At 62.5% G+C, this 57671-nt stretch carries 53 protein-coding genes (1 of these 53 running past the window's edge); 30 read left to right on the top strand and 23 right to left on the bottom strand.

The features are described 5' to 3' along the window. Both ABIB99_RS40200 and ABIB99_RS40195 read right to left on the bottom strand, forming a co-directional pair. A protein-coding gene (locus ABIB99_RS40200; RefSeq protein WP_283018482.1) for a hypothetical protein crosses the window boundary here: on the bottom strand, positions 1-579 show its 5' portion. 93 nt of this gene lie to the left of the window's left edge; only the first 579 of its 672 coding nucleotides appear in the window; it begins with the start codon at positions 577-579; its stop codon lies off the left edge, out of view. 186 nt (positions 580-765) lie between these two features. Continuing rightward, positions 766-1905: a response regulator gene (locus tag ABIB99_RS40195; RefSeq protein ID WP_166350021.1), complete on the bottom strand. Its 1140-nt coding sequence runs from the start codon at positions 1903-1905 to the stop codon at positions 766-768. Between the two features lie 286 nt (positions 1906-2191). On the opposite strand from ABIB99_RS40195, the gene ABIB99_RS40190 reads away from it, so the two are divergent. The 12 genes from ABIB99_RS40190 to ABIB99_RS40135 all read left to right on the top strand — a co-directional run bounded on the left by ABIB99_RS40190 (position 2192) and on the right by ABIB99_RS40135 (position 14376). Then, a complete protein-coding gene (locus ABIB99_RS40190) occupies positions 2192-2515 on the top strand; it encodes an STAS domain-containing protein (protein ID WP_028159044.1) in 324 nt (107 codons plus the stop codon). Further along, positions 2515-2880 (top strand): response regulator, encoded by a 366-nt coding sequence (locus tag ABIB99_RS40185; protein ID WP_008142319.1) that lies wholly within the window; start codon positions 2515-2517, stop codon positions 2878-2880. Before ABIB99_RS40190 ends, ABIB99_RS40185 begins: the two co-directional genes overlap by 1 nt. Continuing rightward, the gene (locus tag ABIB99_RS40180; RefSeq protein WP_354181193.1) at positions 2877-4964 is read left to right on the top strand and encodes a chemotaxis protein CheA; all 2088 of its coding nucleotides are present in this window, start codon (positions 2877-2879) and stop codon (positions 4962-4964) included. The genes ABIB99_RS40185 and ABIB99_RS40180 overlap by 4 nt, the downstream gene beginning before the upstream one ends. After that, on the top strand, positions 4964-5425 hold the full coding sequence (locus tag ABIB99_RS40175) for a chemotaxis protein CheW (protein ID WP_071916276.1): 462 nt from the start codon (positions 4964-4966) through the stop codon (positions 5423-5425). Before ABIB99_RS40180 ends, ABIB99_RS40175 begins: the two co-directional genes overlap by 1 nt. 38 nt (positions 5426-5463) lie before the next feature. Further along, the gene (locus ABIB99_RS40170; protein WP_354181191.1) at positions 5464-7161 is read left to right on the top strand and encodes a methyl-accepting chemotaxis protein; all 1698 of its coding nucleotides are present in this window, start codon (positions 5464-5466) and stop codon (positions 7159-7161) included. 36 nt (positions 7162-7197) lie between these two features. After that, positions 7198-7674 (top strand): chemotaxis protein CheW, encoded by a 477-nt coding sequence (locus tag ABIB99_RS40165; protein WP_063985241.1) that lies wholly within the window; start codon positions 7198-7200, stop codon positions 7672-7674. A 60-nt stretch (positions 7675-7734) separates the two neighbouring features. Continuing rightward, the gene (locus ABIB99_RS40160) at positions 7735-9537 is read left to right on the top strand and encodes a methyl-accepting chemotaxis protein (protein ID WP_354181188.1); all 1803 of its coding nucleotides are present in this window, start codon (positions 7735-7737) and stop codon (positions 9535-9537) included. 138 nt (positions 9538-9675) lie between these two features. Beyond that, complete coding sequence (locus tag ABIB99_RS40155; protein ID WP_354181186.1) at positions 9676-10530, top strand: CheR family methyltransferase; 855 nt, start codon at positions 9676-9678, stop codon at positions 10528-10530. Between the two features lie 16 nt (positions 10531-10546). Continuing rightward, the gene (locus ABIB99_RS40150) at positions 10547-11638 is read left to right on the top strand and encodes a protein-glutamate methylesterase/protein-glutamine glutaminase (protein ID WP_354181184.1); all 1092 of its coding nucleotides are present in this window, start codon (positions 10547-10549) and stop codon (positions 11636-11638) included. A 5-nt stretch (positions 11639-11643) separates the two neighbouring features. Next, on the top strand, positions 11644-13371 hold the full coding sequence (locus tag ABIB99_RS40145; protein ID WP_354181182.1) for a chemotaxis protein: 1728 nt from the start codon (positions 11644-11646) through the stop codon (positions 13369-13371). 149 nt (positions 13372-13520) lie between these two features. Continuing rightward, on the top strand, positions 13521-13967 hold the full coding sequence (locus ABIB99_RS40140) for a hypothetical protein (RefSeq protein WP_014497533.1): 447 nt from the start codon (positions 13521-13523) through the stop codon (positions 13965-13967). A gap of 124 nt (positions 13968-14091) precedes the next feature. Then, positions 14092-14376 carry a hypothetical protein gene (locus tag ABIB99_RS40135; protein WP_166103640.1) on the top strand — a complete coding sequence of 95 codons (285 nt, stop codon included), beginning with the start codon at positions 14092-14094 and terminating at the stop codon, positions 14374-14376. A gap of 22 nt (positions 14377-14398) precedes the next feature. On the opposite strand, the gene ABIB99_RS40130 is transcribed toward ABIB99_RS40135, so the two are convergent. From ABIB99_RS40130 to ABIB99_RS44555, 5 genes are all read right to left on the bottom strand, one after another. After that, positions 14399-14764: a VanZ family protein gene (locus tag ABIB99_RS40130; RefSeq protein WP_354181181.1), complete on the bottom strand. Its 366-nt coding sequence runs from the start codon at positions 14762-14764 to the stop codon at positions 14399-14401. Between the two features lie 148 nt (positions 14765-14912). Next, positions 14913-15077: a hypothetical protein gene (locus ABIB99_RS40125; protein WP_354181179.1), complete on the bottom strand. Its 165-nt coding sequence runs from the start codon at positions 15075-15077 to the stop codon at positions 14913-14915. Positions 15078-15237: 160 nt separating this feature from the next. Continuing rightward, complete coding sequence (locus ABIB99_RS40120) at positions 15238-15489, bottom strand: hypothetical protein (protein WP_014497530.1); 252 nt, start codon at positions 15487-15489, stop codon at positions 15238-15240. Between the two features lie 224 nt (positions 15490-15713). Continuing rightward, positions 15714-15887 (bottom strand): hypothetical protein, encoded by a 174-nt coding sequence (locus ABIB99_RS40115; RefSeq protein ID WP_166103634.1) that lies wholly within the window; start codon positions 15885-15887, stop codon positions 15714-15716. A 393-nt stretch (positions 15888-16280) separates the two neighbouring features. Beyond that, positions 16281-16490: a hypothetical protein gene (locus ABIB99_RS44555; protein WP_502917548.1), complete on the bottom strand. Its 210-nt coding sequence runs from the start codon at positions 16488-16490 to the stop codon at positions 16281-16283. A gap of 284 nt (positions 16491-16774) precedes the next feature. Between ABIB99_RS44555 and ABIB99_RS40105 the strand changes: the two genes are divergently transcribed. The 3 genes from ABIB99_RS40105 (at position 16775) to ABIB99_RS40095 (ending at position 18141) form a co-directional block, all read left to right on the top strand. Further along, on the top strand, positions 16775-17029 hold the full coding sequence (locus ABIB99_RS40105) for a hypothetical protein (RefSeq protein ID WP_201266198.1): 255 nt from the start codon (positions 16775-16777) through the stop codon (positions 17027-17029). 392 nt (positions 17030-17421) lie between these two features. Next, positions 17422-17667 (top strand): hypothetical protein, encoded by a 246-nt coding sequence (locus ABIB99_RS40100; RefSeq protein WP_039146277.1) that lies wholly within the window; start codon positions 17422-17424, stop codon positions 17665-17667. A 51-nt stretch (positions 17668-17718) separates the two neighbouring features. Next, a complete protein-coding gene (locus ABIB99_RS40095; RefSeq protein WP_028159056.1) occupies positions 17719-18141 on the top strand; it encodes a hypothetical protein in 423 nt (140 codons plus the stop codon). Positions 18142-18169: 28 nt separating this feature from the next. On the opposite strand, the gene ABIB99_RS40090 is transcribed toward ABIB99_RS40095, so the two are convergent. Beyond that, entirely contained in the window at positions 18170-18904 is a 735-nt protein-coding gene (locus ABIB99_RS40090; protein ID WP_166103627.1) for a metallophosphoesterase family protein, read from the bottom strand. Positions 18905-19036: 132 nt separating this feature from the next. Further along, positions 19037-19342, bottom strand: a complete 306-nt coding sequence (locus ABIB99_RS40085) for a hypothetical protein (RefSeq protein ID WP_245328482.1) — start codon at positions 19340-19342, stop codon at positions 19037-19039. A gap of 345 nt (positions 19343-19687) precedes the next feature. Here ABIB99_RS40085 and ABIB99_RS40080 point away from each other — a divergent pair, with 345 nt between their 5' ends. The 3 genes from ABIB99_RS40080 (at position 19688) to ABIB99_RS40070 (ending at position 23543) form a co-directional block, all read left to right on the top strand. After that, positions 19688-21112, top strand: coding sequence for an undecaprenyl-phosphate glucose phosphotransferase (locus ABIB99_RS40080; RefSeq protein ID WP_063985231.1), 1425 nt, complete (start codon positions 19688-19690; stop codon positions 21110-21112). 141 nt (positions 21113-21253) lie between these two features. After that, positions 21254-22348, top strand: coding sequence for a glycoside hydrolase family protein (locus tag ABIB99_RS40075; protein WP_063985230.1), 1095 nt, complete (start codon positions 21254-21256; stop codon positions 22346-22348). A gap of 34 nt (positions 22349-22382) precedes the next feature. Then, positions 22383-23543 (top strand): acyltransferase family protein, encoded by a 1161-nt coding sequence (locus tag ABIB99_RS40070; protein WP_354181172.1) that lies wholly within the window; start codon positions 22383-22385, stop codon positions 23541-23543. A 1-nt stretch (position 23544) separates the two neighbouring features. Here the strand turns inward: ABIB99_RS40070 and ABIB99_RS40065 are convergent, their stop codons facing one another. From ABIB99_RS40065 to ABIB99_RS40040, 6 genes are all read right to left on the bottom strand, one after another. Beyond that, positions 23545-24345 (bottom strand): hypothetical protein, encoded by an 801-nt coding sequence (locus tag ABIB99_RS40065; protein ID WP_063985228.1) that lies wholly within the window; start codon positions 24343-24345, stop codon positions 23545-23547. Beyond that, positions 24329-26539, bottom strand: coding sequence for a GNVR domain-containing protein (locus ABIB99_RS40060; RefSeq protein WP_063985227.1), 2211 nt, complete (start codon positions 26537-26539; stop codon positions 24329-24331). Before ABIB99_RS40060 ends, ABIB99_RS40065 begins: the two co-directional genes overlap by 17 nt. 20 nt (positions 26540-26559) lie before the next feature. Beyond that, positions 26560-27087: a hypothetical protein gene (locus tag ABIB99_RS40055; protein ID WP_245328480.1), complete on the bottom strand. Its 528-nt coding sequence runs from the start codon at positions 27085-27087 to the stop codon at positions 26560-26562. A gap of 419 nt (positions 27088-27506) precedes the next feature. Beyond that, on the bottom strand, positions 27507-28148 hold the full coding sequence (locus tag ABIB99_RS40050; RefSeq protein WP_063985225.1) for a transglutaminase-like cysteine peptidase: 642 nt from the start codon (positions 28146-28148) through the stop codon (positions 27507-27509). 144 nt (positions 28149-28292) lie between these two features. After that, positions 28293-28943, bottom strand: a complete 651-nt coding sequence (locus ABIB99_RS40045; RefSeq protein WP_063985224.1) for a hypothetical protein — start codon at positions 28941-28943, stop codon at positions 28293-28295. Positions 28944-28982: 39 nt separating this feature from the next. Beyond that, complete coding sequence (locus tag ABIB99_RS40040) at positions 28983-30368, bottom strand: O-antigen ligase family protein (RefSeq protein ID WP_063985223.1); 1386 nt, start codon at positions 30366-30368, stop codon at positions 28983-28985. Positions 30369-30730: 362 nt separating this feature from the next. Here ABIB99_RS40040 and ABIB99_RS40035 point away from each other — a divergent pair, with 362 nt between their 5' ends. The 6 genes from ABIB99_RS40035 to ABIB99_RS40010 all read left to right on the top strand — a co-directional run bounded on the left by ABIB99_RS40035 (position 30731) and on the right by ABIB99_RS40010 (position 37372). After that, a complete protein-coding gene (locus ABIB99_RS40035; protein ID WP_354181170.1) occupies positions 30731-31921 on the top strand; it encodes an acyltransferase family protein in 1191 nt (396 codons plus the stop codon). Positions 31922-31926: 5 nt separating this feature from the next. Further along, positions 31927-33279, top strand: a complete 1353-nt coding sequence (locus ABIB99_RS40030; RefSeq protein WP_028152415.1) for a hypothetical protein — start codon at positions 31927-31929, stop codon at positions 33277-33279. Between the two features lie 88 nt (positions 33280-33367). Continuing rightward, a complete protein-coding gene (locus ABIB99_RS40025) occupies positions 33368-34420 on the top strand; it encodes an acyltransferase family protein (RefSeq protein WP_063985222.1) in 1053 nt (350 codons plus the stop codon). 48 nt (positions 34421-34468) lie between these two features. After that, positions 34469-35923, top strand: coding sequence for a lipopolysaccharide biosynthesis protein (locus ABIB99_RS40020; RefSeq protein ID WP_063985221.1), 1455 nt, complete (start codon positions 34469-34471; stop codon positions 35921-35923). Positions 35924-35936: 13 nt separating this feature from the next. Next, positions 35937-36506 carry a serine O-acetyltransferase gene (locus tag ABIB99_RS40015; RefSeq protein ID WP_354095951.1) on the top strand — a complete coding sequence of 190 codons (570 nt, stop codon included), beginning with the start codon at positions 35937-35939 and terminating at the stop codon, positions 36504-36506. A 128-nt stretch (positions 36507-36634) separates the two neighbouring features. Next, on the top strand, positions 36635-37372 hold the full coding sequence (locus ABIB99_RS40010; protein ID WP_063985219.1) for a class I SAM-dependent methyltransferase: 738 nt from the start codon (positions 36635-36637) through the stop codon (positions 37370-37372). Positions 37373-37432: 60 nt separating this feature from the next. Here ABIB99_RS40010 and ABIB99_RS40005 read toward each other — a convergent pair whose 3' ends face one another. Continuing rightward, on the bottom strand, positions 37433-41794 hold the full coding sequence (locus tag ABIB99_RS40005; RefSeq protein ID WP_063986644.1) for a hypothetical protein: 4362 nt from the start codon (positions 41792-41794) through the stop codon (positions 37433-37435). A gap of 965 nt (positions 41795-42759) precedes the next feature. Between ABIB99_RS40005 and ABIB99_RS40000 the strand changes: the two genes are divergently transcribed. Next, on the top strand, positions 42760-43983 hold the full coding sequence (locus ABIB99_RS40000; RefSeq protein WP_283018488.1) for a glycosyltransferase family 4 protein: 1224 nt from the start codon (positions 42760-42762) through the stop codon (positions 43981-43983). Positions 43984-43985: 2 nt separating this feature from the next. Here the strand turns inward: ABIB99_RS40000 and ABIB99_RS39995 are convergent, their stop codons facing one another. The 5 genes from ABIB99_RS39995 to ABIB99_RS39975 all read right to left on the bottom strand — a co-directional run bounded on the left by ABIB99_RS39995 (position 43986) and on the right by ABIB99_RS39975 (position 50623). Further along, entirely contained in the window at positions 43986-45377 is a 1392-nt protein-coding gene (locus ABIB99_RS39995; protein ID WP_354181165.1) for a hypothetical protein, read from the bottom strand. Between the two features lie 71 nt (positions 45378-45448). Further along, a complete protein-coding gene (locus ABIB99_RS39990; RefSeq protein WP_166350071.1) occupies positions 45449-46660 on the bottom strand; it encodes a glycosyltransferase family 4 protein in 1212 nt (403 codons plus the stop codon). A 57-nt stretch (positions 46661-46717) separates the two neighbouring features. Beyond that, on the bottom strand, positions 46718-48064 hold the full coding sequence (locus ABIB99_RS39985; protein ID WP_245328409.1) for a glycosyltransferase family 4 protein: 1347 nt from the start codon (positions 48062-48064) through the stop codon (positions 46718-46720). Beyond that, positions 47947-49239, bottom strand: coding sequence for a glycoside hydrolase 5 family protein (locus tag ABIB99_RS39980; protein ID WP_063979727.1), 1293 nt, complete (start codon positions 49237-49239; stop codon positions 47947-47949). The genes ABIB99_RS39985 and ABIB99_RS39980 overlap by 118 nt, the downstream gene beginning before the upstream one ends. Before the next feature lie 160 nt (positions 49240-49399). After that, the gene (locus ABIB99_RS39975) at positions 49400-50623 is read right to left on the bottom strand and encodes a polysaccharide biosynthesis/export family protein (protein WP_245328408.1); all 1224 of its coding nucleotides are present in this window, start codon (positions 50621-50623) and stop codon (positions 49400-49402) included. Positions 50624-51166: 543 nt separating this feature from the next. On the opposite strand from ABIB99_RS39975, the gene ABIB99_RS39970 reads away from it, so the two are divergent. Continuing rightward, positions 51167-51310 (top strand): hypothetical protein, encoded by a 144-nt coding sequence (locus ABIB99_RS39970; RefSeq protein WP_166084269.1) that lies wholly within the window; start codon positions 51167-51169, stop codon positions 51308-51310. Between the two features lie 11 nt (positions 51311-51321). Here the strand turns inward: ABIB99_RS39970 and ABIB99_RS39965 are convergent, their stop codons facing one another. Both ABIB99_RS39965 and ABIB99_RS39960 read right to left on the bottom strand, forming a co-directional pair. After that, positions 51322-52482, bottom strand: a complete 1161-nt coding sequence (locus tag ABIB99_RS39965; protein WP_081369340.1) for a glycosyltransferase — start codon at positions 52480-52482, stop codon at positions 51322-51324. 98 nt (positions 52483-52580) lie between these two features. Continuing rightward, on the bottom strand, positions 52581-53696 hold the full coding sequence (locus ABIB99_RS39960; RefSeq protein ID WP_063979720.1) for a glycosyltransferase family 4 protein: 1116 nt from the start codon (positions 53694-53696) through the stop codon (positions 52581-52583). 269 nt (positions 53697-53965) lie between these two features. Between ABIB99_RS39960 and ABIB99_RS39955 the strand changes: the two genes are divergently transcribed. From ABIB99_RS39955 to ABIB99_RS39940, 4 genes are all read left to right on the top strand, one after another. Next, the gene (locus tag ABIB99_RS39955; protein WP_038960118.1) at positions 53966-54985 is read left to right on the top strand and encodes an NAD-dependent epimerase; all 1020 of its coding nucleotides are present in this window, start codon (positions 53966-53968) and stop codon (positions 54983-54985) included. 164 nt (positions 54986-55149) lie between these two features. After that, on the top strand, positions 55150-56220 hold the full coding sequence (gene gmd / locus ABIB99_RS39950; protein ID WP_063979719.1) for a GDP-mannose 4,6-dehydratase: 1071 nt from the start codon (positions 55150-55152) through the stop codon (positions 56218-56220). After that, positions 56201-57142 carry a GDP-L-fucose synthase gene (gene fcl / locus ABIB99_RS39945; protein WP_063979724.1) on the top strand — a complete coding sequence of 314 codons (942 nt, stop codon included), beginning with the start codon at positions 56201-56203 and terminating at the stop codon, positions 57140-57142. Before gmd ends, fcl begins: the two co-directional genes overlap by 20 nt. 176 nt (positions 57143-57318) lie before the next feature. Continuing rightward, a partial coding sequence (locus ABIB99_RS39940; protein ID WP_354181159.1) for a 2-dehydropantoate 2-reductase N-terminal domain-containing protein occupies positions 57319-57671 on the top strand: 353 nt, incomplete at its 3' end.

Below are 57671 nucleotides of genomic sequence, written 5' to 3'. Positions count from 1 at the left end.
GGCGAGATAGCTGCCGCCCGGGGTCAGTGTCTTTCCGGCCTTGGCAAAGTCGTAGAACTTGCCGCCGACCATGATCTCGCTCTTGAGCGGCACGCTGATCGTGGGCTCCTTGCCGTCGGTGCGTTCGATCACCAGCGTGCTGCCGCTCTTGGCCTGTATCAGCGGGGCGACGCCATAGAGCGTCGGCAGCTTGGCCGGCGGCGCTCCCTTGACGTCCGATCGCATGGTGCGGAAGGTCGTTGCGGCGCTCTGGTTGGCCTCGCGCTCGGACAGTTTTGCTGCATTGGTATCGCAGGGCACCTTCTCGCGCTTGACCTCGCCGAGCTGCACGGTGCTCTGCTCGGCGCCGACCAGGACGACGCCTTCGCTGATGGTCTCGCGCTGGCAGGATTTGAGGTAGCTGAGCGTGATGCTGGCCTTGGGCCCGAGCTTGATGATCTTGCCGGGCGCGACATAGTCCATGAACGCGATGCCATCGACCTTGCCCTGGACGTCCTCGACGATCGCGGCAGGGGTCTCCGCCAAAGCGGGGGCCGCAAGACAGAACGCGCCGACACCAGCGCTGATCAGGCTTCTCATGGGAATTCTCATCCAATTCGACCGATAAATCGCCGGTCCCCGTCCTGGTCCGATGCTTAGCAGCGGCGCGTCCAGACAAATGTGACCGGAATCACTCTTGGTTGTTGGTGCACTCTAGCAGGAACAGGTTCAAACCTGCGACCGGAGAAGCGAAGCCGCGGCAAGCTATTTGCCGGATGGATCATGTCAGGCGGCCGGGACGGGCTCAGGCAACCGGTCCTCGACCGCAGGGCTCTCTGCCGCACACTCTATAATGGGCGCGAGAGGGGCTTCGGTCTTCTGATACGGCGTCGCCTGCTGACCGGCGGCGATTTCCACGACCTCGTCCCAGCGCGACAGGAAGGCCTCGACGCAGGCCGGGTCGAACTGCCGGCCCTGGTTCTCGACCAGATAGTCGCGCGCCACGTCGAGCGGCATCGGCTCTTTATATGGCCGGCGCGTCGTCAGGGCGTCGAAGACGTCGGCGACCGCGACGACGCGTGCGGCGACCGGGATCTCGTCTGCCTGAAGGCCGTTCGGATAGCCCGCGCCATCCCAGCGTTCGTGATGGCCTGCGGCAATTTGCGCACCGAGCTGGATCAGCTCGCAGCTGGAGTCCGCCAGGATCTTTTCGCCGATCGTCGCATGGGTGCGGATCACCGCCATCTCATCGTCGGTGAGCCTGCCGGGCTTGAGGAGGATATGGTCGGGGATGGCGACCTTGCCGACGTCGTGCAGGGGCGCGGCCAGATAGATGTCGCGGCAGAGCCGGGGTGGCAGGCCGAGCTGCTCGGCGATGATGCGGCTGTAGCGGGCGACCCGCAGCGTGTGCTCGCCGGTGTCGTTGTCGCGGTATTCGACCGCGAGCGCGAGCCGCAGGATGATCTCCTCCTCGCGCTCGCCGAGTTTCTGGGTCGCGGCCGCGACCGCGCTCGCCAGATCGGCGGCACGGTCGTTCTGCTTGCGCACGGCTGCACCAAGGCGCACCAAATTGCGCAGGCGCACCGTCATCTCGACGCTCTGTGGCTGTTTCGGTAAGAAATCGGTTGCACCAACCTGCAGCGCTTCCATCTTGACGTCATCAGTCTGTCGCGACGTGATCATCGCGATCGGGATGTCGGCGCAGCCGGGCAGGGTGCGGAAGGCGCGAATGAAGCTGATGCCGTCCATATGCGGCATCTCGTAGTCGACCAGCACGAGGTCGAAGACGCGCTCGCGTGCGCAAGCCAGCGCCTCGACGGGATCGAGGAACGTCGTGGCCTCGACCAGGCCTTCGGCTTCGATATGACGTTTCAGGAAATTGAGGACAGAGCGGCTGTCATCAACGAGAAGCGCTTGGGTCAGCATCGGCGGCCGGTCTCGTTCGGATGCGAGGCGTGACCTCCACGAATAGTCTTTGCGATTTAACGCGGAGCAAACGCCCGGGCTGCGGCGAACTGACTCAAGACTGCGCACAGCGCATGCGAATTGAGCGAACCATGCACGCCTGCATGCATGCGCGAAGTTCTTCGGTTTGTGACCCGTAGTTGTACGGTGATGCCCATTAGGGGTTTGCACACTCTCCCAAGCGAATAGTCGTCGCGCGAGATTCGCGTCATGCGTGCAGCGAATCCCGAGGAAATCTGGGGGACGAATGCCGTCTGATGTCACTGAGCCGAAGTGGTCCCTACGGCTGCCTGCGGATTGCAGCATCGCTGCGATCCGCAACGTCTATGACCTGATCCGCGAAGCTTTCGGCCGGCAGGACCGGCTCGAGATCGATTGCTCGAGCGTCGACAAGGCCGACGTAACCTCGATCCAGCTTCTGCTGTCGACCGCCAGGACGGGCGAGGCCCAGGGCCGCCCGGTGGTGCTCACATCATTCTCCCAGTCTCTGCGCAACACGCTTCGCCGCGCCGGCTTCGCCAGCGATGCGATGATCGATCAGCACTTCCCGCAAAAGAAAGATGGCACCTGATGGCCACGATTCTCACGGTCGACGATTCCCCCAGCATCCGTCAGATGATCAAGGTCGTGCTCGAGCCGGCCGGTCACAACGTGATCGAGGCCGGCGACGGCGCACAAGGGCTCGCCAAGGCGCAGGCCGGCAAGCTCGACCTCGTCATCACCGACCTTAATATGCCTGTCATGAACGGGCTGGAGCTGATCCGGGCGCTGCGCAAGCTGCCGAGCGCGGTCGGCATGCCCATCGTGTTCCTGACCACCGAATCCAACGACACGGTGAAGCAGGAAGCCAAGAGCGCCGGCGCCACCGGCTGGATTACCAAGCCGTTCAAGCCGGAGCAGCTGCTCGCCGTGGTCGGCAAGCTGGTGCGTGCATGAACGCGATGGACCCGACAGAGGTCTTTCGCCAGGAAGCCAGCGAGTTGTTCGAGGTTCTGGAAGGGGCTCTGCTCGATCTCGGCCAGCGTCCCGACGACCGCGAGCTGGTCGATTCCGCCTTCCGCGCCCTGCATACGATCAAGGGCTCGGGCGCCATGTTCGGCTTCGACAAGGTCGCCTCCTTCACCCACGAATTCGAGACCGCGTTCGACCGCGTCCGCAAGGGCGAGATCAAGCCGACGCAGGAGCTGATCTCGGTCGCGCTTGCGGCCAAGGACTATATCCGCGCGCTGATCGAGGATCCGCAATCGACCGACGACATCATCGGCGAGGCCATTCTCGACGACCTCAAGCGCTTCGTGTTTCCTAACCAGCCTGCCACTCCCGTCACCGAAATCGCCGAAGCGCCGCCGCTGGCCCCCGGTGAGAGCAAGCAGGCCGGCTGGCACCTGTATCTGGAATTTGAATCCCACATCCTGCGCAACGGCTCGAACCCGCTCGATCTGCTGGAAGACCTCTGCAAGCTCGGCCCGTGCTTCGTCGTGCCCGTGACCGACGGCATCCCGTTCCTCGACGAGATGGAGCCGGAAGACTGCTATCTGAAGTGGGACGTCAAGCTGCACGCGGCCTGCGACAAGGACGCGATCGACGACGTCTTCATGTTCGTCCAGGACGAGATGAAGCTGACGCTCTCGCCGCTTGAGCAGGTCGAAGCGCCCGCGCCGCTGCCGTTGTTCCAGCTCCTCGACGAGGAGCCGGCTCCTGCGGCCGAGATGGCCGCGCCGGCGGTCGAGGCTGTTGTTGCGCCTGTCGCCGCGCAGCCCGTCGCAAAGGCGGAGCCGAAGCCGGAAGCCACGCCTGTATCCAAGTCTGAACCGAAACCCGAGGCCAAGCGCGACGATCGCGGCATCGCCACCGTCCGCGTCCAGGCCGAGCGTCTCGACGAGTTGATGGACCGGGTCGGCGAACTCGTCATCGCCCAGGCGCGGCTGACGCAGCTCGCCTCGTCCGGTTCGGATCTCTCGATCAAGATGATCGCCGAGGAAATCGAGCGCCTCGCCTCCTCCTTGCGCGACACCACGATGGGCGCGCGCATGGTACCGATCGGCTCGTTGTTCGGTCGCTTCCGCCGCTTGGTGCACGATTTGTCGCGCGACCTGTCGAAGCCGGTCGAATTCGTCACCACGGGCGAGGACACCGAACTCGACAAGACCATGATCGAGTGCCTGGCCGATCCGCTGGTGCACCTGATCCGCAACGCCATCGACCATGGCATCGAAGACACTGCGACCCGCTCCGCCAACGGCAAGACGGAGCAAGGCCGGATCGAGCTCGCGGCCGTTCATTCCGGTGCGCAGGTGCTCGTCACCGTGAAGGACAATGGCGGTGGCCTCAACACCGCGCGCATCCGCGCGAAAGCGGAAGAGCAGGGGCTGATCGCCTCCGGCGCCGTGCTGACCGATCACGAGATCCACCAGTTCCTGTTCCATCCGGGCTTCTCGACCGCGCAGACCATCTCGGCACTGTCGGGCCGCGGCGTCGGCATGGACGTGGTCAAGCGCACCATCGAGAACATGCGCGGCACGATCGACTTGTCGACCCGGCCGGGCCAGGGCACCACGGTGACGCTGCGTCTGCCGCTGACGCTTGCAATCATCGAGGGTCTTTTGATCCGCGTCGGCGAGGGCCGCTACATCATTCCGTTGTCGGCGGTGGAGGAATGCGTCGAGCTGACGGCCGAGGACGAACGTTCTCGCGGTCGCAACTTCCTCAACGTGCGCGGCAACCTCGTGCCGTTCCTGCGCTTGCGCGAGATCATGACCGCATCGGGCGCGCCTGACCGGCACCAGAAGACGATCATCATCTCGACCGGCGAGACCCGCGTCGGCCTGGTCGCAGACCAGATCATCGGCAACCACCAGACCGTGATCAAGTCGCTGTCCAAGCTGCATTCCGACGTCACGATCTTCTCCGGCGCGACCATTCTGGGCGACGGTACGGCGGCGCTGATCCTCGATGTCGCACAGCTCGTCGCGATGGCGCAGTCGAAGGTCGAGAAGCAGCACATCAGCGAGGCGGCGTGATGAACGAGGCGCATACGGGCGAACATCAGGTCGACGCGATGCAGGTCGTGATGATCGGCCTCGGCGAGGAGAAGTTTGCGCTCGATGCCGGCCTCGTGCGCGAGATCATCGATCCAGTGCCGGTGACCAAGGTGGCTGGCGCGCGGGCCTTCGTTCCGAGCGTCATCAACGTGCGCGGCAACGTCATTCCGCTCGCCGACCTGCGCATTCGCTTCGGCATGCCGCAGCTCGACGACTCCGCCGACACCCGCATCGTCGTCATCGAGATCGAGCTCGACGGCGAGCCGGTGCTGGTCGGCGTCACCGCCGACAAGGTCTATGAGGTCACGGAGATATCGCAGACCGACGTGCAGCAGACGCCGCGCGTCGGCATGCACTGGAAGCCGGAATTCATCCGCTTCATCGCCAAGTGGCGCGAAGAGTTCGTCATCGTTCCCAACATGGAACGCATCCTGAATTGAAATGAGGTCTCGGGGCGAGACTGGGGTAGGGGCTGGAAATGAGATTCACGGTCAAGGCAAAGCTTGCCATCGCGTTCGGTGTGGTCCTGTTGCTGTCGATGGCGGCGGGCGGCCTCGCTTATGTGAAACTGAGCGAGATGATCGACACCGCCGACAGTCTGGTGTCGCGTGCCAACCGGATGGACCGTGCGGCGGAGATCGAGAAGGGTATCCTGCTTCAGGTTCGCGCCGAGAAGAACCTCATTCTCGCGCCTGAAGGCGAGGCGGATCGTTTTATCGCCGAAATCGCCAAGCAGCGCGAGACGCTCTCGAAGTTGAAGGAAGAGATCCAGGCCGCGGCTTCCCCCGAAGGCAAGAAACTCATGGAGAATTTCGGCGTCGCGTATGCGCGGATGAACGCCGTTCAGGACGACGCCCTCAAGACCGCCCGGACCGACAAGGCGAAAGCCGCCGAGCGCTCCATGACCGAGGTCCGCAAGGCGGTCGCCGAGGCCATGGAAGCCGCCAACGTCTACGTCACCAACGTCAAGAAGAACATGGCCGCTCAGGCGGCCCAGGCTCACGAGGACGGCAACCGGGCCCAGCTCCTGCTGATCTCGGCCGTGCTGGCTTCGCTTGTCATCGGCCTGATCGCCGCGATCTGGATTTCCTTGAGCATCTCCCGCGGTCTCGGCCGCGCCGTCGGGCTCGCCGGCGCGGTTGCCGATGGCGATCTCAGCCAGTCGATCAAAGTTACAAGCAACGACGAGATCGGCGATCTCGTTACCTCGCTGAACTCCATGGTCGAGAAGCTCAAGCAGATCGTCGCCGAAGCACTCACCGCGGCGCAGAACGTTTCCGCCGGCAGCCAGGAGCTCTCCGCCAGCGCCGAGCAGCTCTCGCAAGGCGCGACCGAACAGGCCTCGTCGGCCGAGGAAGCCTCGTCCTCGATGGAAGAGATGGCCTCGAACGTGAAGCAGAATGCCGACAACGCCAACCAGACCGAGAAGATCGCCGCGCAGTCGGCCAAGGATGCGGAAGCCAGCGGCGTCGCCGTGGGGCGTGCCGTCAACGCGATGCAGACCATCGCCGAGAAGATCACGATCGTGCAGGAGATCGCGCGCCAGACCGACCTGCTTGCCCTCAACGCCGCAGTCGAGGCCGCGCGCGCCGGTGAGCATGGCAAGGGCTTTGCCGTGGTCGCGTCCGAAGTGCGCAAGCTCGCCGAACGCAGCCAGGCGGCGGCGGCCGACATCGGTACGCTGTCGACGGAAACCGTGAAGGTCGCGCGGGAAGCCGGCGACATGCTGTCCAAGCTTGTGCCCGACATCAAGAAGACTGCCGAGCTGGTCCAGGAGATCACGGCGGCCTGCCGCGAGCAGGACGTCGGCTCGGCCCAGATCAATCAGGCGATCCAGCAGCTCGACAAGGTCGGCCAGCAGAACGCCAGCGCCTCCGAGCAGGTGTCCTCGACCTCCGAGGAGCTCGCCTCGCAGGCCGAGCAGCTTCAGTCCACGATCTCGTTCTTCCGCATCGAGCATGCCAGTCGCGGCGAGGCTGCTGCGCCCGCGCCGATCGACCGTGCGGTCACCCAGCTCCGCGCCAAGGCCGCGCACATGGCGGCAGCGGACCGCGGCGTCAAGAAGCCCGCGCCCGCCCGCAAGCCGGCGCGCGCGATGAAGGTCGCCAATGGCGGCGGCTTCGCCTTCGACATGCATGACGGCGAAGACGACCGCGACGCCGAGTTTCAGCGCTGATCGCAACTTGAAAACAATCTGACTCTGGACCGTACCATGGCCGCAACCTCGCAATATCTGACGCTCGGGCTCGCCGGCGAGACGTTCGGCATCTCGATCCGCAATGTCCGGGAAATTCTCGACATGCGGCCGATCTCACGGCTGCCGCATGCGCCGAATTTCCTGCTCGGCATGATCGACGTGCGCGGCAGCGGCTATCCCATCGTTGACCTCCGCACCAAGCTCGGCCTGCCGGCCGTGGAAGCGACTGAAGCGACCCGCATCATCATCCTCGACGTGCCGATGAAGGATCGCCTGGTCGGCGTCGGCTTCGTCGCTGATTGCGTGTTCGAGGTCACCGATATCGACGAGCAGGCGATCGAGCCCATCCCCGAGGTCGGCGGCAAATGGCAGTCCGACTATGCCGCCGGCATCGGCCGCAAGGGCGAGAAATTCGTCGTCATCTTCGATCTCGCCAAGCTGATGGCGAACGACGAGATCCCGGAAGGGCGCGATACCTCTCGCGCCGCCTGAAGTTGCAAGCGTGAAGCGTGGTCAAGCGTAAGCACCCCAATTCGAACCAACGAGACTGACATGAGATTCACCGTCAAAGCCAAGCTTGCCAGCGCCTTCGGCGTCGTCATCCTGCTGTCCATGATCGCCGGTGCGGTCGGCTATTCGAAGCTGGCGGACATGGTCGGCACCACCGAGCTTCTGGTCAGCCGTGCGGGCCGGATGGAAAAGGCCGCCGAGCTGAAGGAAGGCATCCTGTTCCTCGTGCGCGCGGAGAAGAACGCGATTCTCGCAGCGTCCGATGCGGAACACGAGCAATTCCAGGCCGACCTCATCAAGAACCGCGACGCGATCACCAAGTCGAAGGACGAGATCTACGCAGCCGCCAGCGAAAGCGGCAAGAAGCTGATGGAGGTCTTCAACGTCGCCTTCGCCAAGCTCAACGCCTATCAGGACGAGACGGTCCGGCTCGCGAAGACCGACAAGCCGAAGGCCCTGGATCGCTCCATGCATGATGGCCGCAAGGTCGTTGCGGACGCGATCGAAGCGGCCGACGTCTACATCAAGAATGTCAAGAAGAACATGGCTGAGCAGGCCGAGCAGTCCAGGCAGGACGGTGCGCGCGCCGAGATGCTGCTGATGAGCCTGGTCATTGCCTCGCTGCTGATCGCCGCGGTCGCGGCGACCTGGATTGCGCTGAACATCAGCCGTGCGCTGGCGCAGGCGGTGGGCCTCGCTGATGCGGTGGCGATCGGCGATCTCAGCCACAAGATCGAGTCCTCCAGCAATGACGAGATCGGAGATCTCATCAAGTCGCTGAACGCGATGACGGTCAACCTCAACGCGACGGCGGCGCTCGCCAACCAGATCGCGCAGGGCGATCTCATGGTCGAGGCCAAACCGCTGTCGGACAAGGATACGCTCGGTCTCGCGCTCGAGCGCATGGTGGAGAAGCTTCGCCAGATCGTGTCGGAAGCCCTGACTGCGGCGCAGAACGTCTCCGCCGGCAGCCAGGAGCTCTCCGCGAGCGCCGAGCAGCTCTCGCAGGGCGCGACCGAGCAGGCCTCGTCCGCCGAGGAAGCTTCTTCTTCGATGGAAGAGATGGCCTCGAACGTGAAGCAGAACGCCGACAACGCCAACCAGACCGAGAAGATCGCCGCGCAGTCCGCCAAGGACGCCGAGGCCAGCGGCGCTGCCGTCGGCCGCGCCGTCAACGCGATGCAGACCATCGCCGAGAAGATCACGATCGTGCAGGAGATCGCGCGCCAGACCGACCTGCTCGCGCTCAACGCCGCGGTCGAGGCCGCGCGCGCCGGCGAGCACGGCAAGGGCTTTGCCGTGGTTGCGTCCGAAGTGCGCAAGCTCGCCGAACGCAGCCAGGCGGCCGCCGCCGAGATCGGCACGCTCTCGACTGAAACCGTCAAGGTCGCGCAGGAGGCCGGCAATATGCTCTCCAAGCTCGTCCCTGATATCAAGAGGACGGCAGAGCTCGTCGAGGAAATCACCGCCGCCTGCCGCGAGCAGGACGTCGGCTCGGCCCAGATCAACCAGGCGATCCAGCAGCTCGACAAGGTCGGCCAGCAGAACGCCAGCGCCTCCGAACAGGTCTCCTCGACCTCCGAGGAGCTCGCCTCGCAGGCCGAGCAGCTTCAGTCGACGATCGCCTATTTCCGCATCGAGCAGGGACGCAACCAGGCCGCCGCGCCGATCGACCGGGCGGTTACCCAGCTCCGCGCCAAGGCGGCGACAATGGCGGCCGTCGAGCGGCCGGCCAAGAAGCCGCAGGCGAGGCCGGCGCGCGCCGTGAAGGCGGCCGGTGGCGGCGGCTTCGCCTTCGACATGAACGACGGCGAGGACGATCGGGACGCCGATTTCCAGCGCTGAGAGCCGTCAAGAGGTCGGCCCATCCTTCACCGGTGGGCCGATCCGCCGTCAGTGATCGAGTAAACGCGTGGGATTCAAGATGGCCGGTTCGGCCCGACATTCAGTGCAGGCGGCCATCGCGGATCGGGGCATTCAGCCATGATACCCGCCGTGCAGGATACGGTCGTCCATCTGTCCGACCGCCACTTCCGGACCATCGCCGAACTGATCGAGGGCCAGGTCGGCATCAAGCTGCCGCAGGGCAAGCGGCTGATGCTGGAGGGGCGGCTGCACAAGCGCGTGCGCGCGCTGAACTTCTCCGACCTCAACGAGTATGTCGACAACCTGTTCGAGGCCGATCATTTCGACACCGAGCTGACCCATCTCATCGATGTGGTGACGACCAACAAGACCGACTTCTTCCGGGAGCCCCAGCACTTCACCTTCATGAGGGACGTCGCGATCCCGGCCCTGCTCAAGTCGCACGGGCGGAAAAACGCGAACCTGAAGATCTGGAGCTCGGCGAGCTCCACCGGCATGGAAGCCTACACCACCGCCATGGTGCTCGACGACATGACGCGGAACGGCTCGCGGTTTCAGTACCGCATCCTCGGGACCGACATTTCGACCGCGGTACTGCGTCTTGCCAAGACCGCGATCTACACCCGCGACGTGCTGGCGCCGGTGCCGGAGCATTTCCTGAAGCGATATTTCCTGTCGTCACGCGACAAGTCGCGCGGCGAGGTGCGGGTGGTGCCGGAATTGCGGCGCATGACACACTTCATGAGGATGAACCTCATGGATAAGTCATACCCCGTCGACCGGGACGTCGACATCATCTTTTGCCGCAACGTCCTGATCTATTTCGAGCGCGAGACCCAGCGCAAGGTGATCGAGCAATTGTGCAGCCATTTGCGGCCCGGCGGCTATCTTCTGGTCGGTCATTCGGAATCGATGATTCACAGTGCAGTGCCGGGTTTGAAGCAAGTTCAGCCAACCATTTTCAAGGTCTAGCCGGAGCGCAACCAGAATGCCGAGGGAGAAAGTTCGCGTACTGATCGTGGACGATTCGGCGTCGGTGCGCCAAATCCTGCAAACGATCCTCAACGACGATCCTGACATCGAGGTGATGGGGACGGCCTCCGATCCGTTCGCGGCGGCGCGCCGCCTCCAGAACGAAATTCCCGATGTCATGATCCTCGACCTGGAAATGCCGCGCATGGACGGCATGACCTTCCTGCGCAAGATCATGGCGCAGCGCCCGATCCCGGTGATCATCTGCTCCTCGCTCACCGAGGAAGGCTCCAACGTGATGTTCGAGGCGTTCGAGGCGGGCGCGGTCGACATCGTGCCGAAGCCGAAGATCGACACCCGGCAGGCGCTGCTCGAATGCTCGACGCGGCTGCGCGAGGCCGTGAAATCGGCAGCGCGCGCGCGGGTGCGTCCGCGGGCGGAGCGCCGTATGATCGAGAGGAAGCTGACCGCCGACGCCATCATCCCGCCGCCGGTGCAGGGTAAGGTCCGGCCGACGACTGAACGCATCGTGTGCATCGGCGCATCGACCGGCGGCACCGAAGCGCTCAACGACGTCCTCGAGATGCTGCCGCCGCACTGTCCTCCCATCGTCATCGTCCAGCATATGCCGGCTGGTTTCACCGCGGCCTTCGCCAGGCGCCTCGACAGCGTCTGCCAGGTCCGCGTCAAGGAAGCCGAGGACGGCGAGCCGGTGCTGCCGGGCTGCGCCTATATCGCGCCGGGCGCCCGTCACATGCTGCTCCAGCGCATCGGCCTGCGCTACCAGATCGCGATCAAGGACGGCCCGCCGGTGTCGCGGCATCGCCCCTCGGTCGACGTGCTGTTTCGCTCCGCGGCCCAGCATGCCGGCGCCAATGCGCTCGGCGTGATCATGACGGGCATGGGCGACGACGGCGCGCGCGGCATGCTGGAGATGCGCAAACTCGGCGCCTCGACACGCGCGCAGGACGAGGAGAGCTGCGTGGTGTTCGGCATGCCCAAGGAAGCCATCGCGCATGGCGGTGTCGAGAAGGTCGTCTCGCTGCATCATATCCCGCGCGAGATCATGCTCTGGTATCAGGCCGGACACGTTGCGGTGGCAGGTTGATTGCGATGTCCGCCATTCCGGCCAACACGCTCACCGAGGCGATCGTCGCGATCGAGGATGTCTCGTCGCGGATCGAGGACGTCTTCGCGCGGGTCGGTCACGAGCTCGGTCGCGGTCACCTCATCTTCAAGGAGCTGAACCAGGGCCTCGCGACGCTCTCGGAGGAACTCTCCGGCGCCGAGATCGAGGGCGCCGCCACCGCGCTACAGGAGATCGCCGCGCGGCTCAGCGAGCTGGCAGAGGCGCTGCCGGCCGAGAGCGCCCTGCTTGCGACCATCGGCACCAGCACGGCTGAGGCGTCCTCGCTGCTCAAGCCGCTGTTCAAGCATATCCAGATGATCACCATCATTGCGCGCAGTGCGCGGATCGAGGCGGCCTCGCTCGACGGTGATCGCGAGGGCTTTCTCGCCTTCACGCAGGAAGCCTACGATCTCGGCAAGGCGGTACAAGGTTCGATCGAGGGCTGCGCGCGGGACCAACAGCGTCTGTCGGAAGCCGTTGCGACCGCGTCCGGTCGGCAGAGGGAATTCGAGAGCCGCTACCGGAGTCAATTGGTGTCGGAGAGCGCCGAGCTCGGCGCAGCCTATTCCGGATTGCGCGGCCCGCGCCGCGACAGCAGCCAGCTCGCCGACCTCGCGAGCACCAGCACCAGGAAGATCGCCGAGGCGGTCGGCGGCGCGATCATTTCCTTGCAGGCCGGCGACAGCACGCGCCAGCGCCTCGAACATGTCTGTCATGGCCTCGGCCAGGCGTCGGAAGCTGCGCCGGGCCTCGTTCCCGAACGGGGCGCGAGCGAGGACGGCGCGCGCGCGATCTGCCAGTTGCAGGCGGCCCTGCTCAGGGACGCCCAGCGCGAATTCGGCGGCGACATCGGCCAGATCGTTCGCGCGCTCACCGCCATCCTGCACGATGCGGGCAACGTCGTCGGCCATGGCCGCACGCTGTTCGGCGGCGCGGATGGCGGCTCGTCATCGTTTCTGGCGCGCATCAAGCAGGCACTGGCACATGCCTCGACCCTGATCGCCACCTGCGAGAGCGCCGGCCGCTCGGTCGACGAGGCGCTCGCCATCGTCGAGGACACGCTGGCAAAGTTTCGCCAGGCGATCGCCGGGCTCGCCGAGGCCACCGTCGACATCACCCTGATCGGAATGAATGCCGGCCTCAAGGCAAGCCATCTGGGCAGCCGCGGCAGCGCTTTCGTCGTGATCGCCAACGAGCTCAAGGCGACCGCCGACCAGGTTTCGGCGGGCGCGGGGCGCCTGCGGCCCGTGCTCGACGGCATCGAGCGCTCCGCGAACGAGCTGAAGGAGCTCCGCGTCCGGGGCGATCCCACGCAGCTCGCCAAGTTCGAGCCGCAGATCCTCCAGGCGCTGCGCGAGGTCGAGGTCGGCAACGAACGGCTCGGCAAGCTGATGAGCCGGCTCGTCGATGAAGGCGCGGAATTCGAGGGCCTGATGAATTCGGCGCAAGGTCTGATGAGCTCGCTAGGCGAGAGCTCCGCGGCCTTGCCCGCGGTTGCCGCGCGCCTCGAGACCGCGAGCGCCGGCGCGCAGCGGCCGCGGCCGGAGGCGCAGGATCAGGCGATGCTCGACGAGCTCTTCGCGCGCTACACGATGGAGCGCGAGCGGGACGTTCACCGGGAATTCCTGCAAACGCTTGGCCTTACGTCGATCGCCGCCACGCGCCGCGTCGAAGCGGTCGAGACCGCGGATGACGGCATAGAGTTGTTCTGACGTTCGCCGCCGGCGTCGCGCGTCGGCGGCAATTCGACGGATTGGGTTTTCGGAGCATTAACCTTGCCCGAAGGGCTGGCCGTTAGGTCATTGTCGCGCCCCAGAGTTGGTCGCAAATACAGGGCGATCTTCACCTCGGAAAATTCCCCATGCTGAGAGACGGTAAATACGCTGCCTGGTTCAGGACCTCACGAGGTCAGGGCACCGGCATCGTGGATCTGGCCGAGGGCCGGATCTCGGGCCGCGACAGCTTCTTTACTTATGGTGGTTCCTACCGGGTCGATGAGCAGCACTTCTCGGCCGTCCTGACCGTGAACCGGCATGCTGACGGCCCGCTGAGCGTGTTTGGGCCTGATGAGGTCGAGGTCAAACTCTCGGGTGTGTGCAACGGCCTGGTGGCGAGCTGTTCGGGAACGGCCAAGGAAGCGCCCGACGTGAAGTTCGAGGCGACGCTGATCTACAGCCAGGAAGATGCGCCGGCAGCCGACGCGAAATGCGCGGTCGTGAAGCTCAACGCCGACAAGCTGCCCAAGGGCCTCGACAACCGTTCCCGGCCGCGTCATCCGTTCACGCCGCCCAAGGCGCCTGTGTCGTAGGGTGCGGGCTTTTAGCTTTGCATTGACGCTGTTGTCGCGAAATCACGGCGCGACTGGACTGCGGCAACACTAGTTTTAGAGGTGAAATCTAGGTTGGGGCCCATAACAAAAGGCGGACAGGGACATGCCTCAGATCTGGATGACATATGACGAACTCGCGACCCTCAGCGGCTGCAGCGCTGCCGAGGCCAGGATGCAGGCGATGCATCTGTCGCTCGATCGCCGCAAGAGCCGCGACGGGAACACCCGCGTCAAGCTGAACCTCGCCTTGATGGCCCGGTTCTTCGAGACCGTTCGCGAAGCCGAATTCGACCTCGATGACGCGATCACGGCGCTGCGCGATGCCCATCGCCAGATGTCCGGGGTTCTTTCGACTAGTCAGCCGAGCTTGCGACGCGGAGTGGCGTAAGTTCGCGGCGCCGGCGGCCGCCTCAGGACGGCGGCCTCGGCAGGAAAGCTAGGATGGTCTGGGCCAGAAGGACGCCGACGGTGCCGCCGGCGGCCTTTTGCAGCACATCGATGAATCGTGGATCACGATCCGGCGTCACGGCCTGCAAGACCTCTAACCCGACTGCGACGGCGACCACGAACGCGCAAGCCAGCTTGACGCGCCCCGGTAGCAGGAAGGACAGCAGGAAGCCCAACAGGCCGTAGGCGCTGAAGCGCTCAATCACGACGACCCAGTAGGCCTCCGCGTGGCCCATGAGTGCCGGCCGGCCCGCGAGCTTGGCCAGTGTCGCATAGACGATGAGCACGAGACAGATAACCGCGGCTGCGATGAGATGGTTGGGGCGCATTGCGCCAACATAGCCGGTCGACCGGCTGGCCGCTTTCGAAAGCCAAGAACATCGTTAAGGTTCACAAACCCGCGAGGGCATGAACCAAGGTTCACGGGCGAGCCGCGGAGCCGTGGCTACGGCTCAATCCGCATGCATTCAGTTGACGTCAAACGCGGCGGTGCAGTCGCGATGTCACGCGGACGGCGCTGAGTTGGCGAGGGCAGGCATTCATCTGCCAGTTCTTCGGCCTGGTGACCCAAAGCCGCACTGCCAAGAACATGAAGTTGATGCCGAACCAGATCGACATCACGATAAGGAAAGAGCTTGCCATGACGGCTCCGCCGGAGCGCGGCTGAGAGTTCCGCCGTCAGGGGAACGGGCAGGCGATCGCACCTGCCCAAATTCTCGTCATCGACAAAACCACGCCACCCCGGTCAGGCACAAAGCAACGCGCCTGACTGCATGACCAAGCCGTTCGCAGGGACCGACGTTCAACGCCGATTGTAGGACCAGCCCTTGTCGACATTGGTCGGGTAGTGGGCTGCGAAGTACGGATTCTTGAGGCAGTTGCGCGCGGGATCGAAAATCCAGTCGGCGCATTCCCGGTAATTCAGGAATCGGCAATCGAAACCGAAGGCGCACCACGGCGCGCCGTTTGGAAATCCGAACCCCACGGGGACTTGCGCCGACGCTACTGAGGGCAGAGCCAGGAGCAGAGCTACGGCGAGCGCGCGGGACAACATGGTGCATTCCTCCAACAATCTATCAAACTGAGACCGAAGCCGGTCCGGCGACCGTTCTGCGCCGAAAAGGGACGATGTTCAATCTTCGCCGTTGGATAGTCTAGCAGCCGGGCGCGGAGAGATCGAGAGCGCTGAAAGCGATCGGCCCATGTCGATTGGCGGCTGCCATGCATCGATTGATGAGGCGGACGCACCCGTCCATGACGTGTCGCGCGCGGCCGACGCTAGCCCTTCTTGGCGCCCTTGGATTTCAGCGACAGGCCGAGGCGCAAAGCCATACGCTTGATCGCATCGGGCGAGCGCCCGAGAAGTTTTGCTGCCTCTTCCAGCGAAGTCGAAGACTTGGCCAATTCCATCAGCCGGCGGTCTTCTTTGAACGACCAGGGCCTGCGCGCCATAACCGAAATCATCCTCTCGTCGACACAAAGACAAAGCCGCCAAGCGGACCCACGTTCGCTCGACGGCTTTGCTTGGGTGGGGCCGGGCCTGGGGGAGCCCGGTGAGAAGATGGATATGCGATCCACTAAGGTTCGCAACAAACAACGCGGATTAAGCTAACTGCTCAACCTTACCGCGATGAAATCGGCGCGTTGCGCTCCGTATAACCACGGAGTTTTGCTAACCAAGATCGATCTGCACGCTGTGATGGTGGGGATTGAGGATGTTCTGCCACCACGTCCGGTTGTCGCAGAACCGGTGCACGGTCTTCGCACGTCCGCACTCGAAATCCTCGCGGGGGGCGCCTGCCGATATCCGAGACCCGACTTCGCGTCTCGACGCTGCGGCAAGACTCAGCAGCTCCGCCAATCCGCGCGGACTGTTCTGATGAGCATGGAAGAAGTGCCGATCCCCGAGCCGTCGCCGAGCAGACGTCGAAACAGCGACCGATCCTTCGACGTGGTGGCGATGAAGATGTTCCTGATGCTTGCGAGCGTCAGGATGGACCGCAGGCACGGGATCATCGGCTTGCCGAAGACAGACAGGAGCTGCTCGGACGCCATGCTGGCGATGGAGGCGAGCAGGGAACTTGTTCCCTGCGCCCTCAATGTCCTCCAAGCTCAGGCGGCAATCTCCCCTTGACAATGGATGGCACGGCGTTTCGGCGTCAGCACTTGTGCGCGATTAGGAATTAAGTGCTTCGAGATCACGACATTGTTTGCTTCGAAATCACAACGTCGATTCGAGCGATCAACTTGAATTGAATCGGCGCCGGTTGGTCGCAACGGCTTCGAACGAGAAAAAATCCAATCGCGATGCATGCGGCAGCGGTTTGACGAGCAGTATTATGCTTCTCTCGGTTGAGTCGTCACGAGATCGTCGAATTCGTTCGGCTATGGTGCGCGCGCACGAACAAATCAAAATCAACAAAATCAAGAAGACCGAGATGCTTCAAAAGGCGCGAGCGGCACTTCCTCTCACGAAGCTCAGAGAGCGGGCGTTTGAAGGCGCGTTCTTCAGCGTTGCGCTGATCGCGATGGCGGGCTGGGTGTATTTCATCACGCTGTTGCTGGTGCGATTGTTCCTCTGGTTTTTCGGCTGACGCACGAGCCGATCACTTCGCGTGCAGGGTGCTGCCCAAAAAATCCCTGGCATGACGAGAAAATCAGCGGCGGTGATCATGATCTCGACACAACTCGAGGATGAGACTGCCGGTATCACTGGAACGAATTGCGAATGATGCTGCTCGCGATCCTGGTCTCGCTCCTCGCTGGCTTTGGCGCAGGCTATGCGACGCGCGCGCTGCGGCCTCGCGAGCGCGCAGAGCGTCATCCGTTCCACCGTCCCTACAGTCCCACCGCGTTCCGGCAGAACAGTTCATTGGCGAGGGCACGGCGTGCATTCTGAGGATTTACAACCGGCATGCGGTTCTCGCGTTGCGGCTCGCATGGCGGCGGAGGGGAGTGAATCATGACGGGATTTCGGGGAGACGCCATGACGAGCCCGACGTACAACGCGCCACGGCGGTATTTCGTCGACGGGGGAGGTCGCCGCGTCCTGATCGGCCTGACGCCAGAGGAGACGTTCGAGTTCGAGCGGCTCGACAGCGAGCAGGCGCAGGTCGCGCCCGATGCCGGTGAGCGGCGCAGGCTCGAGCTCTATGAGAAGCACGAGGGGGCCTGGAGGGCCTGGATGGCGCAAAGCCGCACCGAGCGGCGCGAAGGATTCAACCTTTATTAACCATCGCAGGCCCATTTTCTGGTCTGGCGCCTCGAACCGGAAAATGCACGCATGTTTCAGCTCTTCCTGCGGGCCCGCACCCATAACTTCCTGAAGGACCGTTTCGGCGGAGAGCAGGTGTTCCGCGCGCGCTCGCCCGAGCGCGACGCCGAAACCGATCGCACCCGCATCGAAGCCATCATGATTGCGATCGATGACGCCCTGCATGCGGCGGAGCGCGAGCAGTCAGGTCTCAACCGCCGGGTCGAGGACGTGCTGGCGCGCGCCGCCGTGACGATCGGCAACGGCGACGACGAATATCTCGAGCGCGAGGCGCTCGACAATCACCACCAGGATCTGTTCGACAAGGAAATCCTGAACGGCCAGCGCCGACTCAAGGAGCTCGGCGCCTCGATCGCCCATTTCAAGTTCCTGAAGGCGGCGATGCTGAGCCGTTTCCCGGACTACCGGCCTCCGGCGAGCCCCACCAACTGACGCCTGATACGGCGCGCGAGCGAGACCGCTAGATCGCGAGCATGCTGTTGCCCTGAATGGACAGCAGCGTCAGGTTTCCGGTGGCATAGGCCCCGGTATCGATGTTGGCCCGGTTCTCGAGCAGCTCGGCCTGCTTTACCGGCGTATGGCCGTGCACGACGTATTTGCCGAAGCGCCTATTGCTTTGCAGGAACTCGTCCCTAATCCACAACAGGTCCTGCTCGCGCTGCTCGGAGAGCGGAATTCCCGGACGCACCCCTGCATGGACGAAGAAGAAGTCGCCGCATGTGAAGGTCGGCCGCAACTGGCGCAGGAACGCGATGTGCTCCGGCGGCATCACGGATGTGAGCTCGCGCACCAGATCGGGCAACTCGTCCTTGCCAAGGCCGGGCGCGGCCGACACGCCGTACGACATCAGGGTCTGGAGCCCGCCGAACTGAAACCATTCGGCGGCGCGGGCGGGATCTTCCAGCACCGAGGTGAAATAGGCCTCGTGATTGCCCTTGAGAAAGACGGTGTTGCGGCGGCGGCTGCGGTTGATCAGGAGGTCGAGGGTATGACGCGAGTCCGGTCCGCGATCGATGTAGTCGCCGAGGAAGACCTCGATCGCGCGAAACGGCCGGCTGTTCGCCATGTCCGCATCGATCACGGCGAACATCTGCTCAAGCAGATGCGCGCAGCCGTGGATATCGCTGATCGCATAGATGCGCACGCCGTTCGGTAGCTTCGGCCGCGGCGAATTTCGGGGCGCAATCATGGACATGGGGTGCAACTCTTTCAAAGAGCTTCGCCCGGGATGTCAATATGCTATCGGCGAATTTGGGTGTCCGAGCAGGTTTTTTTCTAGCCCTGCCGGCAAGCCTGCGCCTGCCCGATCATTCACCCGCGCTGCGAATCACCTGTCCACAAGCTTGCGCGAGGCTAGCCGAAGCTGCGGCTGTCGAACGAGGGTGCGGCCTTGCCGCGATAGGCCCGCCGCTCGCGCACGGACCAGAACCGCGCCGCAGAAATAGCCAAGCTGGAGCACCGACGCGAAGACGAGGATCGTCACAACGATGTGAGCTGAATCATGTCCCTGCCAGGCGGAGCCCACACCGAGGATCGTCGCACCGAGAACGATGGCGGGCGGCAGGATGAAGATGCGGAATCGGCCTCCCAGCAACGATCCGATCAGCAGACTGAAAATGGCAACCGTACTCACGACGCAACTCCTCGAATTGGTCACGAGTGTTAATGGCCGCGGCCTAATAACGGCTTAAGCGGCATGGTTGAACAGCCGTTCAAATGCGCGCGACAATGCTGTGCGAAAATGACGCGATTTGGTGCGAAACGCGGCGTGATGCCCGCTTAATTGTCACGCGTGTGACAGTAGTTTGAGCATTGTTTTGCTGCGACGCTGCATTGCATGAAAATCGATTTGATTTTTTCGGTGCACTGCCGCAATGTCGCTTTGTTTAGTTAAGATATACTTCGGCGCACATCGAAAAAATTAGATCGATTTGCTCGCAATTCTGATTGCGAGTGGTGACGAGGCAGCGAGGTTCGGATGGCTGTAGCAACTTACGGTTCGGAAAACTATTATTCGGTTATCTCGAACCGACGCGGTGCCCTCCAAAGACCCCTGCAAGTGGCTTTGATCGCCGGAGACTTCGTCGCCGTACTGCTCAGCTATTTCGTGGCGAGCGGCCTGTATCGCGTGCTCGTGATCGAGCAGGACTCATCCGTCGGAGCAGGCTTGGTCGTCGGCGCGGTGTTCGTGACCATCGCTTACTTCCAGGGCGTCTACGATCACCATCGTCTGCTGAGCACGGTCTGGCAGCTGCGCAAGGCCCTGGCGGTCTGGCTGATCTCGCTGACCATTCTCGCCGTCGAGGCGTTCCTGCTCAAATCGTCCGCGGACCTGTCGCGCGGAACCACGCTGCTGTTCGCCGCGACCGGCGGCGTCGCCTTGGGCGGTCTGCGCGTGCTGTGGCGCCTGGCGCTGACCTCGAGCTACGCCAAGGGCCGTCTGGTGGACCGCAAGGTCGTGCTGCTCAGCCTCAAGCCTCTCGATTTCACCTCGACCCGGTTCAAGGATCTGCGCAAGCACGGCTTCAACGTCGTGCGACATTTCGTGCTCGATCCGTCTGAAGAGGGCGCGGGCTGGGATCACGAGATTCGCGACATCACCCGTCAGGCGCGCACGGCGGATGTGGAAGAATATCTCCTGGTCATCGACTGGGACGAGATGCCGCTTCTCCAGAAGCTGAGCCAGCATCTGCGCGTTGTCCCCCAGCCGATCCGCCTTCTGCCAGATTTCCCGATCGCCGATCTGGTCTCGCGTCCGTTCCAGCCCGTCAGCGGCACGGTCGCGATCGAGATCCAGCGCGCGCCGCTCAGCGTGTTCGAGCAGGCGCAGAAGCGCTGCCTCGACATCGGCCTTGCCTCGTTCGCGCTTCTGCTGCTGGCGCCGCTGCTGATCACGGCTGCGATCATGATCAAGCTCGATTCCAAGGGCAAAGTGATCTTCAAGCAGGCCCGGCGCGGCTTCAACGGCAAGCAATTCGATATCTGGAAGTTCCGCTCGATGACGGTGGCGGAGAACGGTCATGTGGTCACGCAGGCGACGAAGAGCGACGCGCGGGTGACCCGTGTTGGCCGTGCGCTGCGGCGGACCAGCATCGACGAACTGCCGCAGCTCTGGAACGTTCTGCGCGGCGAGATGTCGCTGGTCGGGCCGCGCCCGCATGCGCTCGCGCACGACAATTACTACGATCCGATCATCAGCAACTACGTGTACCGGCATCACATGAAGCCGGGCCTGACCGGTTGGGCCCAGGTCAACGGCTTCCGCGGCGAGACGCCGACCATCGATCTGATGGAAAAGCGGGTCGAGTACGACATCTGGTACGTCAGCAATTGGAGCATCTGGCTCGACATCAGGATCATCCTGAAGACCGCGCTGGCGCTGATCCATCAGGAAGCCTACTGAGCCAGGCCGACGTCGGGCGCGCGTTGCCGCGCCCGACCCGCACGCCGCCCGTGCAGAGGGGAAACGGCCTGCATTTTGCAGCATGTGATTCGTTGCTGCCCCTTTGACGATTTGCACCCCCGAAACGCCGAGCCTTGCAGATTGAGCCATCGCCTCGCCAAGTTCGTCGCCGTGCCGTTGCTCGTCACCTGGGCGATCGCTGCCGCCTGTTCTCATGCGAACGCGTTGGAGTGGGGGGTCGGCGGACCGCCGCAAAAACGCAGGGATCTCGCGCCGATCTTTCAGCTCATGAGGGAGCGGGGGCTCACGCAATACAGGACCGGTCTCAACCTGACGCAAGATGCCGAGCCGGGCGAAGCCACGATGTTCCGGCAGACCATTGCGCTCGCCAGAAAATATTCGATCACGCTTCACCCTCTGATCAACTTCCCCTTCCGCTACGGTGACCGCACCGACAAGGGGCGGTACCCCAAGGGAGACCGGGACGCGCTCTACAGGCAGGGCTACGACCGCACCTACGCGTTCGTCCGGCAATTCAAGGACGATGTGTCCGACTGGGAGCTTGAGAACGAGATCAACCTGCTCGCGGTCGATTCCGACGGGAAGAAGCTGTTCGGGCGCGGCATGACCGCGGCGGACTTCGAAATGCCGGTGATGGAAGACTGGGCCCAGGTGTTGCACGGCGCGTCCGATGCCATCGACCAGATCAACCGCGAGACCGGAAGTCGTCTGCGCAAGGTGCTGAACACGACGTCGACGATGCTGGGCTTCCTCGACTTCATGGAGTCCCGGGGCGTGAAATACGACGTGATCTCCTACCACTATTACGAGGTGGCGGGGCAGAACCCGCATCGGCACTGGAATGGACGCAATCCGCCCTTCGACCTCTTCAAGAAGCTGGCGTCCTATCACCGCCCGGTGACGTTCAACGAGGTCAATTGCGCCGAGATCTACAAGCCGGCCTATGGAAATCGGCCCGGCGATCCCCTGACGGAGCAATGCCTCCGCTCACTGCGGGACACCTTCCAATATCTGAAGAACCAGAAAGACGTCGAGATCGAGAGTGTGATGGTCTACGAGCTGTTCGACGAGCCGCAGAAGAAGCCGCCGGAGAACAGGTTTGGGCTGATGTACGAGATCGACAGGCCCAAGGTTGCGCTCTTCCTTCTTTCGGAATTTGCCGGCGGCCGCCTGTCGGCTGAAGAATCGACTGAGTTGAGAACCAGGGGACTGTAGCTTTTCGGTCTCCGTGCGAAGAAAAGAACCTGCAATGCCTTTACCTGGATCTGAGCGCGTCAACACCGAGAAGTCGGGCAGCATCTTGGGCTTCAACGGGCTGCGCGGTCTCTCGGTCGTCCTGGTCTATCTCAATCACAAGTGCGGACTGCAGTTCTACTCGGGCAGCGTCGGCGTCTGGATATTCTTCATCCTGAGCGGCTTCCTGATCATCGGCGAGCTCAACAGGCAGCGAGGCAAGGTCGGGACGGCCGCGTCCCGGCCCGCGGCGGAAGTCGTCACCTTCTGGGTCAAGCGGGCGACGCGCATCTTTCCCGCATATTATGCGCTTCTCGCCATCCTCTTCCTGGCCCGGTCCTATTTTCAGCACGCGGGGCCCGATCTCGGCTTCCGCTATCACGTCGTGTACCTGTCGAACTACTGGATCGGCAGCGTCATCGGCGGGACTGCCGGTCCCTTCGGCGTGCTCTGGACGCTCTCGGTCGAGCAGCAGTTCTACGTGATTGCGCCCTTCCTGTTCATCCTGCTTCCGCTGGAGCGCCATTTCGTCACCTGCATGAGCGTCGTCGCCCTCGGGTTGATCGGCCATTTCCTGATGTATTCATCGGGCTTCAATCACACCGCCATCCACACCTTGTCGCCCTGGAATTTCAGCCTGATCGCGTTCGGTGGCGCGATCACGATCCTGCATCTTCGCAGGCAGGGATGGGCCCCGAACGGCAACGGCATATTTGCCTGTCTCCTCATCGTCGCGTTCGCGCTGTGCTCGAACGGCGTGATTTACGAGGCCCCTTCGTATCTTTCTCCCGCGATCGACATTGCGATCGGGCTGTGCCTGGTCGCGCTGATCTGGTGGGTGCGCGCCAACCAGGACAGTGCCTTTGTTCAGGCGCTGGAGTGGAAGCCGCTCGAGCATCTCGGGAAGATCAGCTACGGCTTCTATCTCGTTCACAACTTCATCCCGAACCCGCTGGGCAAGGCGCTGACGCTCTATGGCGGGATGTCGGTGCCCGAGAGCGTGAAGATCACCGCGGGCGCAGCCATCGGTTTCGTGATCTCCTACGCTGTCGCGCATGTGTCCTGGAAGTACTTCGAATCGCCGATCCTGCGCAGCCGTCGCGGCCTGACCAAATTCTTCCTGCAATACCTGCCCGAAAATCCCTCGCAGGGCGTGCCGCGAACCGAGCTGAAATAGCCTAGCGGCTCATCCGAAAGCCATCGCCATCGACTGGATAACAGCGATGGCGAATTCGCAGGCCCTTCTCCGCGACGAAATGCGAGAACAATTCCCGATCGGCTTCGGGCGCGGCGCAGGTGCGTTCGAGCAGCGCGATGCGCGCCTCGGCGCCTGCCGCCTGATAGAACGTAGCTGCGCTTGGGAACAGGCGGGCCTGGAAGATATCGGCGAAGTCCTGGGTGGCGTAATCCCTGAGCTCGGGCGAGGCCGCATTGAAGGCGCGAAGCGCCAGTGGCGCGCGGATGAGCTGGAGCCAGGCCTCGTGTGGTGCGAAGCGATAGGAAAGACCCAGCAGTTCCGCCGTTCGCGGCCCAAAGCCGGCCTGGCGAATTTCGGCCCAGTAGCTGCCGAACCAGCCCAGTGCTTCAGTCGGCGCGCATGCCAGCAAGGCACGGCTCGTCGACGCGACGGCGTCTGCATCGAGGTCGATCTGCTTCAGGTCGCCTGTGCGTGTCGATTCGTCGGCGATTGCGAGCTGGAGCAGCAGGAGCTCGCGCAGCGTCTTGGCGCTGCATAGGCGACGGGCGGATGGCAAATTGTCCGATACGATCCGTCTCAGGCGATCGACTTCATATCGCTCGCCGCGCGCGACGCGTCCTGCAATCTGCGGAACCGCGGGATTGGTCACATCCGGGGCGATAGCCGCGATCCACGCCAGCGCGGCTGCGGCCAGCGCGATGGTCGAGCCGCGCAGAAGCCAGCGATACGCGGTCCCCGCTGCCTGTGCCGCCGGCTCGGTGGCGCTAGGCTCCCTCGACATAGTAGCTGTTGTAGTGCGAGCCCTTATACGCCTCGATCCTCTTGAGCATCTTCGGATTGGCGCGATTGAGCACGGCGCCCAGAAGCTTCTTCTGAATGCCTTCGGAACTCGCCATCGACTCCTGGAGCGCGTTGCGGGTCGTACGGCCCCACTCGATGACGTAAACCATCGCATCGACGAGATGGCTGACAGCCTTGGCGTCGGTGACCGGCATCACCGGCGCCAGATCGATGACGATGTATTCGTATTCCTCGCGCACCACTGCAAGCAGGTCAGCCATCGACTTGGAGGCGATGACGTCCGCCGAGTTCACCATGCGCGATGCGACGACGGAGGGCAGGAAGTCGAGCCCACTCTCCTTGCTGCGCTGGATATGATAGCCGAACGAGCGCGGATCCTTGAGGGCTTCGACCAGGCCGGTCTTGGAATGGGGGGCCAGCGCCCTCGTCAGCGAGCGGGTATGGAGGTCGCCGTCGATCAGTAGCGTGCGATGTCCGGTCAACGCGGTCAAATGACCGAAATTGGCGGCAACCGTCGTTTTTCCCTCTTTCGGCAAGGACGACAGGATTCCAATGATCTTGACCTCGCGCGACAGGCGCGCGACGTCGATCGACACCTTGATGTTCCGCAGCGTCTCCGCGAACCGCGAGAACGGGTGCTCGACGACGTAGCTGGATATGTTTCCTTCCGGATGATCTGCCGAAGCCCTCGCCGCGCGGATGTCGGGAAGAACGCCGAGGCATTTCACCCCGAGCTGATCCTCGACGTCGCTCGGAGATCGCAGCACGTCGCTCATCAGTTCCTTCGTGAAGGCCGCCCCGAAGCCGAAACAGAGACCGCCGAGCAGGCCGCCGACCAGCGCCAGCAGCGTCTTGGGTGAGCTCTTCTTGTCGGGTTTGACCGCCGTGCCGATGATGCGCGCTTCGCTGATCGGGAAGCTCTGGTTCTGCGTCGCGTTCTGCAGCTTCTCGAGGAAGTTGTTGTAGAGGTTACGATAAGTATCCGCCGCGCTTTCGAGGTCGCGCAGCTTGACCTGCGCCTGACTCGTGCTGCCGGCCTGGGATACGAGATTCTTGAGATTCTCCTCAAGCGCCGTCTCGCGGCTCTTGGCGATCTCGTACTCGCTGCGATATGCGTCCGCGATACGACGGACCTCGTCCGCGATCGCCTTGCGCAGCTCTTCCATTCGGTTGGCGAGGTTGACGGCCGCCTGGTGGGTCTTGCCGTAACGGCTCGACCAGTCGGCATATTGCGCCGCCAGGTCGAGATATTGGGCGCGCAGGCGCGTGATCACCGTGTTGTTGAGTGCGTCCGTCACGGTCGGCTGCACGAGATCCTTGTCAAGCAGCGCCTCGATCCGGTCGAGGCGGGCCTTGGCCTCGGCGGTCGCGGCATGAGCGGCAATAAGCTGAGAGTTGACGTCCGCAAGCTGTTGCTCGCTCATCAGACCCCGGCTGGTGCCCACGATGTTGTTTTGCGCCTTGAACGTCTGCACGGCGCGGTCGCTCGCCGTCGCCTGTTCACGCAGCTCGGCGCTGCGTTGCTGGAGCCACTCGCCGGCGCGCTTGGTCGACTGATATTTCGCCTCCAGCGCGCCGACGATGTAGGCGTCTGCAATCGCGTTGGCGATCTGCGCAGCCTTGTTCGGATCGATCGAACGGTAGTTCATCGAGAGGACATAGGTCGTCAGCACGCGCTCGACCTTAAGGTTCTTCTGGAGAAGCTCGACCGCGCCGCGCTCGACCCGCTCCTTGCTCGGAGGACCGTCCGACCCGAACATCGAGATGACCTTGCCGATGACCAGCGGAATCAACCCGGGATCCGAGCCGTTGAACTCCGGATCCTCGGTGAGCTTCAGGCGACGGACGATCGACAGGAGGAGGTCGTCAGACTGGAGAATCTCGACCTGGCTGTCGACGAAGCCCGGGTCGATCAGCGCGTTGGCGGTTCCGCTGTCCTTGTCCAGTACCTGGGTTTGGCGTGTGTCCATCAGGATGCGCGCATTTGCCGTGTACATCGGCGTTGCCACGATCAGGTAGACGAGAACGATCGCGAGCGTACCGGCCACGATGGCGACGATCAGCGGCCATTGGCGGCGTACGATGTCCAGAGCGCGCTCGGCGCTGAGCGTCGTGCCACCGACCTCGATGGCATATCTCGGGCGTTGCGGAAACTGATCTCGTGGCTGAAACATCTCTGGGAATCTTGAGGTTGTCACTCGGGAAGGGGAACGGGTTTGAACGGGTCGGCGAGTTCGGTCTTCCACTCACCCGACATCAGACCGGCGCTTGCACCCGGACCCGCCGGTGCATTGCTGGCCGTGGCGGGAGCCGGGCTTCCCGGAACGGGCGCAGCCGCGGCGTCCTGATCCGTGAGATATCCTTTGAGGACGGACCCGTCGTGCAGCTTGGCAACGAATTCGCTGATCCGGCGCGCGACGTCGGGCTTGGTCGCGATGCAGCGCTCTTCGGCACGGTGAAGCCCGGCGCCGATTGCGACACGGTCGGCCTGGCTCGCCTGGCGCAGCATGTCCCGAACCGGATCGAGCGCGGCTATGTCGGTCACCAGCAATCCGGTGAGCCGGCCCGAAAGCTTGTCCCTGTCGTTCTTCGACTGTCGCAACAAAACCGAGGGGTCCGAGACGAATGCGCTGACCGCGGACGACGGCGCTCGTTCGGCGCGATCGACGCATTGAGCCTGTGCCGGCGCCGACAGCGTCGCAGACACGGCAACGGCGATCACTGCCGCGATCCGTAAAACCGGCAGGGAGCCACGCAACAAGCTATCGAGTTTGATTAGGATCGCGCTCATATCTCGTTGCAAACTAGCGATGACGTATGGATTTAGGCCCTAGGTCCTTGATGACCCAAAACTATGTCAAATTCTTGTGCGGCGCAAAATATAAACCAGTACGGACCAAATTGCCATACTTGCCCGCTCTGCATCCCCGTTTCGCATGAACGAAATTCTTGCTGCGATCAGGCGCGGATTCGGCGAATGGTTGCGCGCGCTCGTATGCGATAAGCACGAATTTTAGGCAAGCGCCATGCCAAGGCCAAGCACCATGCCAAGGCAAAGGCGCGAGGGACGGTCTGGCAGACCATCGCCTCGCGCCTGTCGCAACCTGCGATTGAGGGCGGTAGAGCGAAACTTCGCGCGGTCTATTCGGAGGTCCGCAACATCGCGAGACGCGTGGCGCGCAGGCGCTCGCCATGCTCGCCGATCGCGACCCAGAAGCGCGGATTTCCGCCGGACTGCATCGAGATCCACTCGTAATCCGCGGCGTTCCAGGGGCGCACCGAAGCGGAAAGATTGTCCAGGACGAAGTCGCCGTCGGCAAGTCGCGCCACCAGCACGAGATGGCCCTGGCCGCCATTTGTCAGGACCACTGCGAGGCGCAGTGCCGACTTGGGCCAGCCCATCTCGATCAGTTGATGACGCTTGGTGACCGCGTAGTCGTTGCAATCGCCGGCGGACGGCGAAAGGCTCCAGCGCGCCACCATCGGATTGGTCGATTTCTGCATCGGTGTGATCGACGCGTTGACCGAGCTGTTCACCTCGCGCAGCATGCTCATCGCCCGGTCGCCCGAAGGCAGTGTCCGGTCGGCGGCGTCGCTCGCGCATTCGCCGTCGTTGTTCATGCAGAACTTGACGAATTGCAGCGGCGCGAGCGCATTGTCGTACTCGCGGATGAACGCGCTCTTCGCCTGATTGAGCGAACTGTCGTTCAACATCTCGGCCTTGGCGGCGGTGCCGGTCGACGCGATCCCGATCGCGACCAGCGATTTGATAATCCAGCTCATGACATCCCCGTCTCGCGTTTTCTTTTTTGACGCTACGGGTATCTCACAAACGATTTGAGCTTTGGTTCCGCGGAAATTTACAATTGTAGCTAAATAGGCCGGTCACGGGACCGGCCTGGGAGGGGTGGTTAACGGTTCCAGCCGTCAGCGCGACGGGCTTACCGAGGTCAGAACGGCGGTCGACGTCGCCGCAAACAGCGTCTGCGTCTGTGACGCCGCACCGGGCCCGCTCTGGTTCACGACCGTGGGTGCGGTCGAGCTTGCTCCGCCACCGCGTGCCTCCGCCGCGGTCGAACCAGGTCCGCCGCCGGCTGTGGTCTCGCCCGTCGGATCGGCGCCGTTGGTCGCTTCGGTCGGGATATCGCCGGTGATGCTGGTGAACGATTGGATCAGGTCGGGATTCTCGGTCTTGAGAACCGCCTCCTGGATCAGCTGGGCAACGCCGGGCTGCGACAGGACGCAAACCGAAGCGGCGGTGCCGAGACCAGCGCCAATGGCGCGGCTTTGATCGGTGCTGCTGGCCTTCGCCAGCGAGACAATGCCATCGACTGTCTCGGGACGCGCGGTCAGAAGGTCGCGCACAGCCGAGGCGAGGCCGCCTTGTCCGTCCTTGAACTGGTCGAGCAGCCCGCCGGGATTGGCCAGAAAGTCGGTGGCGCGCTCGGCTGAAACAACGCCCGTGTTGGCAACGCAGCCCGAGCTGACGCCCGTTGCGCCGAATGCTGCCGGCATTCCGGCGAAAATTGCCAGCGCTCCGACGACCACGGTGAAGCGCCTACCAGAATTCCAGCTCATTGCCCTGCCCACTTCAATCAATTTGGCTTTAAACTTCAATTAATTTGACTTTAGCTCGACTTGCACGGATTTGCCACGTTCTTTTCGCATCTGTGATGGTAGCGATTGCGCGAGGCCGCACCCGACGATGGCTGCGAAAAACACGCCGTAACCGGGTATCTGCAACGAGAAATCGATGCAGCTATGTGCAACTCCCAATACAGCGACGCTGGCGCCGATCACGGGTATGTAGCGGTCGCGTTTTCGGCGCAAGCTTCCGGTAAACAGATGGTAAAGATACCAGAGGCAGGCCAGCGCGATGACGGCGAAGGCGGGGATGCCTAATTCGACGGCAATTTCCAGCGGCGTGCTGTGAGCGCGGTCCCAGATGCCGAGACTGCCGAGCGTTGCGGGTCTGATGGCGGGAAAAACAGCTTCGAAATTGCCCAGCCCGACACCGAGCAGCCGATGATCAGCGATGATCCCCAATGATGCCTGGTACGCAGCAAGCCGCTGCGGATCGACCAGCCCGTGTTCGACGATTCGCCCCGCCACGAGGCCGCCTACGAGCTGCAAGAGCACGAGCCCTGCTGCCGCTGAGCCGCCGAGGACCAGCCACTTCCGCGATCTGCCGAGCTCGAGCGGCACGAGATAAAGGATGATGGCCAGCACGAACGTGCCAACCGACAGCAGCAGACCCGCCCGCGATCCGGTCATGGCAAGCGCGATCGTGCAGATCGCGAATCCCGCACCGAGCGCCACCGGCGCGGAGAGGATTTGCTCGAGCCGCGATCGCCAATCCGGTTGTTCCGGCGGCCCGCCTTCCTGGCGGTGCATGGTGCGCAGAAGCGGCACCAGAAACAGCAGGGCGCAGCTGCCCCAGAACGTCGCCGCCGTGTTTCGATTGACGAAGGTCCCTGTGGCAAAGCCCAGGTAGGCTTCTTTCTGCCTGAACAGCACCATGTCCGGTGCGATCAGCTCCGCCAGAATTCCGTACAATGCATACAGGCATCCCGCCCATGCCAGTATGCGTAGCAGCGAACGTGCGGCTCCCGCATCGCTTGCAAGAATCACGGCGCGCGTGAAGGCGAGCGACAGCAGCAAGACCGATCCGAACGCCAGCCACGTTCCGCGTGCGGTGACCGAGAGGCGGTCAGGCAACACGAGGCCGAAAAAACGCCGCGGCAGTTCCCAGACCGCTGCTGATTCACTGGACGGATCGCTCCACGTTTGCAACGCCACGATGACAACCACCGCCGCGATCGCCACTGCCAATGGAATGAGCAACATGGCATTGCGACGGCTCACGGCCGAAAGATCGGCGGTCAGCAGGCTGCAGACGAGCAGAAAATTCCAGAAGCAAATCCACGCGAGGTCGAGGGATCCGAGCGGAAGTGGCGCCAGCACAAACACGGCTGTGGCGAAAAATCGCGATATCGCGCCCAAAGGCCCCTCTGTCATTCAACTCAGCCGCGATGGAGCTATCAGAACTTCGCGCGAGATCAAGTTAATGCGAGGCTAGGTCGTTGATGGCCATTCGCAACATTGCAAACAAGGCCGCAGCTCGCGCGTGCAGCCCTGATCTGTTCCAAACGCAATGCCCGTTGCCTCACGAAAGCTGAATTGAAGTCTATGAGCATGTCGTCGGAGCAAAGATGCCGACCGGCGTCTTGCTGCCGCATCTGTCGTGCACTGTCCTGGTCGAGATCGGCGCTTCGCGGCTCTTTTCAGTTGAATAAACCACCCGGTGGAGGCATTATATTGCACCGCAGCATTTCGCTTTGGTCGAATCGTAGAGCCTCTATCAAGTGCTAGCTCATCAAACAAAGGCGCACTACGTTCCGCTGGACAGCGTTCGTGGCCTCGCCGCCCTCTGCGTGGTCGTCCATCACTTCGTCGGATCGGATCCGCTCGCCGCTGCGCTACCTCATCGCGCCTGGATCGACGTCGCGTTTTTTCACAATTCCTGGCTCTTCGTCGATTTGTTCTTCGTGTTGAGCGGCATCGTGATTTCGATGAGCTATGTTCAGTCCGAATTCAGCGGGTTCGACTTCCGAACGTTCACCTTGCGTCGTATCGCACGCATCTATCCGCTGCACATCGTCATGCTGTTCGCCTTTCTGGCGTTTCGGCTGATGCGGCTCACGCTCACCGAACTGGACCTGCTGCACTTCTCGACCAACGAGACGGCGGATCTCCAGGTTAACAATGTGTACTCGTTTGTCGCGAATGTGTTCTTGCTCCATGCTATGGGCGTGCTCGACTATCTGAGCTGGAACGGCCCGAGCTGGAGCATCAGCGCGGAGTTCTACACCTATCTCGTGTTTGGCGCCGTCGTCGTCCTGTCGCAGCGCCTTGGCTACATCAAGCTCGTCTATGTTTTCAGCGCCGTGCTGGCCGTGATGGGCGCGGCTCTCATTATCTTCGTGCTCAAGAATGAAACGCTCGACTTCCAGACCAACGCCTTCACCCGATGCTTCCTGGGCTTCTTCGTCGGCGTGCTCACGCTTCGTTTCGTCTCGGGAAAAGGTCGTTCAGTGAGCCCCTTCGTTCAGTCGGCCTGCCAGATCGGCGCGGCCGTCGTCGCCATCGTGCTGGTTTCAGTCGTCGGCTTCGACGAACGGCTCAGCTTCGTGGCGCCGATCGTTTTCGGCGCCCTGCTGGGCTCGCTGATGGCGTTTCCGGAGCGGCTCCTGCCGAGGCTGCTGTCCGTCCGTCCGCTGGTCTGGCTGGGCAAGCGCTCCTATTCGATCTACATGACGCATGCGCTGATACTTGTCCTCATCCAGTACTTCGCGCGTGGCGTGGGCACCGGGCGCCTGCAAATCGTGGACAACATTCTTCCCGGACTGGCAGCCTCGCTGCTGCTCGCCGTCTTCGTGGCCGCCGTGCTCGTGCTCTCCAACCTCACCTACCTCTGGGTCGAGATGCCGGGGTCGCGGTTCGTGCTTCGGCTTTTCAATCGCCGCGCCGTTCCCGCTGTGGTCGCGGCGGAGTGACGGGCATGTCCAGCAGCTCTTCGGCTCTACCGAGGTCGGACTGGCGCATGGTCGATCCGGTGGCCTTGCCCCGGCATCACCAGCAGGAGGGCAGTGCATTCTTCAGTCTCGAGGCAATCGCGCTCTTGCTTTATTTCTACCGCGATGCGCTCGCAGGCGCGTTGCGCTATTATCTGGCCGTTCTCAAGATCAGCCCGCTGTGGTTCCTGCCTGACATTTTCGCGCTGGTCTGCATTTTTGCCTTCGTGCAGCGCTACGTCCTGATGGGACGTAACCTCGTCGCGATCCTCACGCTGTTCTACATCTGCTTTGCGCTTTACCTCGGATACGTGTTCCTGGGCTATTTCAGCGGCATGATGTCGTCGTTCAAGATGATCGCGCCGGTGTTCGTCGGCTTCTGCTTCTGCGGGCGCAATTTCGGCGACTACGATCGACTGCTGCGGTGGCTTCACCCGATCTTCTACCTGACGATCGTCGGGATCATATTGTCGTCCCGCATGCAGTTGCCTTGGGTGGGATATGCCTACGAGACTTTCGGCACGACGCGGCAGGCGACGCGGCTGTGGTGGTCGGCGTCCGAGACGCGCCTCGCCGGACTTGCCGCCGACAGCACGATGGCCGCATTCTTCGTGTTCATTTCGTTCACGATCAGCTCGGTGCGCCGGAGCCTGCTGTGGTGCCTGTTCTGGGCGCCCATCGGTCTCTACGCCATCAAATTGACCACGAACAAGACCTCGCTCGGCGTGATGGTGATCTACATCGCTTGCCTGATCATCGTTCGCCTCGTTCCCGAGCGTGAGAAGTTTCCCATGCTCCGGCGCATGGCGCTGCTTTCGTTCCTGTCGATCCTCGTGCCTGCGGTGCTGATCGCCCTGTTCTCCGGCAACGGGCTTGTCAGCATGTCGCGCGGCCTGTTCAGCCTGCAGGACCGCGTCAACAACAGCTGGCAGTTGCCGTTCGTCTACATGGCTGAGCTCATGCCGGTCGGCTTCTTCACCGGCTGCGGCCTCGGTTGCTTCAACTATCCGCAGCTGCTGTTCTCGAACAAGCTCAGCTATTACGTTCCGGTGGATAATTTCTACCTCGGCACCTACCTGATGTTCGGGCCGATCTTCGTGTTGTTCATGGTCATGGTCATCCTCGCGGTCGCAAGGACCAGGGACATCTACAAGCTGTCTTTCGCGGTCGCCATGAACCTCTTCACCATCACGGTTCTGGCCTATGGTCCCGCAAGCGGCCTGATCATGCTCGGCGTCGCCTTCAGCGAAGTCTTCGCCCGAGAGAGACGTGACGAGACCGTCGCGGACGCGGTGCCGCTCGCGCCTGACGTCGACGATCTGGTCTCTCGGCCGGCATGATCGCGATGTTGCCGCATGCAATGAGCTGCAATGCGCAGCACGGGCTCTGGTCCGCAACTTTCCTTCGTCTTGATATCGGATCGCGGCGGTGAGCGCAGACAGCAAGAATTTCGTGGAGGCGATCCAGGGGCTGCGCGGCGTCGCCGCGCTCACCGTGCTGATCGTCCATCTTCAGGACATGCCGCTTCTGGCGGGCTTCCTGCCTCCGATCTGGCCGTGGCTGGAAGCGACGGTCAACATGGGCGGGCACGGGGTCGAGCTGTTCTTCATGATCAGCGGCTTCCTGATTCCGGCGAGCCTGATGCGTCACCGCAGCGTCGGGAAGTTCTTTCTCGATCGCGCCCTGCGAATCCTGCCCGTGTTCGTGATCCTGCACCTGATCCTGTTCACGGCAGGCCCCCTGGTTGGCTACAAGTTCTTCAAGGGGATCGACCTGCCGACCTATCTCAAGCTGTTCTTCGTCAATCTGGCGTTCCTGCCGGACGCGCTGGGATTGCCGATCGGCCAGCAGAATGCATGGACACTGAGCTACGAATGGGCGTTCTACATTCTGTTCGCGGTGATCTTCGTGATGTTGGTGCGGCGGAGGAACTGGCTGCTGGCGGCGCCGTTCATCCTGCTCGGTCTCGCGGGCATTGCCTTTCGGCCGATCGCCGCGTTCTTTCTGGTCGGGCTGTTGTTCAGCCTGATCGATTTGCGAATCCGCGTCGTCGGCTGGCCCGGATTGCTGGCGGGCATCCTTTGCGGGATCGCGATGTACGTGTCGATCGAATATGCGCATCCGCTGGTCGGGCTGCTGCCGGGCGCGCTGCTGTTTGGAATGGTCCTTGCTCCGGACTCCGGTATTGCCGCCGCTTTGAGCGGCAAATTCCTACAGTTCCTCGGAAAGATCAGCTATAGCCTCTATTTGGTCCATCCTTTCGCGCTATTTCCGTTGCAGGTCATCGGAGTGAAGCTGGCCGCGCATGGCGTCAATCTCTGGCTCCTCTGGGCCGGGTTCGCGGGCCTCGGCCTGATTGCCGCGCTGATAGCGGGAACGGTCAGTTACGAGCTGATCGAAGTGAGACTCCGCCGCTTGCTCGATCCGGTGCTGCGGGGCCTGTTGTTCGGAGTGCGCCGTGAAGCTCGCTATGTCGCCTGAGCGCATCCCTTCGCAATCGTTTCAGCCGGATCACGTACGAGAGATGTCATGATCATCAAGAATCTGCTCTCGATGTCGAGCGTGAACGTCGTGAAGTCGGCCGTTCAGTTCCTCATCACGCTGCTGATCACCTATTTCGTGACGCCCACGGAATTCGGGCTCGTTGCGTTTTCGCTGCCCTTCATCGCCTTCATCTCCATGCTGACCGACCTTGGGCTGTCGAGCGCGATGATCCAGCGGACGTCGCTCACCAGGGAGGAAGCCGGCGCGGCGACGACTCTGATGGTCGCGATCGGGATTGGTTGTGCCCTGGTGCTGGCCGCCGCCTCGAAACCGCTGGGGGCTGCCGTCGACATGCAGGGGCTGCCGTCCGTGCTGGCTGCTCTCTCCGGTTCGGTCGTCTTGTCCATTTCCGCGATGGGGCCGCGCGCGGTCCTGGAGCGCTCCCTGCAATATCAGACCATCGCCTTGATCGAGGCCGGCGCGGCTCTAGCTTCCGCGACGGTGGGCGTGGCCGGAGCCCTGCTCGGATGGGGGATCTGGGCGCTGATCGCATACTATGTCCTGATGCAGGCGGTGCGCGCCGTCGCCTTCTATGTGAACACCAGGCGCCATATCCATCTGTCCTTCAAATGGCGCGGCGTCGCGCTGATGCTGTCGTTCGGCGGTTGGGTGCTGGCCTCGAACGTCCTCAACTTCACTGCGAGAAACGTCGGCAATCTCATGATCGGCGCCAAGCTGGGCGCGGCGGCGGTCGGCCTGTTCGGTCTCGCCTTCCAGTTCATGACGCTTCCGCTGATGATCCTGTCGTGGCCGGGCGGCGGCGTTCTGATGGCCACCCTGAGCCGGATGAACGGCGAACGGGAACAGGAACGGCGCCGGTCGGCGATCTGCGCGGTGCTCGGCATGACCGCGATGATCACATTCCCGGCGATGATCTATCTGACATTCGGGCTGAAATATCCCGTTGCGACGTTCCTCTCGCCGCATTGGCAGGAAGTCCTGCCGCTGATTGCCATCCTCGCGCCCGCAGGCGCGGCACAGTCGATTGCGGCCTATGCCGGGCCGATTCTGCTGGCTCACAACAAGGCCCGGCTTCAGTTCTGGGTGAGCACCGCCAACAGTGCCAGCATGATCCTTGCCTTTGTCGTGGCGTTGCCGTTCGGGCTCACGGCCGTGGCGGTCGTGTACCTGATCGTATCGATCCTCGTTTGCGTCCTGATGCTGATGATTGGAGCCCGCAACTGCGCGATCTCCTATGCCTCTTTGTTGGGCGCCCTGATGCCGGCCACCGTCGCCACCGCGCTCGGCGCATTGTGTGCGCTCGTCGCCACGAAGGCAGACGTCGCAAGCCTGTCACATTGGCTGTTGGCGACGGCCGTCTATGCGCTGATCGTGCTTGGCAGCTACGTGATATTCAGGCGTCGTATCTGGAACAGCATGCAGTCGCTGCTCGGCGGCTCGGTTCCGCCGATCCAGGCGAATGTCTCCTCGGCAGGTTAGTAGAGAACGTTTGATGTCATCAGTTGAGGGAATGAGCGGCAAGTCCCAGGCGGGATTTCCGTGGCGCGAGGACCTGATGGCAAACACCGGCAGGTCCGGTGTTGGTGCCGCTTTCGTCGCCATGCTGACGAGCCCGGGCTTTGCCGTGATCACGACCTGGCGCATCGCCAGGATGCTGCGATTCCAGACACGCTGGGGACATCAGATCACCTGGCTGCTCGTGCGGGCGCTAATGCGGCGCGGCTGCTACATCTCGGTTCTCGCGGAGATCGGTCCAGGGCTGATCTTGCCGCATCCGACCGGCGTCGTGATCGGCGAGGGGGCGCGGATCGGTCGTTCCGTGATGCTTTATCACAACGTCACGCTCGGCCGGCGTGCCTGGGATGAACCGGGTTGCCCGACCATCGGCGACGGCGCCGTCATCTACACCGGTGCCGTGATCGTTGGCCCGACTTCGATTGGTGCGGGAGCAAACGTTGCCGCCAACGCGGTCGTGACGCGTGACGTCCCGCCGCATTCCGTCGCCGCGGGAGCACCTGCGCGGATCGTGCGCTCCGAAGCACCAGGTCGCCTGCGCGCCTGACCGGCCGCGAACCGACGGCGAGGTTCCGGCGATCCGCGGTTGGTCCGCCGGTTCAACCCGGTCACAATTCTGATTGCTTGCCATGTATAGTTGTGTCTGGAAACGTCTCGGACACAGGAAGCAAGCCCATGTCGTCGATCATTACCGATTTTTCGCAGGTCTATCCCTATCTCGACGGCTCGAAGTTCAAAGACACCATCGTCGTGCAGTATCGGGGCGACGGCGACGTCAGATACAGATGCGACGTCCTCGTGGACATCTGTCGGGGCAAGCGAGTCCTGCATGTCGGATGCTGTGATCATCTGCCGCTCATCAAACGAAAGATCGACAACCGGGACTGGCTGCACGGCCTGATCACCGAGTGTTCCGAATACACCGTCGGCGTCGACATCGATGCGGATGCGGTGCGGGAGGCGTCGCGGATTTCCGGGCTCGACAACATGGTCGCGGGCGACGTGACGTCCGGCCAGAAGATCGAGGCAATATCCGGCCGGAAGTTCGACATCGCCGTGTTTGGCGAAGTCGTCGAGCACATTCCGAATCCGGTCTCGTTCCTGTCGCGCTTCAGGGAGAATTACGGCGACGTCGTCGATCAGATCGTGATCACCGTTCCGAACGCCTTCAGGGGTGGCAACATCAAGGGCATCTTGAAGAACGTCGAGACGATCAACAGCGATCACCGGTTCTTCTTCACGCCCTACACCATCGCCAAGGTCGCAATCGACGCCGGCTATGCGCCCGTCGAGGTGAAGATGGCCACCTTCATGCGCGCCGGAAAGCTGAAGTCGATGCTGCTGCGGCGGCTTCCGCTGCTGGCCGAGGATATCATCTTCATCGGTGCGGCCACACCCGCGCGGCCGCACTGACGTTGCTTCACCCGTCTTCCTATTTCAGCTGGCAGGGGGCACCTGCCAGCTGGTTCGGCATCAGACGAACAGGAAGTTGCCGTGATCCAGGGTGGTCGAATTCACATTCTTCAACAGGATGGAATCGGCCGAGGTGAGCTGGATCAGCGTGTCGGACCCTGATTGCGAAATCTGCAGGTGGCTGTAGTCGGCCACCAGTGATTTCAGGATTTCGATCGTGTCGTGGTTCGCCGCGGTTCCGGCGTGGAAGCTCTTGATCTGGTCGTTGCCGCCGTCGAACATGACGGTGGTCGTGCCCGGCGCCGCGGAGAAGATATCGTTGCCACTGCCGCCCGCCAGTGTCAGTCCCGCAGTCACCGCCGTGACGGCGTGGGTCCCATCGGTGTTGAGGACGTCGATCGAGAGCAGCGAGCCGCTGGTATTGTAGCTGTCGTGCTCGACGGCGCCCGGCAGGCCGGCGACCTTGAACTTGAAGACGTCGGATGTTCCATCGGCGTTGTTGATGGTTTCGGTCGTCTTGACCCCGGTGCTGTCGTAGACGTCGGAGATTTTGCTGCCGTCCGACTTGACCACTTGCGTGTAGTCGAGCGTGCCGTCCGCGTGCGAACGGATGATCGAGGTCATCTTGCCCGCAGCGTCGATGTGCTGCTGCTCCGTGACGTAGCTCTTGCCGGTGATGTTGTAGATCGTGTTGTCGTGCGAGCCGTCGGCGTTATTGGCGTAGACCGCGGTCTTGACGCCCGACGTGAACACGGTGGTCGAGTTGGAGCCGTCCTTGTTCAGCACGTAGTCGCTGGTGAGGCTGCCGCTGCCGTCGAACAGCTTCGTTTCCTTGGAACCGTCGGCGTTGACGACGTAGATCGACGAGTTCAATCCGTTCGCGTAGTTTGTCGTCGTCACGTCGCCGCCCGCCGTCTTGTGAACGTCCTGGACCAGAGCTCCCGACGAATTGTACGTGTCCGTCGTGGTCGATCCATCGGCGGCATTCAAGATCTCGCTCATCTTGTGGCCGGTGCTGTCGTAGAGGTCGGTGACCTTGCTGCCGTCGCTATTGATCACCTGCTTGTAGGCAAGCGAATCATCGGCATGAAGGCGGGTCAGGGCCGTAAGCGCGCCGGCGGCGGTGAGGTGTTGGATCTCGGTCGTATAGCTCTGGCCCGTGATGTTGTAGAAGGTGTTGTCATGGCTGCCGTCGGCATGGGTGACATAGAGCTTCGTCTTGACGCCGGCGGAGTAGACCGTGTTCGAGGACGAACCGTCCTTGTTCTGGACCAGGTCGCTGGCGATGATCCCGCTGGAATCGTACAGCTTGGTGTCCTTTGACCCGTCGGCGTTGACCACGTAGACCGACGCCAGCTTGGCGCCGTTGTAGTTCGTCGTTGTGGTGTCGCCGGAGTTCGTCTTGGAGATCTCCTGCTTCAATGCGCCGGTCGATGCATCGTAGATGTCGGTCGTCGTGCCCGACGACGTGACGGTGATGACCGAGATCTTGTGGCCTGTGGAATCGTACTGGGTCGTGACCTTGCTGCCGTCGCTGTTGACCACCTGGCTATAGGCCATCGAGCCGTCGGCATGGGTACGGCTGACCAGAAGCAGCTTTCCGCTCGGATCGATGTGGTCGTGCTCGTTGGTATAGGACTGGCCGGTGATGTTGTAATAGTAGTTGTCGTGGCTGCCGTCGGCATTGGTGCCATAGACCTTGGTCTTGACGCCGGCCGTGTAGAGCGTGTTCGAGGACGAGCCGTCCTTGTTCTGGATCAGGTCGCTCGCGATGAGGCCGTTGGAATCGTAAAGCTTCGATTCCTTCGACCCGTCGGCGTTGACCACGTAGACCGACGCCAGCAGCGAGCCGTTGTAGTTGGTCGTGGTCACGTTGCCGGAGGTCGTCTGCACGACCTGCTGCTTGAGCGCGCCCGCGGTGGTATAGAAATTGGTCGTGGTGGCCGTCGACGTTATGGTGACGGCCGAGGTCTTGTGGCCGGTCGAGTCGTACTGGGTCGTGACCTTGCTGCCGTCGCTGTTGAACACCTGGCTGTAGGCCATGGTGCCGTCCGCATGGGTGCGGCTGACCGACAGCAGCTTGCCGCTCGCGTCGAGGTGATCGTGCTCGCCGGTATAGGACTGGCCGGTGATGTTGAAATAATAGTTATCGCGGCTGCCGTCCGCGTTGGTGACGTAGGCCTTGGTCTTGACGCCTGCCGTATAGAGCGTGGTCGACGACGAGCCGTCCGCGTTCTGGACCACGTCGCTCGCGATGACGCCCTTGGCGTCGTACAGCTTGGAGTCCTTCGAGCCGTCGGCGTTGACGACGTAGACGGACACCAGCAGCGAACCATTGTAGTTCGTGGTGGTCACGTTGCCGGAGGTCGTCTGCACGACGGTCTGCTTGAGAACGCCGGCTGTGGTGTAGAAATCGGTGCTGGTCGCCGTCGATGTCACGGTGACGACAGAGGTCTTGTGGCCCGTGGCGTCGTACTGGGTCGTAACCTTGCTGCCGTCGCTGTTGTAGACCTGGCTGTAGGCCATCGAGCCGTCGGCATGCATCCGGACGACTGATAGAAGCCTCCCGCCCGCGTCGAGCTGGTCGTGCTCGGTGGTATAGGACTGACCGGTGATGTTGTAATAGTAGTTGTCGTGGGTGCGGTCGGCATTGGTGACGTAGACCTTGGTCTTGACGCCGTTCGAATAGAGCGTATTCGAGGACGAGCCGTCCTTGTTCTGAACGAGATCCGCGGTGAGATTGCCGCTCGTATCGTAGGTCTTGGTGTCCTTGTCGCCGATCGCCGAGACGGTGACGTCACGCACCATCTTGCCGCCGGTATAGGCGATGTTCTCCGACGAGCCGTCGGTATTGAGCGTCACCTTGCTGGTGATGACGCCGTCGGTGAAGTTGGACGTGCTGGTCGACAGAAGCTTTGCGGAGGAGTCGTAGACCCTGGTCACGCTCCAGGTGTCGGTCGAGTTGGTGACGGAGAACTGGTAGCCGCCCTGGATGGCTGCGAGCGCCTTCCCGTAATGCGAGATCATGTACTCCATGGTGGCATTGGAAGCGACCGGAAGCACGTGGGTGTCGGTGAGCGTGATGGTCTTAAGCGAACCCGAGGCGTTCAGGTCGGACATCTGCGATACGATGTCGGCGGCGGTTCCGCTGACGTCGGTCACGGCGGGCGGTGCAGTGCCGCCTCCTGCGGGAGCGTCGATCTCGATGATGAGCGGGTGGTCCGTGATCGGAACCACGATCTGGCTGACATCGGTGTAGGTCGCGATCGGCGAGCTGCCCTTTAGCGGGTCATAGACGTTGATCAGGTGGTGGACGCTGCCCAGGTTGACGGTAACCGATATCGTCGGATTCGCGATCTCGGTGTCGGTGGCGTCGTTCCAGACCTTGGGTTCCGCCCAGACCACGAGCTCATAGGCGCCGTTGCTCTTGCCGAGAACCATGCTGTTCCCGCTCGCCGGCATGTTGTCGAGCGTATAGTTCAGCGAGGCAGTCGGCGTGTGGCCGCCCTTGCCGTCGTCGGCCAGGATCGTCGTCAGATTGTGGACCGCGGTCGCCGCGAGCTTCGGGGTTCCGTCGGCGTTGAACAGGCCCCAGTGCGATTCGGGATCCGTAGGGTCGTTGCTCGCCGAGGCGTCGAGCAGTTGATAGAGATAGGTGGTGCTGACGCCGTCCTTGTAGGCATCGACCAGCGTGTTCAGGATCGATTTCGCCTGTACGTTCTCGCTGGCGCCGACATACGGGGTATCGCTCTTGGTCGTATAGCCGGTCTCGGTGATCACGACCGGTTTGCCGCCGGTGACCGACGTGGCGTTACCGAGCAATTGCTCGAGGGCGGTTTCGGGTGTCAGGCCGGTGCTGACATAGGCGTGAGAGTTGGCGTAGTCGGTCGATCCCGACATGTTTCCGAGATTGGCGTAGTCGGCCGAGTCATTATAGCCGATCGACAAATTGTAGACGGGGATGTCCTTGAGCGCGGCGTCCGCCTTGATGGCGCTGTAATAGACAGCCTGGAACTGCGCTGCGGCCGAGACGCTCGAGCTCCCATTATAGCTGAAGCCCTGGATGTTGACCTCGTTGAGGCCTTCCAGCGCGATGACGCTGCCGGGATGGCTGGCCGCGAACTCCTTGACGGATTCCAAATAAGACTGGAGCGCAGCCGCGCCGCCGGCCGGAACGCCCGACGGAACCACGAGGTCGAATTTGTAACCGTCCTTCGCAAGTCCCTCGACGATCGGTTGCGCTTCCGGGCTCGTGGCGAGTCCGCCCCGCAGTTTCGTCACCCCGAGATATTTGAGATTGTCCTCGACGAGGGCGAGGTTGTCGTAGGCGCCCCAGGAATATCCAACGTGAACATTGACGCCGATGGAACTGACAAAGGTGCTCGCCGACAGGATCGTCTGATCTGGTGATGCGGTAGTCATCGGTATTTCGGAGCCTTTTCTGAAACGCGAGAGTTCGGTGCCGCCTGCGTCTGTCGTATCGGCCAATCTCTGTTTTTCGAGTTGGTGAGATCGGTAAAAATGGAAGCACCCGGAGATTTTCTCACCGACGCTTCCTGCGCGACGCCCACAGCGCACGAATCTGCGTGGACTGAGATTGATCGATGAAGACCACGGCAATGTGCTTGCAGCGTGACGTTCGAATGGCGATGCAACGACGATGTTCGATCGATGTTGTGCCGGTGCCTAATCGAAACGCATTTGCTTGTCGCGCGAGCAGCCTTGCTTCGAATCTGTTGTGTTAAGCGCCGTTAAGCCTGTGGCGTGGGCGGATCGAGTTGCCTGCGAGTCACGACCGCAAAAAATATCGATCGAACTTCGAATGTGACAGTTGTTCGGGCGTTGAAGGCTTGCAGCGCGCTTCCAAATTTTCCCGCGTGCAGTCGGGAAGCGAGAAAGTAAATCTATGGAACTCGCCACCGGAGTTTTGTTTTCTCTCCTGGTCGCTGCGACATCGTGTCGACGTCAATGCAGAAGGATATCGAGTCTGTCTTTGGCCGATGAAGAAACGCCTCGTTGATGTGCAGGGCCAGTCGAACGAACGACGCCGACCAGATGAGAGGTCCAATCTGTGTGCACGAGGTGCGGCGATCGGTGCGTTGACGGCGGGACAATCGGTCGCGGACCCGGCGGGCAAGGGGCCGGGGGACGTTTCAACCGGGCGTTGCTTGCGGAATTTGAAGGGAACGCCGACTTCCGGCGGAAGGTGCGAACCCGAGAAGCGGACTTCGGACGTCGTCTGCAGTGCCGGGGCGGAGTGTCGCAGATCCGCAACGTCAATATGTTAGGCGCGCAATGCTGTTGCGGGCAAACCGCTGGCACGGCATGGAATTTGCCGCTAAGCACTGACCGAAATGTCGTCGATTGAACGGAGTAAGGCCATTCCCATGCAAGATCCCGCCCCGAATGTCATGTTTCTGGTTGAGGTCGTGAATTGCAATGACGGGATTGCATCCTATTGCGAGACCCTGGCCACGGGATTGCATGGCCGGGGCGTGCAGATCCACCTGGTCTCCGGTGCCGTGCGCTCGGACGACAAGTCTGAATACAAGCGTCAGAAGCTGGCGGCGGCCGTCAAGGAATGGCACGTCATTCCGGGACTTCGGAAGTTGCCCTCGCTGTCGATCTTCATGCAGCTGTTGAAGCTGATCCGGAAGAACAACATCACGGTGATCAACGTCCACGGGCTGGGCATGCTGATGTGGGGCAGGCTGCTCGCGCTGCTCACCGGCGCGCGCTGTGTTGCGACCTATCATCCCTCGGTGCTCGGGAACATCGAGAAGGTGCAGAATGCGCCGCAATCGACCTTCAGCCCGGTCCAGGTCCTGTTCTTCAACCTCTTCTTTCCCCACACCCTCATTCTGATGTCGGAGGAATCGCTCCGGCATCTGCGCCGCTACGTGCTGTTCGGCAAGAACCGGATCGCCAAGGTCTATGGCGGCGTCGACACGGTTCATTTCCGCCCGCCCTCGGATGCCGAGCGCCGCGATGCGCGCGCGAAATTCGGCGTTGGCGACGGTGAGTTCATGTGCCTGTTGGCGGCCCGTCTCGCCTGGGTGAAGGGTCACGACCTCCTCATCAAGGCGGCGCGCAAGATCCGCGACGGCGCCAGTTCTCCGCCGATCGACATCAAATGCTACTTTGTCGGCAGCGGCGGAGCCGAGCGCGAGAAGGAAATCAAGTCGTTCGCTTTCGCCGGCGAGAAGGACAAGGACACCTTCAAGTTCCTCGGGTTCATGGGCGACGTCCGCGAAATTCTCTGGGCCGCCGACGTGTTCGCGCTGCCGAGCCGGTTCGAGGGATTTCCGCTCGGCGTTGCCGAGGCCATGGCGACGGGCCTCGTTCCGGTCCGGACTCCGGCGGGCGGCGCGACTGATCAGATCATCCAGGGCCAGACCGGCTTCATCGTGCCGTTCGAGGACGTCGACGCGCTCGTCGGTGCGCTCGAGAAGGTGGCCGACCCCGCGATGCGCGCCGCGCTGTCGCGCAATGCTCTTGCGCGCGCCCAACAATATTTCGGTGTCGGGCCGATGGTCGACGAGACTCTCAGGATCTACGGTTTGACCGGCGATACCAGCGGCAACGCGCTGGCTCACGCGGTGAAGGCCTGATCTTAACTGCGTGCCGAGGCCAGCAGATCGCCTCGCCACGTCACCAGAACGACGGCGAGGCCGGCAAAGACGATCTTTCCCGCGAGCCAGGTCAGGGAGTCCGACGGAGCTGCCGCGAGCATCGCGATCGCGGCGGCCGCGACGGTCGCTTCCAGGATCAGCAACACCTTTGGCGCCGCCCTGAACCGGATCAGCGGACCGCTGGCGAAGAGGATGATGAGGGCGGTGGCCAAGGCCGCGCTCGCGATCTGTCCCGCCACCGATATGTGCAACAACGCGCCGATCGAGGACGCCGCCGACACCAGCAGCAGCTGGCACGCGGCGACGACCACCAGCCTCGTCGCCGATTTGGTCAGATGTGGCACGATCGCGAGCGTGGCCTGAAGGTGGGTGTGGAGGAAGTAGAAGATCGCCGCGACCGGCGCCGCGTTGAGGAAATCGACCAGCAGATCGGCGGGCACGAACAGATGCGCCGCGTCGGGCAGGAGGCCGATCAGCCCGCCCAGCATCACGATCGTCGCGCAGAGGATGAATTCGAGCATGCGGGCGGTGGCCTTGCGCGCTTCGCCGTCGACGCCGCGCTCGAACTGGACCACGACATTGGGATAGCAGACGGTGTGAATGGCGGCCACCAGGACCGAGAACGGTCGTTGCAGAAGGTCGATCGCCATCGAGAAGCCGGCCGCTCCGGTCGACGCCCGGCCGAGCGTGGCGATCACGATCAGGCGCAAGGTGACGGGTACGGAGAGATGAATGACGGAGGCGGCCGCAGCCATGATGCCGTAGCGGCAGAAATTGCCCCAATCGGTTAGCATGGCGTGCCGCGACGCGCGCCGTAGCGAGGTGCGATGCACGACCAGGCTCAGGAGAAGCACCGCGCCGTAGCTCGCGGCCATGCCGCACAGCGTCGCTGCAGCCGTGCCGTGGAGCAGCGCGCCGGCGACGGCGCCGGCCAGAAGCACGCTGGCACGCAGGATCAGGAGGACGGACGCGGTCCCCAGCCGGTCGGACACGCGGACGATCATGAAATAGAGGTCGGTGGCGCCTTGCAGCACGGCCATCGCCAGCGCGAGGGCGACGACGCTCGTCTCGAGCGTGCCCAGCAGTCCCGCCACGCCGCCGACGAGCAGCAGCACCAGCGTGCTGAGCAGCCCGGCGCTGAACAGCGAGAACCGCAGGCGCGCGGCCTCTTCTCCGGAAGCTGCGGCGAGGAAACGAACGCCGGCCAGTTGCAGCCATTCGAACACGAAGACGCAGAACAACTGGCTCGTCGCCAGCGCCAGCGAGAACGAGGTGTACTGGGCCGGCGAGAGGATATGGCTGACGGCGAAGATCAGAATGATCGCGGACGCACTCTGGTAGATATAGCTGCCGAATGCGAGCAGGCTGATCATGTCTGGCAATGCGTGAGAAAGAACATGGCGGGATGGTTGAGGGCCATTGGCGGCATCTGCGTCAGCTTCGGCTATGTGCGAGGCGTGCCGCGGCCGCGCGTGAGCTCGTCGTAGACGTTGCGATAGCCGGCGACGACGTCGTCAAAAACCCATTTGTCGATGCCGGACTTCAATCGCTCGCTCATCTCCACGATCTGCTGCGGCGCTTCGATGATCGCCGAAATGCTCTTGGCGATCGAGGCGGGATCGGGCGACGTCAGCCAGCCGGTCACGCCAGGCTTGATCGCCTCCTGAATGCCGCCGAACGGCGTGCCGAGCAGGGGTTTGCAGGCGGCCTGCGCGTCGGCGACGACGAGCGGGCAGGGATCTTCCCAGACCGAGGGGACGACCACCACGTTCACCTGTTCGTAAAACTGCTTCGGCTGTACGAAGCCGAGAAATTCGATCCGTGCATTCGGAGCGAGCGCCTTGAGCTGCTTCTGCTGGCTCTCGGTTGTGTGGCCTGCGATGACGAGCCGAAACCGGTCAGGCGGAATCGTCGCGATGGCGCGCACGAGATTGTAGATGCCCTTCTCTTCGGTCAGGCGTCCGATGAAGCCGAACGTGACGGTGCCGTCGACCATCGCGGTGTCTGCGTTGCCGACGTCGGCGGTCGAGGCGTTTCGAATGACGATCTTCAGCGGTGTCTGCGTGAACAGGCCGAGCTGGGTATGGATGTCGAGAATGCGCTGGCTGACGCCGACGACGGCATCCAGATGTCGCGTCGCCCCGCGACGGCGAAGGGTCAGGATCTGACAGCTCATGCAGCTCGATTCGCAGGCATGTCCGTCCGAGAAGCGCGAGCAGCGCGGGCAGGTGAGATAATAGTCGTGAAGCGTGTGCAGGACCGGAATGCCGAGCTCGGCGGCGGTCCGCCACACCGCGGTCGTCAGGCCGGAGAGATTGTTCGAGTGCAGGATGTCAGGCTTGAAGGCCTTGATGCGCGCCGCAACGAGCTCCGACATTGTCTGCCAGTCCTCGATCGCGTGCCAGATGCCGCGCACCGGCGAACTGTGCTGCTTGGCGAAAGGGAAATAGATGTTGTGTACGGGCGCCGAATACACGTCGATGCCGTTGCAGGTCTCCATCTGCTGGTTCGATGCGGACGCGGCACGTATCACTTCCACGCCGTCGTTCTGCCCGACCAGGGTCTCGGCGAGGCGGCGGACGAACGTTTCCGCGCCCCCGACCACCTTCGGTGCCAATGGCGTTGGATAGAGGGATGACGTGATAAGGATCTTCATCGAAAAGGTCTGTCCAGCTATCCTGCCAAATGGCTTTGCTGAAATCTCCGTTTCGGCTTATTGCCGGTTGGTTCGATTGTTGTTCAAATAGACGTCCAAATATTGTCCTGTCACTGAATCCGCCGAAAACCTCTCGGCGAATCCTGGCTGCGGAGGCCGGGAGACTTTCCAGTGTGACCTTTCGTTGACGGCCTTCAGCATCAATTCTCCCAGTCGCCTATGATCGCTGGGCTCGTAGGACCCAACCATATTGGAAAACCCCGCGATCTCGGGAATCCCACCGGCCGTCGAGCAAATCGTCGCCCGGCCGGCGTTGATGCTTTCGATCAACGTGCGCGGCAGCGGCTCCGGCCAGACCGAACTCACCAGGCAGACGTCGATGCTGGCATAGAATTCAGCTGCCTTGGCAAAGCCAAGCCATTCGATCTTCTTTCCGCTGCGGCTTTTTAGCCCCCGCACGTAATCCTCAAGCCCTTTTCCTGCGATTTTCAGTTGCCAGCCCTCGTCGGGAAGCTGCTCGGCCGCCTTGAGGACTACCTCGATACCTTTTTCAGCCTCGAGCCGCCCGATGAACCCGAATATCAGATCATCCGAGCTCGAAGCTGGTGACGGCACCACGGAGCTTGGATCGGCGATGTTGAAGATGACGCGGCCATCGGTGCCGGGGAAATATTTCAGCCTGGTGTGCTGGTCGAGCACGAATTGGCTGTTCGAGACCACCGCATCGACCATACGCGAGGCCAGCAGATAAGGCGACGTCATGGCGGCGCAGACGGTGCAGCGCTGCGCGCATGTCGCATCGCCCCGAAACAGCGTCGAGCGTTTGCAGAGCAGGGAATAGTCGCGCAGGGTGTGCACGATCCTGATGCTGCGCCGCCTGGCTTCCGACCACAGCGAGACCGAGAAGCCCGTGAGGTTGTTGGTGTGGACGACGTCGGGCTTCTCGATCTCGAGAATTTCGGCGAACCGCGCCGCGGATTTGCGATTCCATGTGTCCTTGAGATGCCACTTCAGGCGCTGGACCGAGGAGGGCTTCCTGTCGTTGCCGAACGGCCAGTAATCGTTGTCTATCGGCACGCGGTATACGCGCACGCCCTTGAGTTCGTCGATCGTGCGTTCCTGCTTCTTCTGAAGGCAGACCACCGACACCTGATGGCCGCGCTGGACGAACGCCTCCGCGAGCAGCGACACAGACACTTCGGCGCCCCCGATGATCTCGGGCGGATAGAGCGTGTTAACGATCAGTATTTTCAAGGATAGCCTCGGATTAGCAGCCCGCCGCAGCGTCAGTTCGATGGCCGGATCTCGAAATCCGGCACGGCCGTGCCCTTGACGCTGACAAGCAACGGCGTTGTCGATAACGCCGTCCAGGCGCCGGCGGCAGGGCCCGGCGCTTGCTGACATACATATCTGATCTCGGCATTCGGTTCCGCATTTTTTAATCGAACTTCGAAGCGCTTCGACGCAGTCTCCGACCAAAGCGCGAGTTTCGTTTCCGATCCACTGTCACTGCGAATCTGCACGACGCCGGGCGCCGGCGTGGTTCGCGTTGCCTTCAAGCTGGTGCGGATGAAGGCCCAGCTTTCGCGAATGGAACACACGGCAGGCTTCGGCGAATTGTCGAAATGATAAATGCCGAAATTGTCCTCCAGTTCACCAGGCTTCGTCCCACTGTCCTTCAGCTCGTAGAGCCATATCCCCTTGAGCCAGGGACCGGCGGTCGAGGCCCAGAGGATGATCTGCGCCATGTTGTCGGCGGCAAGCTGCTCGGTCACGCCGCATTTCGCGCTTGGTGTCGGCCAGCCCGTTTCGGTCAGATAGATCGGATAGTCGGGATTGCCGGTCGCCTGTGCGACGCGTTGATGAAGATTTTGCAGCCGTTCGATCGCCTCGGCTGCGGTCCGCCCGGCCGGTGACAGGCAATGGTTGTAGATGTGAATGGACATCCCGTCCGCGATACGAAGCAGGTCGGTCTTCAGCAGGGCGTCGGTCCATTTCCAGCCGGGATCGTCGCCCAGCGCTCCGACCACGAAAGGCGCGGACGGCACCGCCTGCTTGACCGCGGGCTGCACCGATCGGGCGAGCGTCACATAATTTTCGACGGTGAACAGCGGCTCCGCGCGCGCTCTGAGATTGTACTCGTTCCACAACTCGAAGATCGGCTGCCGCGATGCGACCGCTTGCGCGGCTGCCGCGGCATAGGTGACGAATCTTTGGCGCGCTTCGTCGGTCGTCGGCGGATCGGAATTCGGGACGAGATGATGGCCGGTCCCGAGAATGAGCAGCGGGATTCCGACGCCGGACCTGATCTGGGTCTCGAGGCGGCCGTTCAGGGCATTGAAGCCGAGCCGCTTGCCGGGCAGCTCGAAATCCGACCAAGGGAAGTCGTCGCGGAACGAGGTGACCCCCAGCTCCTTCATCTGCTTGATGGCGGTCGCGGGCACATAGCCGCGGGCGCTGGTGACGCCGCCGAGGCCCTGGTGCGTGCCGACGCCCAGCAGGAAGCGCTGATCGAGCGGCTGCGCGTTCTGTGCGTCTGCAGGATATGAGAGGCCGGCCGCGACGCAGAGCCCGCACATCAACATCCAGAAACGACGCAGGGCGCGTTTCCTGTTTTGCTCGGTCACGCTCGTGTCCACTCCTGCTCGCGTCAACCCGACAAGGCTAATACTCTTCTGTGGCCCCAATGGGGTAGGGCCGCCTTGTCTGCACGCTCGTCATTGAGCGCGCTGAGTTGGGCTATTTGGAGTTCACGACCACCGAGCTGATGTTGTCCGCGTTGGCGGTTGCCGCGTTCAGCGGGGCCATGAGCTTGATGAATTCGATCGACGGCGATTCCGCCACCGAGATCACGTCGTGATCGCGCATCCTGAACGTATCCGCCTGGAACCAGCCGTCCGGCTTGCTCATGTCGAACTTGTAGACGGCAGGGACCGACTTGGTCGGGAACTGGGATACGGCGATGCCGATCCTCTCCAGCAGCGGCTTGGGCTCGAAACGGTAGACGTAGATCGACTTGGAGTCCGCACGGGCGCCGTCGAGACCGCCTGCCTTCGCGATGGCTTCAGCCAGCGACATGTTGTCGTTCTCGAACGTGAAACGACGGTTGTTGGTGCCGCCGATCGATCCCGGAGACGGCGTCGAACCGAACACCATGTAGACGCGCGGAATGCGGGTCAAGAAGACGACGTCGCCTGGAGCGAGCAGCGCGTCCTCGTTGGGGTTGTGCACGACCGAGGACATCGTCTCGCTGTAGGTGCGGCCCTCGCGCTTGATCGTGATCGTGCTCTCGTAGGACGGATATTTCGGGCCGCCGGCGCGCGCGATCGCGCCCATCAGGCGAATCCCGCCCGGATCGACCGGGAAGCGGAGCGGCGAGTTGACTTCGCCGAGCACGCTGATCTGGTTGCCGCGCTGTTCCGCCACGCTCACGACGGCCTGCGGGTCGATGGCGCGGTCCTTGAGACGCTCGCGGATGATGTTCGACACGGCGCGCGGCGTCAGCCCTGCGACCTTGATCGATCCGGCGTAGGGGATGTTGATGTTGCCGGACTGGTCGACCTGCTGGCGCGGAATGTCGACGAAGTTGCCCGGCCGCACGCCTGCTTCGCGCGGAATGAACAGGCCGCCTGCCTGCGCTTCATACACGGTCACGGTGACGATGTCGCCGATGCCGATGGTGACGTCGCGGTAGTTGCCGCCGGGAAGGCGGGAGAACACCATTCCGGCGGAGTCCGTGAACGCGTTGGTCGCCTGCAGGATCGCCGGATTGACCGGCATCAGGGCATAGGCCAGCGGCGCGCTCGGCTCGGTGATCAGCGCCGCATTTGTTTGCGTTGCGACGGCATCAGGAGCGTCTAACGGAATGAAGCTACCGCAACCCGCCAAGGAGAAGCTGATCGCAGCAACGGCCAGGATTCGGCTAATACCGAAATCAAAATCAAAACGTTCGGTCTTAGCCACCACTATTCCCTCGCACTCATCTAAAATCGGAATCACCGTACAAATCCCGTGCTGCGGAGTCACTGCTACGTCTTCGACTTTATGGTAAAGCACTTGTGGCTGTGACCTTATTGCCACTTGTGAACGTGGATACACGCCGAAATCTCTGTCCAAAATTTGTGCGGAACATCCTCTTAAATAAGCAGTTCGCAAACCATACATACACGTGTCAGATCGATGTCACGATTGAGACTGCGATCGAACCAATGAGCAGCGTGCGGCGACGGACATGCAGATGCGACGGCATTGTCGCGAGATGACATCGCCATAAACTTCAAGTGTTGGATCCCGTCCTGAGTGATTCTGCGTTGTGTTTTCGTCGTCCTGCGGCGGGCATCGCGCCCGAGCGGACGTTCTCGCCGGGGCATCGGACCAATGTTTCTGCGACGGGATTCCACCTCCGTTAACGCTTAGATTTGGAAGCTGGCGTCACGCTGGCGTCCGTAAGGTCTTCCTAATCCTGATCCGGCTAGTGGTCGGCCAAACAAAAGGAAGGCGAAGACGATGTTGCACACCGGATCACTGCTGTTCGCGGCCGGCTTTCTCACCTGCGCGATGATCGTCGCATCGGCCATTGCTTGGTCGTTCTCCGATAAACGCGTGAATGACGGCGAGTTCGCGCAGGGCGATGCCCGCCGGCTGGCCTGATCAGCCGGTCGCTACGATCGCAGATTGTTCGGGAAATCGGACTGCAACTTCGCCTGCTGCCCGGATTCGCTCATCCGCACATGCACAACGTCGGCATAAACCTGACTGAGCGTGCGGTGGGTCTGTTCGATGTCGTAGAGGCGGGTGAAACGCTCATATCCGGCACGGCCGACCGCAGCCAGGTCGAGCCTGGTTGCGCGTTGAAAACCTTCAACCAGCTTTTCGGCCGAGACTTCGTCGCACAGCACGCCCGTCGCATTGTCTTCGACGATTTCGGGCAGGGCGCCGATGCGGAAGGCAATGATCGGCTTGGCCGCCCGCATCGCCTCGATTGCGACCAGGCCAAACGCCTCCCAGCGCGAGGGAATCGCGACCATGTCGGCCTGGTCGAGCTCGGCCTCGATCTGGTTGCGGTTCATCCAGCCCAGAAAAGAGACGTTGGCGGGCAGATCGCTTCTGCGGAATTTGCTGACGACCGAGGCGCCGATCAGGCGCACGTCGAGCTTGTCTCCGAGTGCGCGCGCCGCCTCGATCAGGAGATCGTAGCCCTTCTGACGGTCGAGGCGCCCGATGAAGAGGACCTTGATCTTCTCCGACCGCCATTGCGCTGCGCCCTTGTCGAGCGCAGGACGCTGCTTGGAAATCCCGTTGTGCACAAGAACCAGGCGATTCGCCGCGATTCCGACCTGCTTGGCGTCGGCCTGCTCGCTTTCCGAGATGCAGACGATGCGATGGGTGAATTTCGACAGCACGAGCTCGGTGAACTTCGTCACCTCGCGGCTGAGGCGGCCGGTTTCGCGGCCGAAGGCCCAGCCGTGCGGGCAATAGACGATGCGCGAGCGCCGATAGGTGAGCCAGAGCACCGGGCGCACCACGAGCCCGGCGAACGACGAGTGCAGGTGGATGACGTCAGGACGAAGCTGCCGGACCGCGCGCATGGTTGCAAACAGCATGCGAAACAGGCCGACCGCGTTGCGTCCGTCGCGCGGAAACGTGGTGACCGCGTCGTCCTCGATGTTCACCAGGTCGCTGCGATGGTCGGAGGGAACGACATAGTTGACGTTGCCGGGGCCGAAGCTCGCGCTCTGGTGCGGATGCAGCTCGTTGAGGTAGGTCGCGATGCCGCCACGGACCGTTTCGGCGACATGCAGAATCTTCAGGCCGCTGGACAACGGTCATTCCTTCCTTGTCTTGAAGGCGCCAGATACTGGAGACGCCGGATCTTGCAGGCGCACGTCTAACCTCGCTAAGCAGCAATAATCGGGCCGCGTCATTGTTTCGCACGGTCGGATGTGGATCGGGATGCCGGTTTGGCGAGGAATTCGAGCATCGCTGCGGCGGACTTGGCCCAGGAATATGTCATAAGGCGCTGCCGCTGCTTCTCCTGTTCCGCCGGCGATATCCTGCCGAGTTCAATTCTTTCGCGCATCCGCGCCGACAGCTCGTCCGCGTCGAGCGGATCGAAATAGACGGCGGCATCGTTGCAGGTCTCGCGCACGGCATCGGCGGAACTCGCGATCACCGGACAGGCGAAGAACATCGCCTCAAGGGGAGGCACGCCGAATCCCTCATAAAGGCTCGGAAACACGAACGCGGCGGCCTGGGAGAACAGCGCGGCAATCTCCTCGTCCTTCAGGCGCCCGGCGATGACAACGCCGGACCTCGATTCCGTGGCCGCGCCTCCGAACACTTTGCTGTTATCGCCTCCGACCACGACCAGCGGAAAGTCGGCGCGGCCAAGCTGCTCGGCGGCGCGAATGGCCGTATCGACATTCTTGTTCTTCGTCATCGAGCCGACGAAGAGGAAGAATTGATGGGGCGCAAGACGCAGCTTGTCGATGATCGAGAAGTCGGGCGCGACGGTCGCAAAATGTTCCGCGCTGTTCGCAATGACGGGGATCGAAGCCGGATCCAGCGACAGCACCTCGGCAAGTTCGTTGCGTGAAAACGCCGAAACTGTTGCGATCGTTGCCGTGCGCGCCAGCAGATGGCCGAGCGTCCGGTGCAGGGCGAGGTAGCGCCAGCTGAAGAAGTCCGGCCGCCGGAAAACCTGCGCGTCGTGAATCACGACGAGATGGTCGCGGTGGAGTACGGGGCCGGAATTGGCGAGACTGACGAGACGGGTGCCGGCCGCGGCGCGCGCCAGATCGATCTGGTCCCACGCGTGCCCCTGCAAAGATCCGATCTGCTTGATGGCGATGCGGCGAAGACCTGGAAGCGTCTGCGCATTCGGCGGCGCAAGGATTTGCCACTCTGCATCCAGCAGTTGTCGCGGGGCCTCTCCGCTCGCGAGCAAGCGGTCCATCGCCTTGACGATCTCGGCGGCGTAGCGCTGCACGCCCGTGAGCGATTGTGACAGGAACCTGCCGTTGATGGAGAGTTTCAAAGTCGATCTTTTTCTTTGCGGGTTCTTGCGCGAACAATGCTCGAAGACTGAGCATCAGGCGCCGAATATACGTTCTATGACGTCTAGCACATGTGGCGCTATCGTCCGAGCATCCTTGCAGGCGGATAGCATGCGATCGTGCATGACGCCATCATGTTTCCTACACATTTCGATGCGCTTACATGGGCCGACTGATTTGATGATTGTCGTGACTGTCCAAACCTTGCCTCTCATGTCCTGGTCTGGCAATGCTCCGCGGAATGAACGAGATGACAACTTTGCGGCCAGTGATCGTTACCGGTGCTGCCGGCTTTATCGGAATGCATGTTTGTGAACGGCTGTTGGCACGTGGCGAGCAGGTCGTCGGCATCGATGCAATCACTCCGTATTACGATCCCGCGCTGAAGCGTGCGCGTCTCGCAACGCTCGAACACCATCCAGGGTTCAAATTCCACAAGATCGATCTCGCAGACTTCGCCGCAGTGACGCGCGTCTTCGACGAGGTCTCGCCCGATCGCGTCGTGCATCTGGCGGCGCAGCCCGGCGTGCGCGCGTCGATCGACGATCCCATCACCAGCATCCGGGCCAATTGTGACGGCTTTGTCACCGTGCTCGAAGCCGGCCGGCGCCATGGTCTGGCGCATCTCGTCTACGCCTCGTCGAGTTCGGTGTATGGCGCCAACCGCACCTTGCCGTATTCGACCGAGCATTCGGTGAACCATCCGGTCAGCCTTTACGCCGCAAGCAAGAAAGCCAACGAGCTGATGGCGCATACCTTTGCGCATGTTCACAAGCTGCCGGTGACCGGGCTTCGCTTCTTCACCGTCTACGGCCCGTGGGGCCGGCCCGACATGGCCGCCTATCTGTTCACGCGCGCGATCTTCGCGAATGAGCCGATCAGGATTTTCAATAAAGGCGACATGTGGCGCGACTTCACCTATGTCGACGACATCGTCGAAGGGGTGATCCGCACCCTCGATCGGCCCGCGGCGCCGAATCCCGCGTGGAATGCCGAGCGGCCGGAAAATTCGTCGAGCTATGCGCCGTATCGCGTCTACAACATCGGCAACAACAGGTCGGTCAACCTGATGGAGTTCGTCGAGACGCTCGAGAAGATCATCGGCAAGCCGGCGATCCGTCAGCTGTTGCCGATGCAGGCCGGCGACGTCCTGGAGACGCGCGCCGACATTTCCGCGCTCCAGCGCGACGTCGGCTTCTCGCCGTCCACGTCGATCGCGGATGGCCTCGGCCGCTTCGTCGAATGGTATCGGAAGTACCACGGCGTCTGATCCCGCGGGCGACGGCACCTGCGTGTCGCCCGGGAATGCCGGCTCTTAAGCCGGTTCTTGCGCTGGTTCTTGCGCTTTTGACCGCCGGCGGCCTTGTCAGCGGGCGCGAACGGTGGTTATCCCGTCCCTCTGAACCTCTTTGACCCCGAACCAGGCGCGGGCCCATGGCTGAGCGGATCGCTCTCATCACCGGCGTGACCGGTCAGGACGGCGCCTATCTCGCCGAATATTTGCTGTCGCTCGGCTATGTCGTGCACGGCATCAAGCGGCGCTCGTCCTCGTTCAACACCGCGCGCGTCGATCACCTCTACCAGGACCCGCATGTCGGCAACGTGCCGTTCCTGATGCATTACGGCGACATGACGGACTCGACCAATCTGATCCGTCTGGTGCAGCAGATCCGGCCGACCGAGATCTACAATCTCGCAGCTCAAAGCCACGTCGCCGTCAGCTTCGAGAGCCCGGAATACACCGCCAACGCCGACGCCATCGGCGTGCTGCGCCTGTTGGAAGCGATCCGCATCCTCGGCATGGAGAAGGAGACGCGGTTCTACCAGGCCTCGACCTCCGAGCTCTACGGCCTGGTGCAGGAGATCCCGCAGAAGGAGACGACGCCGTTCTATCCGCGCTCGCCCTATGGCGTCGCCAAGCTCTACGGCTACTGGATCACGGTGAACTACCGCGAAGCCTACGGCATGTTCGCCAGCAACGGCATCCTGTTCAACCACGAGAGTCCGATCCGCGGCGAGACCTTTGTGACCCGCAAGATCACCCGCGGCGTCGCGCGTATCGAGGTCGGGTTGGAACAGACGCTCTATCTCGGCAATCTCGAAGCCAAGCGCGACTGGGGCCATGCCAGGGACTATGTCGAGGGCATGCACAGGATCCTGCAGGCCGACAAGCCCGACGACTTCGTGCTTGCCACCGGCGAGATGCGCTCGGTGCGCGAGATGGTCGAGCTGTCCTTTGCCCATGTCGGCCGCCGCATCGCATGGCGCGGCAAGGGCGTCGAGGAGACCGGCGTCGATGAGACGAGCGGCAAGCCCGTGGTGAAGATCGATCCGACCTATTTCCGTCCGACCGAGGTCGATCTCCTCGTCGGCGACGCCAGCAAGGCGCGCGAGGTGCTCGGCTGGACGCCGAAGCGCAGCTTCGCCCAGCTCGTCGAGGAGATGATGGCAAGCGACCTGGCGGAGGCAAAGCGGGATGCGGCCAGTGGCAAACGCACCGTTTGAGCTGAGGGGAAAGACCGTCTATGTCGCCGGCCATCGCGGCATGGTCGGAGCCGCGCTGGTGCGCCGGCTGGCGCGGGAGGACGTCAACCTCGTCACGGTCGACCGGCGCGAGGTCGATCTCTGCAACCAGGCCGCCGTGTTCGACTGGTTCGTGAAAGCGCGGCCGCAAGTGATCTTCCTCGCCGCGGCCAAGGTCGGCGGCATCGTCGCCAACAACACGCTGCGTGCCGAGTTCATCTACGACAACATCGCGATTGCCGCGAACGTGATCCAGGCCGCGCATCTCAACGGCGCCGAGAAGCTGATGTTTCTGGGCTCGTCCTGCATCTATCCGAAGCTGGCGCCGCAGCCCTTGCGCGAGGATTCGGTGCTATCAGGCCCGCTGGAGCCGACCAATGAGCCCTATGCGATCGCCAAGATCGCCGGCATCAAGATGGCGGAGGCCTATCGCAGCCAGTATGGCAGCGACTTCATCAGCGTGATGCCGACCAATCTGTACGGTCCCGGCGACAATTATCACCCTGAATTGAGCCACGTCGTCGCCGCCCTGATCCGGCGTTTCCATGAGGCAAAAGTCGCAGGCGCAAAGAGCGTCATCGTGTGGGGCACCGGCACGCCGCGGCGCGAGTTCCTCTATGTCGACGACATGGCGGATGCCTGCGTGCACCTGATGAAGACCTATTCGAGCGCGGAGCTGGTCAACATCGGCACCGGCGAGGACATCACCATCGCCGAGTTCGCGCGGGTCGTGGCCGACATCGTCGGTTACGGCGGCGAGATCGGCTTCGACACCTCGCGTCCCGATGGCACGCCGCGCAAGTTGCTCGACGTCAGCCGTCTCGCCAAGCTCGGCTGGCGCGCCACGACCTCGCTCGAGGACGGCGTGAGACGCGCTTACGCGGCGTATCTGTCGCATACGTAGAATGCAACCAATGCATGTCGCGTATTTCAGGAGATGACCGCAACGCCTGTCACGCGCGGCGGTTAAGGTTTATTCGGTTCGCGAAGCAACCTGCCCTAATGTTGGGCGTGCGGCCGGATACAGAAATGGTCTAGGGTGTTCAGTGGAACATCCGTCTTCAACGGAAAGAGTTTTTCATGCGAATCGCGATGATCGGAACGGGCTATGTGGGACTGGTGTCCGGAGCCTGCTTTGCGGATTTCGGTCACGACGTCACCTGCGTCGACAAGGACGAGAAGAAGATCGCGGCGCTTCATCGCGGCGAGATTCCGATTTACGAGCCTGGGCTCGACGAGCTGGTCGCGACCAATGTGAAGGCCAAGCGGCTCGACTTCACCACCGATTTGTCGAAGCCGGTCGCGGACGCCGATGCCGTCTTCATCGCGGTCGGCACCCCCTCGCGCCGCGGCGACGGTCATGCCGATCTCTCCTATGTCTACGCCGCCGCGCGCGAGATCGCGCAGTCGCTGTCGGGCTTCACCGTCGTCGT

This window comes from Bradyrhizobium sp. LA6.1, assembly GCF_040547805.1.
Lineage (GTDB): Bacteria > Pseudomonadota > Alphaproteobacteria > Rhizobiales > Xanthobacteraceae > Bradyrhizobium > Bradyrhizobium barranii.
This window is presented reverse-complemented; position numbering and strand designations above follow the sequence as displayed.

Coding starts and splice junctions, on each gene's coding strand:
- ABIB99_RS40195 (WP_166350021.1), bottom strand. CDS start 1,905: ATGCTGACCCAAGCGCTTCTCGTTGATGACAGCCGCTCTGTCCTCAAT.
- ABIB99_RS40190 (WP_028159044.1), top strand. CDS start 2,192: ATGCCGTCTGATGTCACTGAGCCGAAGTGGTCCCTACGGCTGCCTGCG.
- ABIB99_RS40185 (WP_008142319.1), top strand. CDS start 2,515: ATGGCCACGATTCTCACGGTCGACGATTCCCCCAGCATCCGTCAGATG.
- ABIB99_RS40180 (WP_354181193.1), top strand. CDS start 2,877: ATGAACGCGATGGACCCGACAGAGGTCTTTCGCCAGGAAGCCAGCGAG.
- ABIB99_RS40175 (WP_071916276.1), top strand. CDS start 4,964: ATGAACGAGGCGCATACGGGCGAACATCAGGTCGACGCGATGCAGGTC.
- ABIB99_RS40170 (WP_354181191.1), top strand. CDS start 5,464: ATGAGATTCACGGTCAAGGCAAAGCTTGCCATCGCGTTCGGTGTGGTC.
- ABIB99_RS40165 (WP_063985241.1), top strand. CDS start 7,198: ATGGCCGCAACCTCGCAATATCTGACGCTCGGGCTCGCCGGCGAGACG.
- ABIB99_RS40160 (WP_354181188.1), top strand. CDS start 7,735: ATGAGATTCACCGTCAAAGCCAAGCTTGCCAGCGCCTTCGGCGTCGTC.
- ABIB99_RS40155 (WP_354181186.1), top strand. CDS start 9,676: ATGATACCCGCCGTGCAGGATACGGTCGTCCATCTGTCCGACCGCCAC.
- ABIB99_RS40150 (WP_354181184.1), top strand. CDS start 10,547: ATGCCGAGGGAGAAAGTTCGCGTACTGATCGTGGACGATTCGGCGTCG.
- ABIB99_RS40145 (WP_354181182.1), top strand. CDS start 11,644: ATGTCCGCCATTCCGGCCAACACGCTCACCGAGGCGATCGTCGCGATC.
- ABIB99_RS40140 (WP_014497533.1), top strand. CDS start 13,521: ATGCTGAGAGACGGTAAATACGCTGCCTGGTTCAGGACCTCACGAGGT.
- ABIB99_RS40135 (WP_166103640.1), top strand. CDS start 14,092: ATGCCTCAGATCTGGATGACATATGACGAACTCGCGACCCTCAGCGGC.
- ABIB99_RS40130 (WP_354181181.1), bottom strand. CDS start 14,764: ATGCGCCCCAACCATCTCATCGCAGCCGCGGTTATCTGTCTCGTGCTC.
- ABIB99_RS40125 (WP_354181179.1), bottom strand. CDS start 15,077: ATGGCAAGCTCTTTCCTTATCGTGATGTCGATCTGGTTCGGCATCAAC.
- ABIB99_RS40120 (WP_014497530.1), bottom strand. CDS start 15,489: ATGTTGTCCCGCGCGCTCGCCGTAGCTCTGCTCCTGGCTCTGCCCTCA.
- ABIB99_RS40115 (WP_166103634.1), bottom strand. CDS start 15,887: ATGGCGCGCAGGCCCTGGTCGTTCAAAGAAGACCGCCGGCTGATGGAA.
- ABIB99_RS44555 (WP_502917548.1), bottom strand. CDS start 16,490: ATGGCGTCCGAGCAGCTCCTGTCTGTCTTCGGCAAGCCGATGATCCCG.
- ABIB99_RS40105 (WP_201266198.1), top strand. CDS start 16,775: ATGCTTCTCTCGGTTGAGTCGTCACGAGATCGTCGAATTCGTTCGGCT.
- ABIB99_RS40100 (WP_039146277.1), top strand. CDS start 17,422: ATGACGAGCCCGACGTACAACGCGCCACGGCGGTATTTCGTCGACGGG.
- ABIB99_RS40095 (WP_028159056.1), top strand. CDS start 17,719: ATGTTTCAGCTCTTCCTGCGGGCCCGCACCCATAACTTCCTGAAGGAC.
- ABIB99_RS40090 (WP_166103627.1), bottom strand. CDS start 18,904: ATGTCCATGATTGCGCCCCGAAATTCGCCGCGGCCGAAGCTACCGAAC.
- ABIB99_RS40080 (WP_063985231.1), top strand. CDS start 19,688: ATGGCTGTAGCAACTTACGGTTCGGAAAACTATTATTCGGTTATCTCG.
- ABIB99_RS40070 (WP_354181172.1), top strand. CDS start 22,383: ATGCCTTTACCTGGATCTGAGCGCGTCAACACCGAGAAGTCGGGCAGC.
- ABIB99_RS40065 (WP_063985228.1), bottom strand. CDS start 24,345: ATGTCGAGGGAGCCTAGCGCCACCGAGCCGGCGGCACAGGCAGCGGGG.
- ABIB99_RS40060 (WP_063985227.1), bottom strand. CDS start 26,539: ATGTTTCAGCCACGAGATCAGTTTCCGCAACGCCCGAGATATGCCATC.
- ABIB99_RS40050 (WP_063985225.1), bottom strand. CDS start 28,148: ATGAGCTGGATTATCAAATCGCTGGTCGCGATCGGGATCGCGTCGACC.
- ABIB99_RS40045 (WP_063985224.1), bottom strand. CDS start 28,943: ATGAGCTGGAATTCTGGTAGGCGCTTCACCGTGGTCGTCGGAGCGCTG.
- ABIB99_RS40030 (WP_028152415.1), top strand. CDS start 31,927: ATGTCCAGCAGCTCTTCGGCTCTACCGAGGTCGGACTGGCGCATGGTC.
- ABIB99_RS40020 (WP_063985221.1), top strand. CDS start 34,469: ATGATCATCAAGAATCTGCTCTCGATGTCGAGCGTGAACGTCGTGAAG.
- ABIB99_RS40015 (WP_354095951.1), top strand. CDS start 35,937: ATGTCATCAGTTGAGGGAATGAGCGGCAAGTCCCAGGCGGGATTTCCG.
- ABIB99_RS40010 (WP_063985219.1), top strand. CDS start 36,635: ATGTCGTCGATCATTACCGATTTTTCGCAGGTCTATCCCTATCTCGAC.
- ABIB99_RS40005 (WP_063986644.1), bottom strand. CDS start 41,794: ATGACTACCGCATCACCAGATCAGACGATCCTGTCGGCGAGCACCTTT.
- ABIB99_RS40000 (WP_283018488.1), top strand. CDS start 42,760: ATGCAAGATCCCGCCCCGAATGTCATGTTTCTGGTTGAGGTCGTGAAT.
- ABIB99_RS39995 (WP_354181165.1), bottom strand. CDS start 45,377: ATGATCAGCCTGCTCGCATTCGGCAGCTATATCTACCAGAGTGCGTCC.
- ABIB99_RS39990 (WP_166350071.1), bottom strand. CDS start 46,660: ATGAAGATCCTTATCACGTCATCCCTCTATCCAACGCCATTGGCACCG.
- ABIB99_RS39985 (WP_245328409.1), bottom strand. CDS start 48,064: ATGTCAGCAAGCGCCGGGCCCTGCCGCCGGCGCCTGGACGGCGTTATC.
- ABIB99_RS39980 (WP_063979727.1), bottom strand. CDS start 49,239: ATGTGCGGGCTCTGCGTCGCGGCCGGCCTCTCATATCCTGCAGACGCA.
- ABIB99_RS39970 (WP_166084269.1), top strand. CDS start 51,167: ATGTTGCACACCGGATCACTGCTGTTCGCGGCCGGCTTTCTCACCTGC.
- ABIB99_RS39955 (WP_038960118.1), top strand. CDS start 53,966: ATGACAACTTTGCGGCCAGTGATCGTTACCGGTGCTGCCGGCTTTATC.
- gmd (WP_063979719.1), top strand. CDS start 55,150: ATGGCTGAGCGGATCGCTCTCATCACCGGCGTGACCGGTCAGGACGGC.